The sequence below is a fragment of the Acetobacter estunensis genome (assembly GCF_011516945.1).
In the GTDB taxonomy this organism is placed as follows: domain Bacteria; phylum Pseudomonadota; class Alphaproteobacteria; order Acetobacterales; family Acetobacteraceae; genus Acetobacter; species Acetobacter estunensis.
In genome coordinates this window covers 1-57,428 of sequence record NZ_WOTH01000016.1, presented here as the reverse complement: position 1 = coordinate 57,428, position 57,428 = coordinate 1, and the positions used below count along the sequence as shown (strand labels likewise).

53 protein-coding genes, 1 tRNA gene and 5 pseudogenes (1 of these 59 running past the window's edge) are annotated in these 57,428 nt (G+C 57.8%); 33 read left to right on the top strand and 26 right to left on the bottom strand.

Features of this window, described 5'->3' with window-relative positions; translation table 11 throughout:
• On the bottom strand, positions 1 to 488 hold the 5' portion of the coding sequence (locus tag GOB87_RS09300) for a helix-turn-helix domain-containing protein (protein ID WP_166315629.1). Its footprint begins 31 nt before the window's first position; only the first 488 of its 519 coding nucleotides appear in the window; it begins with the start codon at positions 486 to 488; the stop codon falls past the left edge of the window.
• 495 nt (positions 489 to 983) lie between these two features.
• Between GOB87_RS09300 and GOB87_RS17140 the strand changes: the two genes are divergently transcribed.
• Positions 984 to 1,247, top strand: coding sequence for a transposase (locus GOB87_RS17140; protein ID WP_166315626.1), 264 nt, complete (start codon positions 984 to 986; stop codon positions 1,245 to 1,247).
• Positions 1,248 to 1,355: 108 nt separating this feature from the next.
• On the opposite strand, the gene GOB87_RS09290 is transcribed toward GOB87_RS17140, so the two are convergent.
• Positions 1,356 to 2,768, bottom strand: coding sequence for a SidA/IucD/PvdA family monooxygenase (locus GOB87_RS09290; protein ID WP_166315622.1), 1,413 nt, complete (start codon positions 2,766 to 2,768; stop codon positions 1,356 to 1,358).
• A gap of 384 nt (positions 2,769 to 3,152) precedes the next feature.
• On the opposite strand from GOB87_RS09290, the gene GOB87_RS09285 reads away from it, so the two are divergent.
• The 6 genes from GOB87_RS09285 to uraH are packed head-to-tail and all read left to right on the top strand — an operon-like array spanning position 3,153 to position 9,087.
• Positions 3,153 to 4,748 (top strand): gamma-glutamyltransferase family protein, encoded by a 1,596-nt coding sequence (locus GOB87_RS09285; protein WP_166315620.1) that lies wholly within the window; start codon positions 3,153 to 3,155, stop codon positions 4,746 to 4,748.
• Positions 4,742 to 6,043 carry an allantoate amidohydrolase gene (locus GOB87_RS09280; protein WP_166315617.1) on the top strand — a complete coding sequence of 434 codons (1,302 nt, stop codon included), beginning with the start codon at positions 4,742 to 4,744 and terminating at the stop codon, positions 6,041 to 6,043. Before GOB87_RS09285 ends, GOB87_RS09280 begins: the two co-directional genes overlap by 7 nt.
• Positions 6,040 to 7,302 (top strand): pyridoxal-phosphate-dependent aminotransferase family protein, encoded by a 1,263-nt coding sequence (locus tag GOB87_RS09275; protein WP_166315614.1) that lies wholly within the window; start codon positions 6,040 to 6,042, stop codon positions 7,300 to 7,302. Before GOB87_RS09280 ends, GOB87_RS09275 begins: the two co-directional genes overlap by 4 nt.
• The gene (gene puuE, locus GOB87_RS09270) at positions 7,299 to 8,213 is read left to right on the top strand and encodes an allantoinase PuuE (RefSeq protein WP_166315611.1); all 915 of its coding nucleotides are present in this window, start codon (positions 7,299 to 7,301) and stop codon (positions 8,211 to 8,213) included. The genes GOB87_RS09275 and puuE overlap by 4 nt, the downstream gene beginning before the upstream one ends.
• Complete coding sequence (gene uraD, locus GOB87_RS09265; protein WP_166315608.1) at positions 8,210 to 8,737, top strand: 2-oxo-4-hydroxy-4-carboxy-5-ureidoimidazoline decarboxylase; 528 nt, start codon at positions 8,210 to 8,212, stop codon at positions 8,735 to 8,737. The genes puuE and uraD overlap by 4 nt, the downstream gene beginning before the upstream one ends.
• Positions 8,734 to 9,087 (top strand): hydroxyisourate hydrolase, encoded by a 354-nt coding sequence (gene uraH / locus GOB87_RS09260; RefSeq protein WP_166315605.1) that lies wholly within the window; start codon positions 8,734 to 8,736, stop codon positions 9,085 to 9,087. Before uraD ends, uraH begins: the two co-directional genes overlap by 4 nt.
• A 24-nt stretch (positions 9,088 to 9,111) precedes the next feature.
• On the opposite strand, the gene GOB87_RS09255 is transcribed toward uraH, so the two are convergent.
• Positions 9,112 to 9,768 (bottom strand): nucleotidyltransferase family protein, encoded by a 657-nt coding sequence (locus tag GOB87_RS09255; RefSeq protein WP_338421433.1) that lies wholly within the window; start codon positions 9,766 to 9,768, stop codon positions 9,112 to 9,114.
• Positions 9,738 to 10,832 carry an XdhC family protein gene (locus GOB87_RS09250; protein ID WP_166315602.1) on the bottom strand — a complete coding sequence of 365 codons (1,095 nt, stop codon included), beginning with the start codon at positions 10,830 to 10,832 and terminating at the stop codon, positions 9,738 to 9,740. The genes GOB87_RS09255 and GOB87_RS09250 overlap by 31 nt, the downstream gene beginning before the upstream one ends.
• Before the next feature lie 155 nt (positions 10,833 to 10,987).
• On the opposite strand from GOB87_RS09250, the gene GOB87_RS09245 reads away from it, so the two are divergent.
• The 12 genes from GOB87_RS09245 to GOB87_RS09190 all read left to right on the top strand — a co-directional run bounded on the left by GOB87_RS09245 (position 10,988) and on the right by GOB87_RS09190 (position 22,730).
• Positions 10,988 to 11,398 carry a host attachment protein gene (locus GOB87_RS09245; RefSeq protein WP_166315599.1) on the top strand — a complete coding sequence of 137 codons (411 nt, stop codon included), beginning with the start codon at positions 10,988 to 10,990 and terminating at the stop codon, positions 11,396 to 11,398.
• Between the two features lie 43 nt (positions 11,399 to 11,441).
• Positions 11,442 to 12,107: an MBL fold metallo-hydrolase gene (locus tag GOB87_RS09240; protein ID WP_166315596.1), complete on the top strand. Its 666-nt coding sequence runs from the start codon at positions 11,442 to 11,444 to the stop codon at positions 12,105 to 12,107.
• 99 nt (positions 12,108 to 12,206) lie between these two features.
• Positions 12,207 to 12,704 carry a DUF192 domain-containing protein gene (locus GOB87_RS09235; protein WP_166315666.1) on the top strand — a complete coding sequence of 166 codons (498 nt, stop codon included), beginning with the start codon at positions 12,207 to 12,209 and terminating at the stop codon, positions 12,702 to 12,704.
• Between the two features lie 39 nt (positions 12,705 to 12,743).
• Positions 12,744 to 13,718 carry an NAD-dependent epimerase/dehydratase family protein gene (locus tag GOB87_RS09230; RefSeq protein WP_166315593.1) on the top strand — a complete coding sequence of 325 codons (975 nt, stop codon included), beginning with the start codon at positions 12,744 to 12,746 and terminating at the stop codon, positions 13,716 to 13,718.
• A gap of 259 nt (positions 13,719 to 13,977) precedes the next feature.
• Positions 13,978 to 14,739, top strand: coding sequence for a CHAP domain-containing protein (locus GOB87_RS09225; RefSeq protein WP_373320647.1), 762 nt, complete (start codon positions 13,978 to 13,980; stop codon positions 14,737 to 14,739).
• A 162-nt stretch (positions 14,740 to 14,901) separates the two neighbouring features.
• Positions 14,902 to 15,876 (top strand): hypothetical protein, encoded by a 975-nt coding sequence (locus tag GOB87_RS09220; RefSeq protein ID WP_166315590.1) that lies wholly within the window; start codon positions 14,902 to 14,904, stop codon positions 15,874 to 15,876.
• Positions 15,877 to 15,996: 120 nt separating this feature from the next.
• Positions 15,997 to 17,241 carry a cytochrome b gene (locus GOB87_RS09215; RefSeq protein ID WP_166315587.1) on the top strand — a complete coding sequence of 415 codons (1,245 nt, stop codon included), beginning with the start codon at positions 15,997 to 15,999 and terminating at the stop codon, positions 17,239 to 17,241.
• Complete coding sequence (locus GOB87_RS09210; protein WP_166315584.1) at positions 17,241 to 18,017, top strand: cytochrome c1; 777 nt, start codon at positions 17,241 to 17,243, stop codon at positions 18,015 to 18,017. The genes GOB87_RS09215 and GOB87_RS09210 overlap by 1 nt, the downstream gene beginning before the upstream one ends.
• A 13-nt stretch (positions 18,018 to 18,030) precedes the next feature.
• Positions 18,031 to 18,651, top strand: a complete 621-nt coding sequence (petA, locus tag GOB87_RS09205; RefSeq protein WP_166315581.1) for a ubiquinol-cytochrome c reductase iron-sulfur subunit — start codon at positions 18,031 to 18,033, stop codon at positions 18,649 to 18,651.
• A 202-nt stretch (positions 18,652 to 18,853) separates the two neighbouring features.
• A complete protein-coding gene (locus GOB87_RS09200; RefSeq protein ID WP_166315578.1) occupies positions 18,854 to 19,315 on the top strand; it encodes a (2Fe-2S)-binding protein in 462 nt (153 codons plus the stop codon).
• Entirely contained in the window at positions 19,312 to 21,483 is a 2,172-nt protein-coding gene (locus GOB87_RS09195; protein WP_166315575.1) for a xanthine dehydrogenase family protein molybdopterin-binding subunit, read from the top strand. The genes GOB87_RS09200 and GOB87_RS09195 overlap by 4 nt, the downstream gene beginning before the upstream one ends.
• Positions 21,480 to 22,730: a cytochrome c gene (locus GOB87_RS09190; RefSeq protein WP_166315572.1), complete on the top strand. Its 1,251-nt coding sequence runs from the start codon at positions 21,480 to 21,482 to the stop codon at positions 22,728 to 22,730. Before GOB87_RS09195 ends, GOB87_RS09190 begins: the two co-directional genes overlap by 4 nt.
• Positions 22,731 to 22,773: 43 nt before the next feature.
• On the opposite strand, the gene GOB87_RS09185 is transcribed toward GOB87_RS09190, so the two are convergent.
• The 8 genes from GOB87_RS09185 to GOB87_RS09150 form a co-directional block, all read right to left on the bottom strand.
• Positions 22,774 to 23,373 (bottom strand): thioredoxin domain-containing protein, encoded by a 600-nt coding sequence (locus GOB87_RS09185; protein ID WP_166315569.1) that lies wholly within the window; start codon positions 23,371 to 23,373, stop codon positions 22,774 to 22,776.
• A gap of 21 nt (positions 23,374 to 23,394) precedes the next feature.
• On the bottom strand, positions 23,395 to 24,762 hold the full coding sequence (locus tag GOB87_RS09180) for an outer membrane beta-barrel protein (RefSeq protein ID WP_166315566.1): 1,368 nt from the start codon (positions 24,760 to 24,762) through the stop codon (positions 23,395 to 23,397).
• 112 nt (positions 24,763 to 24,874) lie between these two features.
• Entirely contained in the window at positions 24,875 to 25,339 is a 465-nt protein-coding gene (locus GOB87_RS16805; RefSeq protein ID WP_306415888.1) for a c-type cytochrome, read from the bottom strand.
• A gap of 43 nt (positions 25,340 to 25,382) precedes the next feature.
• Positions 25,383 to 25,868 (bottom strand): c-type cytochrome, encoded by a 486-nt coding sequence (locus tag GOB87_RS09170; protein WP_166315563.1) that lies wholly within the window; start codon positions 25,866 to 25,868, stop codon positions 25,383 to 25,385.
• Between the two features lie 23 nt (positions 25,869 to 25,891).
• Positions 25,892 to 26,458, bottom strand: a complete 567-nt coding sequence (gene mauA, locus GOB87_RS09165) for a methylamine dehydrogenase (amicyanin) small subunit (RefSeq protein ID WP_166315560.1) — start codon at positions 26,456 to 26,458, stop codon at positions 25,892 to 25,894.
• Complete coding sequence (traF, locus tag GOB87_RS09160; protein WP_166315557.1) at positions 26,445 to 27,050, bottom strand: conjugal transfer protein TraF; 606 nt, start codon at positions 27,048 to 27,050, stop codon at positions 26,445 to 26,447. Before traF ends, mauA begins: the two co-directional genes overlap by 14 nt.
• On the bottom strand, positions 27,047 to 27,580 hold the full coding sequence (locus GOB87_RS09155; RefSeq protein WP_264805095.1) for a MauE/DoxX family redox-associated membrane protein: 534 nt from the start codon (positions 27,578 to 27,580) through the stop codon (positions 27,047 to 27,049). Before GOB87_RS09155 ends, traF begins: the two co-directional genes overlap by 4 nt.
• Positions 27,581 to 27,597: 17 nt before the next feature.
• Positions 27,598 to 28,776: an amine dehydrogenase large subunit gene (locus GOB87_RS09150; protein WP_194303293.1), complete on the bottom strand. Its 1,179-nt coding sequence runs from the start codon at positions 28,774 to 28,776 to the stop codon at positions 27,598 to 27,600.
• 251 nt (positions 28,777 to 29,027) lie between these two features.
• On the opposite strand from GOB87_RS09150, the gene GOB87_RS09145 reads away from it, so the two are divergent.
• From GOB87_RS09145 to GOB87_RS09135, 3 genes are all read left to right on the top strand, one after another.
• On the top strand, positions 29,028 to 30,170 hold the full coding sequence (locus tag GOB87_RS09145) for a hypothetical protein (protein ID WP_166315551.1): 1,143 nt from the start codon (positions 29,028 to 29,030) through the stop codon (positions 30,168 to 30,170).
• Between the two features lie 79 nt (positions 30,171 to 30,249).
• Positions 30,250 to 30,324: transfer RNA gene (locus tag GOB87_RS09140), tRNA-Val, on the top strand.
• A 722-nt stretch (positions 30,325 to 31,046) separates the two neighbouring features.
• Complete coding sequence (locus GOB87_RS09135) at positions 31,047 to 31,415, top strand: hypothetical protein (RefSeq protein WP_166315548.1); 369 nt, start codon at positions 31,047 to 31,049, stop codon at positions 31,413 to 31,415.
• A 25-nt stretch (positions 31,416 to 31,440) separates the two neighbouring features.
• Here GOB87_RS09135 and GOB87_RS09130 read toward each other — a convergent pair whose 3' ends face one another.
• From GOB87_RS09130 to GOB87_RS09110, 5 genes are read right to left on the bottom strand one after another with little or no spacing between them, the layout of a single operon-like run.
• Positions 31,441 to 32,010, bottom strand: a complete 570-nt coding sequence (locus tag GOB87_RS09130) for a hypothetical protein (RefSeq protein ID WP_166315545.1) — start codon at positions 32,008 to 32,010, stop codon at positions 31,441 to 31,443.
• 14 nt (positions 32,011 to 32,024) lie between these two features.
• A complete protein-coding gene (locus GOB87_RS09125) occupies positions 32,025 to 33,167 on the bottom strand; it encodes a baseplate J/gp47 family protein (protein WP_166315542.1) in 1,143 nt (380 codons plus the stop codon).
• A gap of 1 nt (position 33,168) precedes the next feature.
• Positions 33,169 to 33,525, bottom strand: coding sequence for a phage tail protein (locus GOB87_RS09120; protein ID WP_166315539.1), 357 nt, complete (start codon positions 33,523 to 33,525; stop codon positions 33,169 to 33,171).
• A 34-nt stretch (positions 33,526 to 33,559) separates the two neighbouring features.
• Positions 33,560 to 34,093, bottom strand: a complete 534-nt coding sequence (locus tag GOB87_RS09115) for a phage baseplate assembly protein V (protein WP_166315536.1) — start codon at positions 34,091 to 34,093, stop codon at positions 33,560 to 33,562.
• Between the two features lie 27 nt (positions 34,094 to 34,120).
• Positions 34,121 to 35,209, bottom strand: coding sequence for a phage late control D family protein (locus GOB87_RS09110; protein ID WP_166315533.1), 1,089 nt, complete (start codon positions 35,207 to 35,209; stop codon positions 34,121 to 34,123).
• Between the two features lie 437 nt (positions 35,210 to 35,646).
• Between GOB87_RS09110 and GOB87_RS09105 the strand changes: the two are divergent.
• From GOB87_RS09105 to GOB87_RS09095, 3 genes and pseudogenes are all read left to right on the top strand, one after another.
• Positions 35,647 to 38,098, top strand: a pseudogene (locus GOB87_RS09105) (membrane-bound PQQ-dependent dehydrogenase, glucose/quinate/shikimate family).
• Positions 38,099 to 38,219: 121 nt separating this feature from the next.
• Positions 38,220 to 39,113 (top strand): transporter, encoded by an 894-nt coding sequence (locus GOB87_RS09100; RefSeq protein WP_166315530.1) that lies wholly within the window; start codon positions 38,220 to 38,222, stop codon positions 39,111 to 39,113.
• Between the two features lie 118 nt (positions 39,114 to 39,231).
• A complete protein-coding gene (locus GOB87_RS09095; RefSeq protein WP_166315527.1) occupies positions 39,232 to 40,164 on the top strand; it encodes a helix-turn-helix domain-containing protein in 933 nt (310 codons plus the stop codon).
• Between the two features lie 139 nt (positions 40,165 to 40,303).
• On the opposite strand, the gene GOB87_RS16800 is transcribed toward GOB87_RS09095, so the two are convergent.
• Entirely contained in the window at positions 40,304 to 40,624 is a 321-nt protein-coding gene (locus GOB87_RS16800; RefSeq protein ID WP_242006268.1) for a hypothetical protein, read from the bottom strand.
• On the opposite strand from GOB87_RS16800, the pseudogene GOB87_RS17135 reads away from it, so the two are divergent.
• Positions 40,542 to 41,171: pseudogene (locus GOB87_RS17135) on the top strand (hypothetical protein); the annotation flags it as partial. The gene GOB87_RS16800 and the pseudogene GOB87_RS17135 sit on opposite strands and share 83 nt — an antisense overlap.
• Positions 41,172 to 41,306: 135 nt before the next feature.
• Here the strand turns inward: GOB87_RS17135 and GOB87_RS16985 are convergent.
• Complete coding sequence (locus GOB87_RS16985; RefSeq protein WP_277876607.1) at positions 41,307 to 41,429, bottom strand: hypothetical protein; 123 nt, start codon at positions 41,427 to 41,429, stop codon at positions 41,307 to 41,309.
• On the opposite strand from GOB87_RS16985, the pseudogene GOB87_RS17130 reads away from it, so the two are divergent.
• Positions 41,403 to 41,558, top strand: a pseudogene (locus GOB87_RS17130) (hypothetical protein); the annotation flags it as partial. The gene GOB87_RS16985 and the pseudogene GOB87_RS17130 sit on opposite strands and share 27 nt — an antisense overlap.
• A gap of 159 nt (positions 41,559 to 41,717) precedes the next feature.
• Entirely contained in the window at positions 41,718 to 46,925 is a 5,208-nt protein-coding gene (locus tag GOB87_RS09090; RefSeq protein ID WP_338421432.1) for a Hint domain-containing protein, read from the top strand.
• A gap of 120 nt (positions 46,926 to 47,045) precedes the next feature.
• On the opposite strand, the gene GOB87_RS16980 is transcribed toward GOB87_RS09090, so the two are convergent.
• The 7 genes and pseudogenes from GOB87_RS16980 to choW all read right to left on the bottom strand — a co-directional run bounded on the left by GOB87_RS16980 (position 47,046) and on the right by choW (position 51,446).
• Positions 47,046 to 47,165, bottom strand: a complete 120-nt coding sequence (locus tag GOB87_RS16980; protein WP_264805107.1) for a PhzF family phenazine biosynthesis protein — start codon at positions 47,163 to 47,165, stop codon at positions 47,046 to 47,048.
• A 56-nt stretch (positions 47,166 to 47,221) separates the two neighbouring features.
• Complete coding sequence (locus tag GOB87_RS17125; protein WP_304515783.1) at positions 47,222 to 47,548, bottom strand: DapH/DapD/GlmU-related protein; 327 nt, start codon at positions 47,546 to 47,548, stop codon at positions 47,222 to 47,224.
• Positions 47,539 to 47,736 carry a maltose acetyltransferase domain-containing protein gene (locus tag GOB87_RS17120; protein ID WP_242006267.1) on the bottom strand — a complete coding sequence of 66 codons (198 nt, stop codon included), beginning with the start codon at positions 47,734 to 47,736 and terminating at the stop codon, positions 47,539 to 47,541. Before GOB87_RS17120 ends, GOB87_RS17125 begins: the two co-directional genes overlap by 10 nt.
• 30 nt (positions 47,737 to 47,766) lie before the next feature.
• Positions 47,767 to 48,055 (bottom strand): annotated as a pseudogene (locus tag GOB87_RS09075) (DUF1349 domain-containing protein); the annotation flags it as partial.
• Between the two features lie 167 nt (positions 48,056 to 48,222).
• Positions 48,223 to 49,161 carry a glycine betaine ABC transporter substrate-binding protein gene (locus GOB87_RS09070; RefSeq protein WP_166315521.1) on the bottom strand — a complete coding sequence of 313 codons (939 nt, stop codon included), beginning with the start codon at positions 49,159 to 49,161 and terminating at the stop codon, positions 48,223 to 48,225.
• A gap of 206 nt (positions 49,162 to 49,367) precedes the next feature.
• Positions 49,368 to 50,582 carry a choline ABC transporter ATP-binding protein gene (gene choV, locus GOB87_RS09065; protein WP_166315518.1) on the bottom strand — a complete coding sequence of 405 codons (1,215 nt, stop codon included), beginning with the start codon at positions 50,580 to 50,582 and terminating at the stop codon, positions 49,368 to 49,370.
• Positions 50,583 to 50,597: 15 nt separating this feature from the next.
• Positions 50,598 to 51,446: a choline ABC transporter permease subunit gene (gene choW, locus GOB87_RS09060; RefSeq protein ID WP_166315515.1), complete on the bottom strand. Its 849-nt coding sequence runs from the start codon at positions 51,444 to 51,446 to the stop codon at positions 50,598 to 50,600.
• Positions 51,447 to 51,855: 409 nt separating this feature from the next.
• Between choW and betB the strand changes: the two genes are divergently transcribed.
• The 5 genes and pseudogenes from betB to glyA form a co-directional block, all read left to right on the top strand.
• On the top strand, positions 51,856 to 53,958 hold the full coding sequence (gene betB / locus GOB87_RS09055; RefSeq protein WP_166315512.1) for a betaine-aldehyde dehydrogenase: 2,103 nt from the start codon (positions 51,856 to 51,858) through the stop codon (positions 53,956 to 53,958).
• Positions 53,959 to 53,984: 26 nt separating this feature from the next.
• Positions 53,985 to 55,640 carry a choline dehydrogenase gene (betA, locus tag GOB87_RS09050; RefSeq protein WP_166315509.1) on the top strand — a complete coding sequence of 552 codons (1,656 nt, stop codon included), beginning with the start codon at positions 53,985 to 53,987 and terminating at the stop codon, positions 55,638 to 55,640.
• Positions 55,637 to 56,272: a GNAT family N-acetyltransferase gene (locus GOB87_RS09045; RefSeq protein ID WP_166315506.1), complete on the top strand. Its 636-nt coding sequence runs from the start codon at positions 55,637 to 55,639 to the stop codon at positions 56,270 to 56,272. The genes betA and GOB87_RS09045 overlap by 4 nt, the downstream gene beginning before the upstream one ends.
• Positions 56,272 to 57,153, top strand: coding sequence for a carbon-nitrogen hydrolase family protein (locus GOB87_RS09040; protein ID WP_166315503.1), 882 nt, complete (start codon positions 56,272 to 56,274; stop codon positions 57,151 to 57,153). The genes GOB87_RS09045 and GOB87_RS09040 overlap by 1 nt, the downstream gene beginning before the upstream one ends.
• Positions 57,154 to 57,266: 113 nt before the next feature.
• Positions 57,267 to 57,428 (top strand): annotated as a pseudogene (gene glyA, locus GOB87_RS09035) (serine hydroxymethyltransferase); the annotation flags it as partial.

The window sequence follows — 57,428 nt, the reverse complement described above, 5'->3', positions numbered from 1 at the left end:
ATCCACTCGCTTGGTGAAAGCTGGCTTGGACCATGCGGTTCCGGGTATCGACGCCCTGAAAGCAGCCGTTTCTCCTGAATATGTATATCTCTGGACGCCTTCTGCGCCATCCTGTCACTTACAACCTGCACACCACGGAAAATGGCGCGGGCCATATGCTTTCCGGCTGCGCGAACCTGATCAGTAGCCTTGATAAGCAGCCTGTAGGTGTTGCTGGTTCTCACCCATCGACCCTCCACTCGCTTGCGCCGGTGGGTTCGCTCGATCAGTCCAAGCTCATAGCCCCGTTCAAGCGCCCGGATAACCGTTCGCACGGAATACCGACAGGCCCGAGCAATGGCATCGTGGCTTGGATAGAGCCCATCCGCACCCAGAAAGGTGGCGAGCGTCATGAGCACGGATTTTTCGGATGGTTTCAGCTGGCGGTCAAAATAGAGACCCAGAACCTGCTTGCGGAAAGCTGCCTTGACGGAAGCATGGCGGCTCATCGCTTTGCACTCCCGGTCGAAACCAGAACGCGATGAAAAAAACTTGCCTGAAAGGCCCGGAGATTCGTGACAACAGAGTCAGTTTCTAGTACGCTGCTCGCACGCATTGCACGATTTTTCCTTGATCGTGCGTGCCGTTTTTGAACGTGTTTGACTCTGTAAGTCTCTGATTTCGTTGGGGTCAGCCGGTTTTGACATGGTAGGGGTCACAGGTTCAATCCCTGTTGCGCCCACCATCTGCTCGTTTTTATTCTCTAAAAATCAAATAATGAGCGTAGATATAGTGAGTCGATTCGCACCACTGATGTATTGCGCACGCTCGTCTTAAGCCGTGTTAACGCTTGAAATTCTTCCTATATTGTTAGGATGGAAAACGGAGACGAACCGGGCGCTCTCACAGACGAAACATGAGCGATCTGAGAACGCATGCTCCAACTGGTTCAGAAACAATAGGGGATCGCACTCAGCATAACATTTCTCGGTGAAGTCGACCCCGTGGCCTTTATCACCGACAAGGCTTATGACGCCGATCCGCTCATTAAAAGCTTGAAGAACGGTAGATCACACCGGATTATTCCGTCAAAAAAACGAATCAATCCACGGACAATCCCTTTCTCGCTTTATAAAAAACGAAACACCACTGAATGCTTCTTCGCCAGACTAAAGCAGTTCAGAAACATCACAACACGCTACGACAAGCTGAAATCAATGTTCTTCGCAGCAGTGCAACTCGTCTCCGCCACTCTCGAACTCAATTAACGAAACGCCCCACTGAAACAGCCTCCACAGAAAACGACGATGAAATCCAACAGTTGAAAAAGAAGTCCAAAACGATCCCCCTATTTCCAACTCGAGAGCTAAGATGTGTCAGCCCGGAGGATCGAGGCTGACAAGTTCTTCCACGTTGTAATCAACCAGACTCTGCAAGTGTCTTTCACCGTCTTCAACGAACAGATCGCGTCCGATGCCAAAGGTCAGTTTCTCGACCCCGAAACGCATGGCGCTGATGGAAGCACCTGAAAGGCCCATGCTGGGCGTGGCGGAAAAGGTGAAATTGTGGATCGCCGCCAACATGGGAGCGAGCGGATCGGCGCTGTCCTTGGGCAGGAACTGAAATTTTGCGCCCAGATAAGGATAGCTGCCCAGCAGCGTGCTTTCCTCGTCCGTGGGAGGTGTAAACTCATCCCTCCACAGCGCCACATGCGGTGCGAGCCGCGCCAGTTCAGGACGTTGGGCCATGTCGATCAGAAAGCCGGTGCCGACGACAAGGAAATCGAACCGCATCTTCCCTTTCGGGGTGGTGACGACAACTTCATTTCTTTCCATGCGTACACCTGTCCATGGCGTCCCGACATGAAAGGCAAAGTTTTCATGACGCCGACAGCGCCAGAACGTATCCTGAGGAGGCGGCTGATTGAGAGCGTATATCCGGCGCATGAACCGCCAGCGCACAAGATCCGGAAGTTCTGAGAAATAACTCAGGAATCCCGCATTCTCCATCCAGCGATAGGGGTTGACGGAGGGAATCTCCTTGCGGCGAAGACAGAGGTCCACACGAGCAGCACCCGCTTCCAGAGCCGTGGCAGCGTTGTCGAACGCGGAAGCGCCCGCTCCCAGCACACCAATCCGTTTGTTCTTGAGAGCCGCGAAATCAATGGTCGCAGACGTGTGGGCGTATCGATTGGCAGGCAGATTTTCCGAAATAAACTCAGGGATGTACCACTTTCCGCCTCCCTCGATTCCGGTGGCCAGCACGACCTTACGTGCTCGCACCTTTTTCTCTTCTCCTGTCGCGCAACGGAAGGTCAGCATGACCAGATCGTCCTGCCAATCCAGATCGAGAAGATTGTGCTCATTACGCACAGGCAAATTAAGCACGTCACGTACCCAGTCCAGATAGGCCTGCCAGTCCTGCCGGGAGATCTTGTCCAGATCACGCCATGCCTGCGCGCCATATTTCGCCTCGAACCATGACTGAGGCGTCAGGGAGGGAATGCCGAGATCCGGTCCTGTCACGTATTTGGGCGTGCGCAGCGTCAACATGCGGGCAAACGTGATCCACGGTCCCTCACCGCCTTCGGGCGCGCGATCGAACATGCACACATTTGAAATACCCCGACGCATCAAACCGAAACAGGTGGCGATCCCTCCCTGTCCTGCCCCGATGACAGCAACATCCAGCACGCGCTGGCCATCATGTTCACGCGAAAAATTCCACTCGCGCGTGGCGTAGCTGATTTTCGCGAGGTCTTCGCGAACACGTCTGTCGAGATCTTCCATGCCTGTTCATCAACCTTGGATACGTCGCACCAGCAGAAACACGCTTCAATGTTTCACACCCGGACCGTTCTTGTATATCTCCCATACTCACGATCTCTTGAACGATTGTCCTGAACAGCGATCCGGGACGCATCAGTTTATCGATAGAGAGCAAGCTTGTGCGTGAGATATTTTACTGCCTGACCACCAGATGACGCGGATTGAGTCATTCCCCTCGAGTGCACAGCGTGCCACGCATGAACGGCATCCAGATTATGGTACACCCGGACGCGAAGCTCTCCTTTCCACCATGACGTATGCACTGGCATATGCCGAACTTGCAGGTTTTCCCAATATCCCGAAGAGTGAGACTCAGCCGAGAGAAACAAGAAAGACGCACGCCTCATGCTGCACACGGCGCGTTCACTTCGCGGAATGGTCACAGCCCCGCACCATCTCGCTTCACAGGCCGGCCTCGACATCCTGCGCGCAGGCGGTTCCGCCATCGAGGCCGTCGTCACCACAGCCGCCACGCTGGCCGTGGTCTATCCACAGATGACCTCCATCGGGGGGGATGCCTTTTGGCTGATCTGTTGGCCCGATGGCCGCACGGAGACCATCGACGCCTGTGGCGCGGCCGCCGAAAGGGCCGATCTGGCGCTCTACCGCAGCGCCGGGTGCGAAAGCATCCCGTGGCGCGGACCGCTGGCCGCCAACACCGTGGCCGGAACCGTCTCGGGCTGGGCGCTTGCGCTGGAACGCAATGCCACGATGCGCGATCACACGCTGCCCCTGAAACGCCTGCTGGTCGAGCCGATCCACCACGCGGAAGCAGGTGTGCCGGTCACGGACAGTTGGGCCGAACTTGCCCGGCTGAAATCCGCTGAACTGAGAGCCGCGCCCGGCTATGCGGACGTCTTCGAGCCAGCCGGATGCCCTCTTACGACAGGCGATATCCTGCGCAACCCTGCGCTGGCCGAAACACTTCAGGCACTGGCCACCTTCGGGCTGGACACATTCTACGAAGGCGGAATCGCGCGCCGCATCGTCGCCGATCTGCGCGAAGTCGGCAGTCCTCTTACAGCGGATGACCTTGCCGCCCATCGGGCGCAATCCTGCCCGCCCCTGTCGGTGCCGATCCGTGGCGCGACGCTCTACAACATGGCGCCTCCCACGCAGGGCGTGGCATCGCTGCTCATCCTTGCTCTGTTCGACCGGCTGAAAGCCGACAAAGGCGAGAGTTTCGAGCATATCCACGGCCTGATCGAGGCCACAAAACAGGCTTTCCGTTATCGCGACACCCATGTGGGAGACCCGGCATGGATGACAGTGGAAGCTCAGCACATCCTCGACGACACGGCCGCTCTGGACGCTATGGCGGCGGCCATCGACCCACACCGTGCCGCGCCATGGCCCCATCCCGCCCAACAGGGCGACACGGTGTGGATGGGGGCCGTGGACAGCACGGGGCTGGCCGTAAGTATGATCCAGAGCACCTATTTCGAGTTCGGCTCAGGCGTGGTGCTCCCACAGACGGGCATCACATGGCAGAACCGGGGAGCGAGCTTCCGGCTGGCGGAAGACGGATGGAACGCGCTCAAGCCGGGACGCAAGCCGTTCCACACGCTCAATCCCGCCGCCGCCCGTTTCGATGATGGCCGCGTGATGGTGTACGGCACCATGGGCGGCGAAGGACAACCGCAGACACAGGCGGCCATTTTCTCACGCTACGCCCGCTACGGCATGGGCCTTCAGGCCGCCGTCACGGCTCCGCGCTGGCTGCTGGGGCGCACATGGGGCGAAGAGAGTGTAACCCTGAAATACGAGGACCGCTTCGACCCGGATCTGATCGCCGCCCTCGGTGCTGCGGGACATGCCATTGAACGGGTCGCGCCCTTTACCTCCATGATGGGACATGCGGGCGCCTTGGTGCGCCACCCGGACGGCGTGATCGAGGGCGCAACCGATCCACGTAGCGACGGTGGTGTGGCGGCATGGTAAGCCGCGACCCTTCGCCCGGAGAGCGCGCCGTTGCACGATGCAACCAACTGGGCGTCCCTCCTTTCAGCGATGAGACGGGGCTGCTGTATCGCCCCTGGCTCGGCCCCGGCTTTGTCGCGACCGTCGAGGCCGTCGCACAATGGATGCGCGAAGCCGGGATGAGCGTGCGAGAGGACGCTGCCGCCAACCTGATCGGGCGTTACGAAGGCACAACACCTGATGCCCCTGCCCTGCTGTTCGGCTCCCATCTGGACTCGGTGCGCGATGGCGGTCGCTATGACGGTATGCTGGGCGTGATCGCGGCCATCGAAGTGGTGGCGGGTTTTCATGCACATGGGGAGCGTTTTCCGTTCGCCATCGAGATCATCGGCTTTGGGGATGAGGAAGGCTCGCGCTTCCCCGTCACCATGCTCACCACCCGCGCCGTTGCGGGCGTGCTGGAAGAACACGATCCGAACGCCGCATTTGCGGAATTGTGCGATGCAAATGGCATAAACGTGCAGCAGGCTCTTGCCGGGATGGGTCTGACGCCTCGCGGCATGATGACGGCGCGCCGTCGTCGCGAGGACGTTCTGGCTTATGTCGAGGCCCATATCGAACAGGGCCCCGTGCTGGAGGCTGAAGGGCGTGCTCTGGGTGTCGTCAGCGGCATTGCAGCACAGCGACGTTTTGAAATCCGCCTGCATGGACAGGCCGGTCATGCAGGCACCATGGCGATGAGCCTGCGCCGGGATGCGCTAACCGCCGCCTCCGAGATGGTGCTGGCGGTGGATCGCGTCGCATCCGAAGCACAGGGCGCGGAGGGACTGGTGGCCACGGTCGGTTCACTGCGGCCATGGCCGGGGGTGGTCAACGTGGTGCCCGGTGACGTCACGTTCACGCTGGATGTGCGGGCCGGCACCGAGAGGCAGCGGGATGACGCGGTGGAGGCGATCATCACGGCGATGGGGGACATCGCCGCACGCCGCAGCATCGAGCTCGATCTCATCCCCCGTGAAAATCTGGCCGCCACACCTTGCGATTCCCGATTACTTGGCCTGATGGAACGAGCCGTGGCACAGGTTACGGGACAATCCGCCCGCGTGTTGGTCAGCGGTGCTGGGCATGACGCCATGATCATGGCGCGGCTGGCACCGATGGTCATGCTGTTCATCCGCTGCGAAAAAGGCATCAGCCACAACCCTGCCGAAGCCGTCCTTCCTGCGGATGTGGACGACACCATTGCGGCACTCACCGCTTTCGTCCGGCTGTTCGCCGGAAATCCAGAGCTTTCGCAAAGGAGAAACCCGGCATGACCGTGCCCGCATTCGGAGAAATCGACCCGCCCCAGCGTCTGCTGATGGGACCGGGGCCGGTGAACGTCCACCCTCGTGTTCTACGTGCCATGAGCGCGGACATGCTGGGGCAGTTCGACCCGGAAATGACGACCTACATGAACCAGACCATGGCGCTCTACCGTCAGGTGTTCATGACCGAGAACCGCTGGACGTTCCTGATCGACGGCACGGCGCGGGCAGGCATCGAAGCCGCTCTGGTGTCGCTCATCGAACCGGGCATGCGTGTGCTGCTCATCCGTGCGGGCCGGTTTGGGCTGCTGCTCTCGGAAATTGCCGAGCGCATCGGGGCCGACATCCGCACGCTCGATCTGGAATGGGGCGAGGTGGCAACGCCTGAAGCGATTGAGGCGGCGATCCGCGAGCATCAGCCCCGTGTGCTGGCCTGCATCCACGGTGACACCTCTACCACCATGGCTCAGCCTCTGGAGGATCTGGGCACACTCTGTCGCAGGCATGATGTGCTGTCCTATGTGGACGCGACGGCCACACTGGGCGGCATGGCTGTGGATGTGGACGGCTGGGGACTGGATGTGGTGACGGCGGGTCTTCAGAAATGCATGGGCGGTCCTCCGGGTTCCTCCCCCATCACCATTTCCGAGCGCGCGGCCGAGCACATTTTCGCTCGTCGCCATGTGGAAAAAGGCATCCGTGGTGCAGACGCCGACGATGGCTATGGTGCGCGTATCGGCTCCAATTACTTCGATCTGGCGATGGTCATGGAGTACTGGTCCGAACGTCGCCTGAACCATCACACCGAAGCCACCACCATGCTCTATGGCGCGCGCGAATGTGCCCGCGTGATGATCGAGGAAGGTCTGGAAAACCGCTTTGCCCGTCATCGTGCGGCAGGAGCCGCCATGACAGCGGGACTGCGTGCGCTGGGCCTGCGAGTGTTCGGTGACGATGCGCACCGCATGACCAACGTGACAGGCGTATGGATTCCCGAGGGTGTGAATGGAGAGGCCATACGCCACCGGATGCGCGAGGATTTCGAGATCGAAATCGGCACGGCGTTCGGGCCGCTGGCTGGCAAGATCTGGCGCATCGGCACCATGGGCTACAACGCCATGAAGCACAAAGTCCTGCTCACGCTTGGGGCACTCGAAAGCACGCTGACGGCAGAAGGCTTTGCCGTGCCTCGCGGCGCGGGTGTGGATGCGGCACTCATGGCGTGGAACCACGCTCTGCCCGCCGCACTGAGGAACGACCGCGCATGAGCCCCTATCCCCGCGACATGGTGGGCTACGGTCCCACCCCGCCCGATCCGAAATGGCCGAACGATGCCCGCGTGGCCGTGCAGTTCGTCATCAATTACGAGGAAGGCGGTGAAAACAGCATTCTGCATGGGGACGCCGGTTCCGAAGCCTTTCTCTCGGAAATGGTCGGCGCACGCTCCGTTTCCGGCGCTCGCGCCATGGCGATGGAGAGCCTTTACGAATACGGCTCGCGCGCCGGGTTCTGGCGACTGCACCGGCTGTTCACACAACGCAATCTGCCATTGACCGTGTTCGGCGTGGCCGAAGCCATGGCCCGCAACCCGCTCGCCGTTGACGCCATGATGAAAGCTGGATGGGAAATCGCCAGTCATGGCCTACGGTGGATCGATTATCAGGATGTGCCGGAAGATGTGGAGCGCGAGCACATCGCCCGCGCCATTGCGCTTCAGACGAAGCTTACCGGAAGCCGCCCGCTCGGATGGTATCAGGGCCGCACCAGCCCGAACACGGCGCGTCTTGTCGCGGAAGAAGGAGGCTTCCTCTACGACGCGGACTCATACGCCGACGACCTGCCCTATTATGACCGCACATGGGAAAACGTGACAGGCCGCGCCCAACTGATCGTGCCCTATACACTTGACGTAAACGACATGAAGATCGTGGCTCTCAACGGCTTTACGGAAGGCGAGCAATTCTACCGCTACCTTCGTGACACATTCGATCAGCTTTGGGACGAGGGCGAAACACAGCCGCGCATGATGTCGGTGGGACTGCATTGCCGCATTGCCGGACGACCGGCGCGCGCTCGCGCCGTGGCCCGGTTTCTCGACCATGTCATGTCACGTGAGAACGTGTGGGTCGCCACCCGTCTGGACATCGCCCGGCACTGGCGGAAAGTGCACCCCGCATGAGTGACGTGTGGCACCGGGTCAATGCGCTGGATGAATCCGCTTTCACAAAACAGTTCGGCTCGCTCTATGAACATTCGCCGTGGATTGCGCAGAAAGCATGGGAGCAACGTCCCTTCCGTGACGAGGCTGAACTTCTGACTGCGTTCCAGAGCGCAGTACGTGACGCGCCGCTGGACAAGCAGATGGCACTCATCCGCGCCCATCCGGAACTGGCGCGCCGCGTGGGGGTGGATGCCAGCCTGACGGAGACCTCTCGACAGGAGCAGGCATCCGCCGGTCTGAACCGTCTTTCACTCGCTGAACACGCACGTTTCACGGCGTTGAATGATGCCTACGGCACCAGATTTTCCATGCCGTTCATCATCTGCGTGCGGCTGAGCGAAAAAGATCGCATCCTTGCCGAGATGGAGCGCCGCATCCGCAACACACCCGATGAGGAACGCCGCACGGCTCTGGCCGAAATTGACAAGATTGCCGCTCTGCGCTGCAAGGATGTGCTCAAGGAAATGGAAGAAAACGCGTGAGCACGCTTTCGACCCATGTACTGGATCAGGTCTCCGGCCTTCCTGCCGCCGGCATGTCCGTCACACTCTGGCGGGGCGAGACCGTGCTGTTTGCGGGCGTGACGAATGAAGACGGCCGTTGCCCGGAGATGGCCCAACTGGGAGAACTGGAAGCCGGGAGCTACCGACTGGAATTCGCTGTCGCCCCCTATTTCCGCCGCCACAGCGTCGCGCTCACTGAGCCGCCTTTTCTCGACACCGTGCCCATCGTTTTCGGTCTTGCCGATCCCACATCCGGGAGCGCGCGCGGACATTATCATGTGCCGCTTCTCGTCTCACCGTTCGGTTATTCCACCTATCGGGGAAGTTGAAGCCGCTACGACCAGCCGGCATCTTCAGCCCTGACAGGCCGCAAACCGCTCCAACGCTTCTGGTGTGTCGAAATCTTCCAGAACGCCTGCATCCGCCGCCACACGTGCCTGTCGCAGACTGGTCGAGCGCAGCAGAACGCGACCGCCCCTATCTCCTTCCACAGTCTGTAAAGCCGGAAAACAGGCCGCTCCCCACACCACCGGATTGCCCATGCGCCCGTCATGTTCGGGCACCACGACATCCACCCCGCCCAATCGATACCGCGTCAGCAGATCGTCCATCACGCCCGTCCTGACCAACGGCATATCCGCCAGACAGATGAGCGCCGCGCAGGCGTGCCGGCTTTCTGCCCATTTCACACCTGCGCGCAGGGAGGCCGACAAGCCCTCTCTCGCATCCGGCGCGACACATATGTCCAGCCGTCGCTCCGGTATTCGCAGGGCAGGAGAGGTTTCATACACAGCCGTCAACAAACCTTCTCCATCAGGCGCCAGCACCACGCACACGGCTCCCACGCGGCTCCCAAGCACTTCGGTCAGTGTGCGCGCCAGCATGGTCTGCCCAGCCGCATCCTGCGCGAGAAGTTTGTGCTGATTTCCCGAACGTGAAGATCGCCCGGCCGCCAGAACGATGGCGACACTCTCGTCCTTCACGCACCGACCTGCTGCTGCGGAGACCACCACGTCACTCCCTGCGCGAGCGGCGCACCACGGCGCACAGCCACGATATCGGCCATGATGGAGACTGCGATTTCTTCCGCCTCAATCGCACCGATGGGCAGACCGACGGGCCCGCGTATCCGCGCAAGCGCCGCGTCCTCCACGCCTTCCTCACGCAACCGGACCAACCGCTTTGCGTGCGTTCCGCGCGATCCCAGCGCACCGATATAGAAAGCAGATCCTTTCACCGCTTCGCACAGCGCCGGATCGTCGAGTTTACTGTCATGCGTGAGCGCCACGATGGCGGTGGAAGCATCCGGAGCCAGTTCCGCCAGCGCCTCGTCCGGCCAGTCGCACATCAGCCGCACGCCGGGAAAACGCTCGGGCGTCGCCAGACCGGCGCGCGGGTCGATGATCGTCACGTCATAGCCGGAACGCGCTGCGATGTCGGACAGGCACTGCGCAATATGCACCGCCCCCACAATCAGCAGCCGAGGCGAAGGACGCACCGTCTGCACGAACCAGTCCGGCGCCCCCGCAATCACACGGGCAGAGCCGGTTTCCTGCAACATCGCGGACAGATTTTCCGGTGCCGCCCCTGACACCAGCAGATCATTCTCTCCCTCCAGCAGAATGTGCCCGGTTCCGTCCAGCGCACAGCCAAGGATCGCCGGTCGCCCCTGTCCCGTGGTAGCGACAATGTGCCGCACAAAGTCCATCGGGAACGTGCCCTGCGGTGCGGAGGGTGACTGTACCGCCTCGACCAGCACATCCAGACGGCCACCGCAGGCAAGACCGACGGACCACAGCCCCATCTCCGCGCTGCCATAGGTCAGGACACGGGGCGCATCGCCCATCATGATTTCGCGGGCGTTCGACATGACGTCCGCCTCCACGCATCCCCCACTGACGGAGCCTTCCACGCGGCCATTGCCGGCCATCACCATGACGCTGCCCACCGGGCGCGGTGAACGCCCGCCCGTCGCAATGACGGTGGCGAGCGCCACACTCTCCCCCTCCTCCATCCAGCGCAGGGCATGGCTCCAGGGGCTATTGATTCGGGTAGGGAGAGAAGACGTCGTCATATTCGGCAGCATACAGCGAACTGGGCGAGGCTTCACCCTGCCCCTATGCATTGGGGGGTTGCTCCCGCTCCTGATCGGGTTCTATCTCCCACCATGGTCCGAATCCGCCGGTTGCTGCGCCTTTGGACACCACGAGAAGACATGGAGCATGAACGATGGCTGAAAGTCTCGACGGCAAGGTCGTCTATATCGTCGCCGATGGCGGCAAGGCCCGCATCCTGCATCACAAGGACGGGCACATGCACGAGGTCTCCTCGTTTGCAGCGGCTGAGATCGCGGGATCGTCCGACAATGGGCGAGGCGATTTCTCCGTGGCCGATCACCACAAGGAAGAGTTCGGTCGCCGCGTCGCCAAGTGGATGAACGACGCCCTGCACGGCAGCAACACCCCCGATGGCTTCGTCCTCGCCGCTCCGGCGAAGGTTCTGCATGTCATCCGCGAACACCTCGCCAAGCCCACGCAGGCGAAGCTGATCAAGTCCATCGACAAGGATCTGATCAACATCCCGACGAACGACCTCGTCTCCCATTTCGACATCCCGGAGACGGGCTGGCAGACGGCCTGATCGGCCTTCACCCGCTCACTATCGGAACAGGGAGACCCGTTCGATGACAGATTCCGACCGCCTGAAGACGGAACGTTTTCCAGTCACGGCCTTTCATCAGAACTGCTCCCTCGTTTCCGATCCGAAAACGGGCCGTGCGATCGTGGTCGATCCCGGAGGAGATGCCGAGCGTCTCTTCCGGCACATCCGCGATGCCGTGCTCACGGTCGAGGCCGTGCTGCTTACACACGGACATCTCGACCATGTGGGGGGAGCCGCTGCCCTGCGCGATCTTCTCGCGGCAGAACAGGACAGTCCGCCCCTCATCATCGGACCGACCGAGGAAGACGACTTCCTGCTGCGTTCGGTCGAGGAACAGGCCCGCCATTTCGGCCTGACCGACCTGCACAGCGTCAGTCCCGACCGTTTCACGCATCACGGCGACGCGCTCGATCTTCTTGGACGCCGCTACGAAGTCCTGCACGTTCCGGGTCATACACCCGGACACGTCGTTTTCTTCGATCCCGAGGACCGCATCCTTTTTGCAGGGGACACCCTCTTTCGCGGCACCATCGGCCGCACCGATTTTTCCTATGGCGACAGCCGGATGCTGGTCTCCGCCATTCGCGAACATATCCTGCCTCTGGGCGATGACGTCGTGGTCATTCCCGGTCATGGCGCACCCACCACGATCGGGATAGAACGCGAAACCAACCGTTTTCTGGGCTAAAGCCCGCTCTTTTCTTCCATTATCGATAAGGCATACGATCCGGTGACCCGTCATTCCTTCCGCACACTCTTTTTCTCCGGCCTGCTCGTCACCGGCCTGATGCCCGCCGTCGTCTCATCCATGGCCCATGCCGATGGATCGGGTGCGCCAACCGCCGCACAACCCACGCTGCCGCAGGAAAAGCTGAGCATCCGCTCCGCCGACGGCACACACGATTTCACGGTGGAACTGGCCAAAACCCCCCACGAGCAGGAAGTGGGCGAGATGTTCCGCACCAATGTCCCCGCAGATCAGGGCATGCTGTTTGTGTGGGATCAGCCGCAGCAGAGCGACATGTGGATGGAAAACACGCTCGTATCGCTCGACATCGTGTTTATCGGCGCGGACGGACGCATCACATCCATCACTGAAAACGCCGTTCCACAAAGTCTTGCGCGGATCAGCAGCCATGGGCCCGTCGCGGCCACGCTGGAACTGCAAGGCGGCCTGACAGCGAAACTCGGCATTACAGTGGGAGATGTCGTGATGTCGCCCGCTCTCACGCACACGCCCGCTCATGGCACTCCCGCTGGCGTCCCGACGCCACATGCCGGCTGAGGACGTGATCGTTCCACATCGCAAGGATGGAGCCGGCGCGTGACCATTCTTGTTACGGGTGCGGCCGGATTCATCGGCTTCAGCGTGTGCCGCCGCCTGCTGGCGAATGGCCAGCGCGTGATCGGGCTCGATAATCTCAACACCTATTACGACCCGACGCTGAAAACGGACCGGCTGGCCATTCTTCAGGAAAGCGCCAACTTCTCCTTCCTGCGCATCGATCTTGCGCAGGACGATCTGATGGCCTGCATCCCGGCACATGAGCGACGCAGCATCACCAACGTACTGCACTTCGCGGCACAGGCCGGCGTGCGCCATTCCATGAAAGTGCCGGCGGCCTTCATCGACGCCAACATTCAGGGGCAGCTCGCGGTGCTTGAACTGACGCGACATCTGCCCGCCCTGCGCCATCTGGTCTATGCCTCATCGTCCTCTGTGTATGGACGCAATGCGGCGCTCCCGTTCCGTGAAACCGATCGGGTGGACCGCCCGGGCTCGTTCTATGCCGTCACCAAGAGAACGGGTGAACTGATGGCCGAATGTCATCATCACCTGCACGGATTGCCGGTTACGGGGCTGCGTTTCTTCACGGTCTATGGACCATGGGGGCGTCCCGACATGGCCTATTACAAGTTCGCGCGCGCCATTTTCGCCGGAGAACCGGTGACGCTCTATGAAGGTACCGATCTCGCGCGCGACTTCACGCATGTGGACGATGTGGTGGAGGCCGTGGTGCAGGTCATGGACCATCCTCCCAAAGATGGGGCGCAGCTCCTCAACATTGGCAATAACGCTCCTGAACCTGTCACGCGGCTGGTCAGCATTCTGGAACGTCAGTTGGGCCGCAAGGCGAATATCCGTCTGACGCCTCGTCCTTCAGCCGACGTGGAATATACGTGGGCGTCCATCGACCGCATTCGTGATCTCACCGGCTGGCAGCCATCCACCGATCTGGAAAGTGGTCTTGCCACGTTTTCACAGTGGTTCCTCGACCGCATGCAGCGAACCGTCTGAATACCGAATCGGTACACGCATATCTTGACGGAGTAGCGTGTGCGTGAAGAGAAATACCCTGCGTTCATGTCCCCCATGACATTGCGGAATGTTTAGATGCCTTCATTGTTATAGGATTATATTCCTATTTCACACTCACTCAGACAGGCGCCTGTATCAATATCGTCCTTGGGCACAATCAGTCTCCCTCACGCCCTTGTCAGCCCCGAATGGGGCTTGCTACCCAAGAACCGCAAGAAAAAGGCAGGACTACAGAAAGATGAACGACAAGAGGAAGTTGCGCGTCCGTCACCTCATGATGGCGACCGTCACCATGACTGCCGCGAACTTCCTTCATTCCACGCCCGGCGAAGCCCGCGTTCGTCACGCGCACAAAGTCGCGCATGGTCATCTGCATTCCGTTTCTTTCAATGTCGCGTCGTCCCGCAGTGCGCACCGCCACTGGGGCCGCATTCATTCCTCCGGTCATGTGATTCAGTGCGTGGCGTTTGCGCAGGCCGAGTCCGCTGTCGATCTGCACGGCAACGCTCGTGACTGGTGGCACAATGCCGCCGGGCGCTACGCCCGTGGCGCCGCACCGGAAGTCGGAAGCGTGCTCAATTTCCGGCCCATTCGTCGCATGCCGCTCGGACATGTCGCAGTCGTCACGGGGCGCGTCAACGACCGTGTGATCCTCATCGATCAGTCGCACTGGGCCCAGAACGGCATCAGTCGCAATGTACGCGTGGTGGATGTCTCCCCCGAAAACGACTGGTCCGCCGTTCGGGTGGAACTGAACGGACGTAACGGCACGTTCGGATCGATCTACCCGACATTCGGCTTCATTTATCCGCGTAGCGAAGGCGCATCTCCGGTTATGACCGCCTCCGCAGAGCGGTTCGAAATGGACCCCGGTCTTCAGCAGGTGGCCGAAGCTTCCGAGGCGGTCGGCACACTCGAAGAAGGGTATCGCGCCCCCGCTCCTCGCGCTGTCATTTCCCGCCGTCATGCGCATTTCCGGAAGCATGCCCGGCACAGCTAAAACAGCGCCTTTCTTTCCCGCTCTGTTCCAAAGCCCGTCCGGCCTCGTGCCCGACGGGCTTTTCTTTTGCCCGCATGACAGCAATTACGCGGATGATAATTGATAACGATTATCATTTGCAATATGGTGAACCTATCCCGCCGCGTCAGGAGTTCACCCGTCATGAACACGACAACGGAATTCACCACCGAATGGCATCTGGAGCGCTCCCGTCCGGAGCAGCTTCTTTCCTATCTCGATCTCTCCCGCCCCTTCATCGGACAGATCAACCGCCTCGTCACACGCTTCCGCGACGTGCAGTTCCTGTGCGAACATGGCGAGCGCCCTGAAGCCCTGTTCCATCTGCGCGATGCCCTCGCCTTTCATCTCGTGAAAATGTCACGGTGGTGGAACTTCGATTTCTGTCCACGCAGCACCCTGGAAATACAGGCTCCGCGCTTTCTCGCGCATGTGCGCGCGCACACCGAACGCTCCATAGAAGACGACACCTTCTATGACCTGTTCACGCTCCAACGCCATCTGCATGGAGGTGACGCCCGCACCATCCTGATCCTCGGACACGATCCCGAACCCCGAATGGCCGAAATCCTCTACGGCGTGGATGGCCAAAGACGCTTCCGTCTCGCCCACGCCCTGAGGGGCTGCGCCCCGACATGGGAAGAAGCGTCCTGGCCGGATTTTGCCGAAGCTTGGCTGGCGGCCCGGACACTGCGCGCCCGTAATGCCGGAGACCGCGAAGCCGCGCGCGATGCCTCACTCGCCCAAGCCGAACATGAACGTGCCCGATCATGGCACCAACGGCATTTCCACGCCTGCTGTGAACGTCACATCTTCGCGCTTTACCGCGAAGCCAGCGCCGAGCTTCTGCAACATCGCAGCGCCCATGGCCGACTGGAAGGAGAAGCGATCATCAATAGCCTTGCTTTCCGGGTGGCGCGCCAAGCCGTGCAATCCCGCCTGACCGTGCGCGATCTCATGCGTGAAACCGGCTGTTGCGGATCGAACGCCTGCCCCGAGGCGGTGGAAATCGAGCGTCGCGCCCGGATGCATGTGTTCATCAGCGTGGATGAAACACGCCAGACCGTGCAACTTGCCATCGTGGACCGTCTGGGAAGCCATCCCTGCCGCGAGGACTGAACTCTTCGTGCGACCACGGACATGAAAGCACACAGATACGTGTCATGTCCGAAACAACATGATAGGTTGCGCCGGTCATCGATTTGAACCGGAACGACACGTGCAACCTGGATTTCCCGCATGAAAACGCCCGACAACACGGGCGAATGTTCAACGCCCGCATCGACCGGATCCGGTCTGACAGGATGGATCGACCGCAGGCTGCCGGTCGTCTCCGCTTTCCGCGCAGAATACATCGATTTCCGCATGCCCCGGAATCTGAACTGGCTGTGGAACTTCGGCGCGATTCTGACCGTCGTGCTGCTGCTCATGCTGGCAACCGGCACGTTTCTGGCCATGAACTACACCCCCACCAGCGCCGGCGCGTTCGCCTCTGTCGAGGCCATCGACCGGCAGCTTTCGGGTGGCTGGCTCCTGCGGGCCATGCACATGACCGGCGCGAATCTCTTCCTCGCGGCCCTCTACATCCACCTGTTCCGTGGCCTGTATTACGGCTCCTACAAAGCGCCGCGGGAGATTCTGTGGCTAACCGGCCTCATCCTGCTGGTCATGGTCATGGCGACGGCTTTCGCAGGCTATATGCTGCCATGGGGCCAGATGTCCTATTGGGGCGCGGACGTAATCACCAAGGCCGTCGGCGCCGTGCCGCTGATCGGTGCCACGTTGGAGCACGTCCTGACCGGCAGTGATCATCTGGGCGATGTCTTCCTGCACCGCTTCTTCGTCCTGCACTTCCTTCTGGCTTTTCTCGTGGTGGCCGTGGTGGGACTGCATGTCGCCGCCGTGCATTTCAGCGGCTCCAACAATCCGCTGGGAATCGAGCCGAAAACGAAAAAGGACACACTGACCTTCCACCCCTATTACACAACCAAGGATCTGGTTGGCCTGCTGGTTTTTGCACTGGTGTTCTCGGCGTTGATGTTCTTCTGGCCGGGCATTCTGACGGAAGCGGCGAATTACGCCCCGGCCGACCCGATGCACACACCCGCCGACATTGAGCCTGAGTGGTACTTCCTTCCCTATTACGGGTTGCTGCAATCCGTGCCGTCCAAGTTCGGCGGCCTCGTAGTCTCGGCTGCGTCTCTGCTCGTGCTGTTCGCGCTTCCCTGGCTGGACCGTTCGCCCGTACGCTCGGCGCGTTTCCGGCCCATCTGCCGCGTGGGTCTGTTCGGTCTGGTGGCGGCCTTCGTACTGCTGGCTGCGGCAGGCAAGCACCATGCCGAAGGCGGCTGGATGCTCGTCGGACGGCTGGCTGGGCTTTACTATTTTGCCTATTTCCTCGTGCTGCTGCCACTCGCGTCACGTATCGAAAAGACACGCCCGCTGCCCTCCTCCATCGCGGCCGCGACACAAGGAGACGCATGATGGCGCGCCCCCACAGCACCCTGCTGGTCGTCGCCGGACTGGCTGCGGCAAGCGTTTCGGCGCAGGCCGCCATTCCTGAATCTCTTGTGCCGCCACAGCAAACGTGGAGTTTCGATGGACCTCTGGGCCGGTTCGATCAGGGCAGCCTACAGCGCGGCTTCATGGTTTATGACCGCATTTGCTCGACCTGCCACGGCATGAAAAGCCTGACCTACAACGACCTGCGCGGCATCGGGATGACCCAGCAGGCCATCACCGATCTGGCGCATTCCAAGATGATTGCCGGGCCGCCGGACGTGACAGGCCAGCCAACCATGCGTCCCGGTCTGCCGGACGATCATTTCCGCTCGCCCTTCCCCAGCGATGCCGCAGCGGCAGCCGTGATGGGAGGGGTTGCACCGCCTGACCAGTCACGGCTGGCGGCCATCCAGCCCCATGGTGCGGACTGGCTCTATGCATTCCTGACCGGCTACAAGATGCCGCCTCCGGCTGGCGCGCCCATGGTGCCGGGCAAGCTCTACAACGACTGGGTGGACGGGCATCTGATCGGCATGCCGCCGCCGCTGATGAACGGGATGATTCAGTATCCCGACGGCACACCGGCGACCGTGGAACAGCAGGCCCGCGACGTGACGACCTTCCTCGTCTGGGCGTCGGACCCACATCGCAACGAGCGGCACCGGATCGGCGTCTCGACGGTGCTCTATCTTCTCTTCCTTCTCGGCCTCGCGATTGCCTGGAAGCTGAAGACCTGGAAACGCGCGAAGGCACAGTGAGAACGGGCGAATCATGAGCCAAGACACCACCGACACCCCTGAACCCGGCCGCCGCGATTTCCTCGGTCTTGTCACCACGACAGGCGTGGCGGCGGGTGCCTGCGCCTGCGCCGTGCCCTTCGTGCAAAGTCTGGAGCCGCAAGACAGCGTGTCCGCCCATCTGCCGGTCGATGTGGACATCTCCAAACTTGCCCCCGGCCAGCAGATGACCGCCGTGTGGCAGGGTAAGCCCGTGTTCATCCTGCGCCGCACTCCTGAAGACCTGAAAGCGTTACAGGACACGAAGCTGATTGCCGATCTGCGCGATCCGGATTCCAGCATCGTCCAGCAGCCCGATTATGCCCGCAACTGGCACCGGTCTCTGGTGCCCGAATATGGGGTCTATGTCGGGGTCTGTACGCATCTGGGTTGCGTACCAGCCTATGAAGCCGCAACGGGAGGCCCGAATGGCGGCCGCTATAACTGCCCCTGCCATGGCTCGAAATTCGATCTGGCCGGACGGGTGCGAAAAGGTGTGCCCGCCCCTTATAACCTGCCGGTGCCGCCGCACGTCATGACCAGCGTGACAACGCTGCGACTGGGTGAGAACCCGCAGGGCAAGTTTTTCGACTTCTCCTCCATCGTGCAGATCTGACATCAGGCTCACCGTCGTCACACATGTGATGACGGTGTTCTGATACGGATTTTCTTTCGTCAGCCTCAAAAGCATCGCATCTATATTTCTTCATATACAGAAGATGCTTTGTTTTTTCTGAAAAAACGCATCTTCTTCCTTCCTCCCGCGTTTCCCGCATGTAATGATTTCATTACGAAACGAGAAATTCGAGGGAGCCTTCATGCTGACACTTCGCGTGAATGGACAGACGCACACGGTGGATGTCGAGCCGGACACCCCCTTGCTGTGGGTCCTGCGGGATGTGCTTGGCCTGAACGGCACCAAGTTCGGCTGCGGCATCGCGCAGTGCGGCGTCTGTACCGTGCATTTGGACAACCGTCCCGTACGAGCCTGCGTGCTGCCCGTGGGGGAAATCGGCAACCGTGCCGTCACCACCATCGAGGCTCTGGATGAGGCCGATCCCGTCGTCCACGCCGTGAAGAAAGCGTGGATCGATCTCGATGTCGTGCAATGCGGCTACTGCCAACCCGGACAGATCATGGCGGCAGTCGGGCTTATCCGCTCCACGCCCAACCCGAGTGACGAGCAGATCGACAGCGCCATGTCCGGCAACATGTGCCGCTGCGGCACCTATATGCGCATCCGCAAGGCCATCCATCAGGCGGCGGGAGATGTGGCATGACGCAAAACGCACCCAACCGTGGGCCACACACAGGACGACGCGGTCTTCTCCTTGGCGGTGGCGGTCTTCTGTTGGCCACGCTCTGGCCAGTCAAAGGCCTCCGTGCCGATGCCGGGATGCTCGTGGAAGACAGCACAGCCCCCTTCGCACCAAACGCCTATATCCGCATCACCCCTGACAACCGTATCACGCTTATTTTGCCCAATATCGAGATGGGACAAGGCATCTACACCTCCTCGGTCATGCTGATCGCCGAGGAACTGGGTGTCGATCTCAACCAGATCGAGATGGAAGCCGCCCCTCCCGGCGGAGGAGCAGAGATTACCGGCGGCTCCATGTCCATCATGACGGAATGGAAACCGCTGCGCGAAGCCGGAGCTGCCGCCCGAACCGTGCTGGTGCAGGCCGCCGCGAAACGCTGGAACGCGAAACCGGAAAGCTGCACGGTCGAATCCGGCACCATTCGACATCTTTCCGGGCTGCGACTGACGTTCGGCGCCGTGGCCTCGGACGCCGCCAAATTGCCGCTTCCCAAGGAGCCGCAACTCAAGAGCGCGGCCCAGTATCGCCTGATCGGCAAGCCCCAGCATCGGCTCGACAGCGTCGTGAAGGTGGAGGGACGCGCGGTCTTCGGCATCGATGTGCAGATCCCCGGCCAGAAAATCGGCACGGTCGCGGCGTCCCCTGTCATCGGCGGCACTCTGAAAGACTTCAACCGCGATGCGGCCATGGCCGTGCCAGGTGTCGTGGCCGTTCTGGTCACGGATGCGAAAGACGCCGTATGTGTCGTGGGAGATCATTACTGGGCAGCCCATAAGGGACTGATGGCCCTTCACCCGGAATGGAACGAAGGCGAGAACGCCAAGGTCACGACCCAGACTGTCTATGACCAGTTGCACGACGGCCTCAAAGGGCCAGCCATTGTCCCCACCTCCAAGGGCGATGCGCCAGCCATCATCGCAAAATCTCACGCTCATTACAGCGCGGTTTATCAACAACCGCTTCTCGCTCACTCCACAATGGAGCCGATCAACTGCACCGCTCACGTACGACCCGATGGCTGCGACGTATGGACCGGCACACAGGTTGCGGATCGCGCACGCGACACTGCTGCGGAAATCACAGGGCTGCCCAAGGAAAAGATCGCGGTTCACAGCCAGTATATCGGGGGCGGGTTCGGGCGACGGCTGGAACACGAATACATCACGCAATGCGTTCAGTTCGCAAAACAGGTGCCCTATCCACTCAAGATCGTCTGGAGCCGCGAGGAAGACATCACCCGCGATCGCTACCGCCCGGCTTATGTGGACGAAGTAACGGCGGGGCTGGACGAGAAAGGCCACGTCACGGCCATGACGCATCGCGTGGTCGGCCCCGCCGTAGTGGCGCGCTGGGATCCGCCAGAACTGACCAAGGAAGGTTACGATGAGGATCTTTCGGTCGGCACGCTCATCACTCCTTACAATTACCCGGCGTATCGTCTCGAATTTGCCCGTCGGGAGGCTCCGGGCGTCATCACCGCATGGTGGCGCGGCGTGGGCGGCACGCGCGGGCTGTTCGTTGTGGAAGGCTTCATCGACGAACTGGCAGGACGCGCGGGTGTCGATCCCGTAGCTTATCGCCGCGAGATGGTGAAGGACAACCCGCGCGCACTGGCCGTACTGGACCGTGTCGCGAAAGAGGCAGGCTGGAACACGCCCCTGCCTCAAGGGCGAGCGCGTGGTGTAGCGCTCCAGTTCGCTTTCGGCTCCTACATGGCAACCGTCGCCGAGATCGAAATGCCCGAGAACAACGTCGTCATCATTCATCGCGTCACAGCCGCGGTCGATTGCGGACAGGTCGTCAATCCGGATCAGGTGATTTCACAGATCGAAGGCGGCCTGATCTTCGGTTTCAGCGCCGCGCTCTACAGTGAGATCACACTCAAAGACGGATGGGTGGAGCAGAAAAACTTCAATACGTGGCGCGTCATGCGCATGAACGAGGCTCCGCGCCGGATCGATGTGCATTTGATGGAGAGTTCAGAAGACCCCGGCGGTATCGGGGAAGTCGGCACAGCCGCAGCCGCACCGGCACTCGCCAACGCCATGGCGGCGGCACAGGGTCATCGCTACCGCACCCTTCCCCTGCTTTCTCCCCGCAATCTGGAGAAGGAGGCCGCGAAATGAGCCGCTTTTCTCACGCGCGCGCCCTGCTGACCGGCTCGGGCCTCGCCACGCTGGCGCTCCTTTCCTCCCTAAACACCGCGCGCGCAGACAGTGCAGTTCTCGCCCGTGGCGAATACCTTGCCCGCGCCTCAGACTGCGAAGCCTGTCACACCGCGCCGGGCGGCGTTCCGTTTGCGGGTGGCCGCGCCTTCAATGTGCCGGGCATGGGCGTGCTCTATTCTTCCAATATCACGCCCGATCCGAAGCACGGCATCGGCAAATGGACCGATGAGGAATTCACCCGCTCCGTTCGCGAAGGCATCTCCCCCGGCTGGAAGCATCTTTATCCCGCCATGCCTTATCCAGCCTACGCGCGAATGAGTCCGGCCGAAGTGAAAGATCTTCGAGCATGGCTGGCGACTGTCCCCAAATCAGCCAACACGCCACCCGCCAACAGGCTGCGCTTTCCGTTTTCCATCCGCGCAATCATGATCGGGTGGAACCTGCTCAACGGACCGCGATCTTCCTATCCAGACGATCCGAGCAAGTCAGCGGAATGGAACCGAGGTCGCACCCTCGTGGAAGGACCCGGACACTGCGCGGACTGCCATTCACCCCGCACCCTGACCTCCGGTCTGTCCACGAGCCGGGCTTTTGCCGGCAACACGATCAACGGATTGCGCGCCTATAACATCACACCCGATCGCACGAGCGGCATTGGCGGATGGACGGATGAGGCACTGGCCCAATATCTGGCCACCGGTCACGCGGACGGTCATGGCACGGCATCTGCCGATATGGCCGAGGTCATTACTTATAGCCTGCGCCACCTTACTCCAGGCGACATTCGCGCGATGGTGACGTATTTGCGTGATCTCAAACCCGTTGCGTCGGACGATGCCCCTGCTCCCTCCCGCGTAATTGTCTCCAACAACGGGACAGTGCCGCAGAATACACGCGGTGGTCGCCTGTTCGTCTCTGCCTGCGCGGGCTGTCACCTGGCGGATGGCTCAGGACGCCAAACGCCTTACGCCAATATCGCAGGAGCACGTTCTCTCAGCGCCAACGATGGTCACAACCTGATCCGCATCATCATGGACGGATCGTCCCTCACGACGAGAGATGGCAGCACACACGCCATGCCGGGCTTTGCGGGAGGTGGTTACAGCCGAAAAGATCTGACGGACATCACCAGCTTCGTCATGACTCATTTCACTGAGGCCACGCCTTCGGAAGCGGCGCTGAACAAGGCGATGGACGCCAAATAAGCTCAGTGTCCTGCCTGACACCCGCAGGCAGGACACTGAGCACTCACACCAGAGCGGTTTTCTGCCTGCGGGTGTGGGAAATGTAATCCTGCACGGTGGCAAAACCGCTTTCCCAAGCGTTGAGCAGGCTTTCCAGATGCTCGCGGCTGTTCACCAATCCACGCGCGAGAAGGACGCCATCTGGAGCAAGCAGAAACGCGGCTGGCAACTTGTCCACTTCCAGTGCGCGACCAAGCGCGGGGTCATTGACGAAATGATCCGCTGGCATGCCGGATGCCGCAACAAAACGCTCCTGCACTGCCTGCGCGTCATCTCCCGCGAACAGAAGGTCCACCTGCTCACGCCGTGCGAAATCCTGCGCGATGGGGATTACTTTGCGCGAGACCGGACAAGTAGCCGACACGAATAGAAGCAGCCGCGGCCCATTGCCGGTCGCAAGGGAAATGGTGCCACCGTTGAGAAGATGAAACGGTTGCGAGGGAGCAGCTTCGCCCGGTTGCGGTCCACGTGAATTGGTCAGGGCGCCCACCGGCGCCACCTCTCGAAAAAGCTGCCGCACGCGGGCCATGACCCGCCATGTGACATAGAGCGCCGCCACGAGCACGACCGTCAGCAGCACATTCCCCGCGATCAGAATATTCATCAGCGGCATCATCCGAACCTCTTAAAACGCCCAGATAGCGTCACAACTGAACCAGAACATGTTGTTCATGCCCTTGTCAGCATATCCCACACCCGGCGTATCCGTGGCCGACGTGCGGTTAAACGGGCGCGTGCCATTGAGCGACTTGTCCAGACGGAGTTCGGGACGGATGGTCAGGCTTCCTTTGGCAAGATTGTCATTGATGAACTGGGGCCGATAGGAAACACCCACCGTCAGTTCGCCATAGGTCGTGCCGGGAGCATAGTCATACGCGTAATTCCGGCCGCGCAGTTCATTGACGTAGGACATGGTGCCGATATTGTTGCCGACCACACCACCGTTGTTGTCGCGGAAGACTTCACCACGAGCGTTAAAGGTCAACCACGGGTAAAAATCGTGGGCGTAATAGACGGTCACGCCGTAGACGTCATCCTGCAGATAATCGTCATGGAAATATGTGCCGTTGAGAGTCACGCTGGTCTTGTCATCGATTTTGTAGGTGGCGAGCAAATCTCCAATGTATTCCATTGCATGATTAGCCTCGCGGCCGATGGCATAAACACTCTGCTGCGGGCCGACATAGGCTGTCGCGGTGATATCGAGCTTGCCATCCATCAGACCGTTGAAGGCAAATCCGAAATACCCCTTGGGGCGGCTATTGTTCTTCGCGCCGCCGAAGGTGGTCGAGTTGCCAGCGTTGACACCCAGAATCCAGTCGAAATGTTCGGCGAGGTGAACCGTTGCGGTCACGCCCACCACTTCGAACGGCACAATGAAATCGGATGAATAATTGTAGCTGTAGAAAGGCCGCTCCAGCGCGTCCGTGCCCTCGAAGCCCTGCATACCGTACATCTGACCGATCTGGAGATCGACGCCGTCCTTCGTAAACCAGGGAAGATGCGCGTCGATATGCGCCTGCGTGGGCGCCCACTGGTACATGCCGGTCAGATTGCCGTCGCCCATGCCGATCGTCGGGTTCATGCGCGCATCCGAGCCGTAAAGGACTTCGAACACGAACCCCAGACCATACCCACCGCCTAGATCCGATACCGGATGGGAGAGCGTACCGGTGATCTGATTGAGTGTGGCGGTGTTCGCGCGATCAATATAGGACTGCGCCCAGTTGCGCCCGGTATGCGTCCATGGATTGCCGTTCACGCCCGCTTCCACAACGATATGACCTTCAAGATCATCAAACCAGTTGTGGCTTTCAGGTGGCTTGAGATTGATTTCCGCTTTCGCCGCGTCCTGCTTTTCTGCCGCTGTTTCTTCGCTCACCAGAGGCCGACCAGCTTCTTCGGGCGTAAGACGCTCCTGAGCAAAGGCAGGCACGGAGGCAAGCTGAAGGGCAAAACAGGCCCCCATGGACAGCCGATAGCGAAACTTCATACGGCAGGAACTCCCTGATTTTCGATATGATACCGGAACATATTGTCGGAACAGGGCATTCGCCTTGCATTCGAGAAGCGGCCCTTATTGTGGAGAGACACTTCTGCCCCTCCTATCCCTCCTTTCCGCTTTTCTTACTGGAGCAGGCCGCAAGGGCACGGCCCAGCACTTCGCTCCGCTGCTGCATGAAACCCGGCACCGACAGAGGATGCTGCCGCAGGTCGTGAATCTCCGAGGCCGTGTAGGGATGAAAGTCCGAAGGAAGACTGCTTCCCGCCAGACGCAACATCACGAAGTTCATCACATCCGCAAGCGTTTGATCGTTACGAATCAATGACATCGACACACCCGGCACCCGGATGAGATAGGCGCGTCCTTCATCCGTGCAGGCGAAGGCTCCCACAGCGTTACGCATGGTCGGCACGAATGTGTTGCCCGATATTCCCTCGATGCCGTGACAACCGCCACAGTGGGAGACATATTCCACTTGCGTATGATCGAGAGTTGTCGCACCGGGAACCGCATCGGCGGCATGAGCCGCCCCCACGATGAGGCCACTCCCCATGGCGACAGCCATCAGCCCGTGAAGGGACCAATGGCAAAGCCGCTTTCCGACAGCTTTACGGAATAGGGTGGACAGCATCGAGCTTCTTTCGCTCATCCAGAATGGCGGCAGGCGCCAGTGTTCCGGCAGCCCGCGCCGCCTTCACGTCATCCGCTGTGAAAGTTGGGGCCGGCTTCGCATCCCCGAGCGAGGCCACATAAGTCAGGATGGCCGCGACGTTTTCATCCGTCTGCGCCACGAAGGACGGCATGTAACCCGTGTAGGAGTTGCCACCAGCCTTGATGGTGCCGGACAGACCGTTGAGCAGAACGTGCATAACATAGGTCTTGCCTTCCGCAGAGGAGGCAATGGTGCCGATACGCCCCTTCAGAGTGGGGTACATGCCCGGAACGCCCGCTCCACCGACCTGATGACACAGACTGCAATTGGCGTTGTAAAGCTGCTGCCCGTCCGCCGCCGCATGAGCGGAGCCGGAAAGAGCAACTCCAGCCGCCAAGACCGCGAGGAGAGGAAAAGCGAAAGTCTTTTTTGTAAGCTTCATGATCCGTTCTTCGTATTCGTGTCTCAGGACGCCTTGCCAATCACGGCGGCGGTCGAACAGTTGTACATCTCCGATGTCCCGGTACCGAAACACCAGATGATGTCGTTATTCGCCATCGGACGATAGGACGGCTGGTCCCCATCTGTATTGAGGCACGTCACTTCGTTACAGGAATCCTGTCCGCAGCAATCGCGGTAAGCAATCATGTAGGAATTGCCATCCTGCGGATTGTAGCAGCTGCCAATCCACGAGGTGGGCGACGGAGCCGTGCCCGGCGGACAGCTGTGCACACCACCGCCGCAACTCGTGCAGAGGTTTCCGTCGATGGCGCAGTAGCGCCAGTAATCGCAGGCGTTTTCATCCTTGGCCTGCGCCTTGGAACCGAACGGCGTCATGGCTTTCGGCTTGGCGCTGGCCGCGTCGGCCCGACTGACGGGCAGCAGCATAAAGGCCGGAGCGGCAGCCACGGCTCCGCCGATCCTGGTGATCACGTCACGACGCGAACTGTGACCGGCAATGCGGCGCAGCACGGTTTCGGTCAGACGATCAAGCAGGGAGCCCTGCTTTGTGGCAGTCTCAGACGGCAGCATGAGAAATCTCCCCTATCTGGGCGCGAGCCTGCGGGGCTGGAGCGGCAATGCCCTCCAGCAACCCTTCGATCTGGCGTCGCGTATTGACGATATCCTTCACCCGGATGGTGCCGTGCTCATCGAGCAGCACCAAAGCGGGCAGACGGTTGATCTGGAGAACCAGTCCGAGTTCCACGCCCGTCAGAAGCGGAACTCCCTGCATTTCGGCGCGACTGGCCACCATGGTCTTGAGTTCGGGTTCTGGCCCATCTCCGACAAACAGAAGCTCGAAGCCCCGTTCCGCAGCCATCTGCCGAACAACGGGAATAACCCGTTTGCAGACAGGACATTCCGGAGCGACGAACAGCAACATCTGGAAATGACCGGGCGCCAGTGGATCTCCGATGACAACCGGAGCGCCCTCGAGTGTGTGCAGCACCAGACGTGGAACCACCTGCCCCACCTCCAGCCCGGACCGTGCCTCTTGCGGACCGATGGGCGCCATCCGTTCATGCAGAACGCCAATCTGCCGCGCCAACGCAAACAGCGTAACCGTAAGCACAGCCAGCAGCGCCGTGAGCGCAACCTGCCAGAGGACAAGAACCCACATCATGCGTGCCCGCTTTCGGCAAGGCTCACAGCCTCACTGTCCACAGCACGCAATGACTGCCACAGCAGCCATAGGGCCACGCCGGACACCACGCCTTCCACCTGCAGCAACAATGAGTCGCTTCCGCCCCTCATCGCGAAGGGCGCGAGCGCAGGCATGACGCACGCCAGTGTCCGCAAGGTCAGCGTCCACGAAAGACGCTCCCCTTTCATCCCCGGCGTGCAGCCGCACGAAAGGTCCGTGCGTCCACGCGCCACATTGACACCCATGGCAACAGCAAAAACCATCAGCATCAGAGCGGCCAGCATACCACCGAGAGGCGCGCCCAAACCCGATAGAAGCGAAGCCCCTGCGGTTACTTCCAGCACACCCAACATCCACGCTACGCCTTCCAGCATCCAGCCGGGCAGCAGGCGATAGGACGCAAGCACGCCAAGAAACACATCATGCTCGCGCAACTTGGCGATGCCCGCCACGAGAAACATCATTCCGATGCCCCCCGCGCACACAGCCGACACGCCTTCCGTGATCACACCGAAGACCTCCGGCCTCATCCTTCACCGGGTGCGAGAGTGAAGATCAGGGAGCCACCAAGCGCCTTCATCTTACGAAGCTGCTTGCCGGTCTTCGGATCGAGGATGAAAAAGTCGCCCGTATCTTCATCGGTGGCGAACATCAGTGGTTTGTCGTCCTGTGTCACACCCACCATGGGGCTTGCCACAGGCAGCGGCATCCGGCGCAGACGCTTGTGGGTCTCGGTGTCATACACCCACACTTCCGTGCCACCGTCCTTGTGCGTCCAGAACGTGCCTTTATGCATCAACACATAAAGTTCGTGCGTGCTCTTGTGCAACGCGGCCATCTGCCAACCGCCCGGACGCCATGTGACTTCAAAAGGCTTGGAAGAGTCCGGAGCAGCCTTCAGACCTGCGCCTTCCTGCAACGACCATGGCTTGGCCACAGTGGAGTCCGCACCAAGCTTCGCCTCGTACACCTTACCGGTGTAGCTGATGAACCATGCCTTCCCGTCCTTGGTCACAGACGGGCTCTGTTCGAAGATCCCGTCATGATCGGGTTCGAAGAACGCTGCCGTATGGGTCATGGAAGACTTGCCATCTGCACCCAAGCTCACATTGGCCAGAGTGCCGTCGGCGCAGAGCGATGAGAAGCCGCTATTGCCCCACGAATAGGCCAGCGCGCAGCCGGGAATATCCACGGTCTGGGCAACTTTGTGCGTCTTGGTGTCCACAACCTCGACCGCGTTGCTGGGGCTCATCTGATAGACATAAACATACGAACCGTCGGCGCTGATCGCGAGATCGTTGCGCTTGGGCGTGACCAGCGCACGCGACGGCAGTTTCTCGTCGGCGATGATCCGGAGTGTGGACGAATCGTATTCGGCCAGCAGGTCGTTCCGCTCGCCGCGGTTACCGCGTTCCCATGTGGTTTCACCCACATAAAACTTGCTGGCGTCATCGGCCGTCATCACGACATTGGCGTTATAGGCCGCCTGCACCATGCCCAGCAGACGCCCTTTGTCGCCGTCCACTATATAGGTACGACCGTCCTTGTTGTGCTGATAGACAGCGTCCACCACGAGGATGGTGTGCGCTGACCAAGGGGCCAGCTTGACGGTATCACTCTGCTCCGTCTGCAGGACAGGCTCTTCCGCCCGGCCGGAAGTGGCTCCAGCCAGCAGGGCAAGGCCGCTCGCCAGCGAGCACAGCATGGCGGCGCGCGTTACGCGGCGGCCAGCGGAGTTACGCGAATTCGGGAGGGTCATGTGACTCTTTTCTATCGGTTTCGCAACATTTTGGAATGTTAACTAAAGAAGCCGTTTCGGCAAGAGAAAATGTCACATTTTGTTCGCGCACAAACGCGACATCCCTGTCAGTATGCGACGGATAAATCTTTGACAGCCAGGACCTTGCAATGCTGCATGAAGCCTCCAACGTCTCATAGGGCAAGGAGGCCGCCAGCATGAATGACGGAAAAAAGATTGCAGCACTTGGACTCCTGCTGTGCGGGACGCAATTGGCATCGCCGGTTCATGCGGAACAAACGGTGAGTCGCGATCTCAGTTTCACCAAGCGGTCGACGGATTTCTTTGTGAAGAATTCCTTCCCCCTCCTGCCCGTGACGGATGCCACGCGGATCAAGCGCGTTCATGGCACAGTCTTCACCATCACCCGGAAAGGCGAGAAGGCTGGTGAGCCGATTTCCTCTGAAACGCTGTTCAGCCTGACCATCGCACGCAATGGGCACTGCCCAGTAGATGGTGAAAAGCAGAACGATTACAGTGACATCTACAATCGCTATGACAGCTTCGGACTGGGCGCCACCATCCTCAAACAGATACATCTTGGCACCAAGACCTTCAGCTTCGATTACACGTTTCCCGTGCCGCTTCAGGTCCATGCTGCACAAGGAAGCTGCCTTTTCATGAATTTTGACGGCAGCGATTTTGCCAATGGCGAATATACGATGGGCGCTCATATAACAGTCGATTATGACACGGAATCAGAGGCGCGCTCTCTTACGCGCTCCCTGCTTTCAACGGGCACCACAGCACAAAAAGGCCAGATCGCGGGGCTGGACGCCGAGTTTCTTGTGAGCGTCAACAACCGTGATGCGCCATCTCTCAACGCTTATGTCGGCATACCCATTCATCAGGGAGGTCAGATCCCTCCCGGATCAACCATTTTGCACGTATTTGGGAACGCGACCGCCAGCAGCGATCCTCACCGGCCGTTTCCATTGGCGACTACGGGGAAATGGAACATAACCCACAACATCCTTGTCTATACAAAGGACAGTTGCCAACGTGCCTTCCACAATCATATTCCCGGTAAATTCATGTGGAACGATTTGAGCGGCACCGCGTCCCATCCCAACATGAGTTCCGCCTTCTGGACTGACGCTGTGAAAATAGGTTCGGTCGATCTGGGAGGTATTGGGGATCAAAGCACAGTCGGCTCAGCGGTGGCGGTCCCCGGCCGACTGCCGATGGTGGTGCATGAAGGCGATTGCCTGGTCGATGCCATCATCCCCAGCGGAGACATGACGGATCCTCGTCCCTTCAACACCGAAAGCCAAGTCTATGTCGAATATGTAGCGCCATAAGATCATACGAGGGAAAAGAAAATCATTCTGTCCTCTTGCGCTCCCTCCAATATGTCAGTATGAGCAGCGCATTGAGACCGGGTGCGTAGCTCAGCGGTAGAGCATCGCCTTCACACGGCGGGGGTCACAGGTTCAATCCCTGTCGCACCCACCACGGTTTCGCAAGAATTCTCATCAAAATAAAACTTAGTCAGATTCTTCAGAAGGAATCTGGCAGGTAGAAATCTGTTCGGGCGAAAAGCATATCTTATACACTCCGCCACATCATCCCCTCTTCCTCGCACTTCTTCCGATCAACTGATCCAAGCCAACGAAAACGAGGTCGACCCGGTTCGGGCCTATTCCATTCAATAGATCGCAGCGCCCTTTCCAGCACGCAGGGCAAAGCGTAACCTCCGCAAACATTTACGGAGAGTTCACATGAACAAATTACTGGTCATTGGTCTTGTATTTTTCCTGACCGCCTGCGGAATGCAACACGCAGGTTGCCCAACCGATTTGCCTCAGGCCCCAGACGACACAACCGGCGTCAAATCGGCACTCAGAACCTGTAACTGACAAATATTTTCATTATCACACCATGCTTTTCTCTTCCGTCTATTCCTTTATATTGGAACAGGTGGAAGAGAACATAGCCTACTGTCCGGACAGTTGGACAAACTCCACTGACCTCGCGCCCGCATCCTGATATCGGACGATAATCTGACAGAATGATTCGTTCAGAAAACAAGCACCGCTCATAGGTTCAAGGTCCGAAGAAGGGCTCTTTTTCGCCAGCGAAAAGTTCGAATACAATTCGAGATCAAAATGAATGTTGATTTTTGGAACGAATGGAATCTACGCTGCATTCATTGAGTTCTGACCGGAGTTACAGCGTTGAAAACCATCGCCGCGCTTCCCCTCCTAGCCCTTGCTTTCTTCAGTGGACAGGCTCATGCCAGCGCGCAGGGACTGGGCTTCATTTCATCCAGATGCTCGGAAGTAGAGCATCTTTCTTTTGATCCCAGCCAACCCGTGGGTCAGAATGTTCTGGGATTTTTCTCCGGCCTCACAACGGCGTCCGATGCCATTGAGCAAAACGAAGGCAATCAGGCTTACAAAACTCCCGAAATCACAGATGTCCGACTGGTCACGACATCCGTGCAGAAAGAGTGTTCGGAACATCCCGACTGGGAACTGTCCACAGCAGTGACCGAATTCTGGGCAGAAATGACAAAACGGGCAAATACGCATTCAAAATCATAATACTTACATCACAAATCACATATTATCAGGATTTTATAGCAATAAACACATCGATCCCTTCGCTTTTTGTCTTCAGAAGCGCCGTTGCAAGGGCGCTTTTATCCGCACTCGCATCATCAACTTCCACAAAAACACATCCGGGCGATGAGCGGGAACCATAACGTCGTGTGTCTGCATTGAAAGCGTCCCGCCCATAGCAGGCACAATCCGGCGCACGCCAAGGTTCAAAAATCCGCCCTTGGGTGGTCAGGCTATCGATCTGCTCCTCGAACGCCGCCCGTGTGTTTCGCTTAACCACGAACTCTTTTTGAATGCGCGCAATATAATCAGCATCGCTTTCACCACTCACTCGCGGCAACGAACCACCGAAGTAATCCGTGGCGGCCATATCGACAAAGTTGCCGGTGCCGGTCTGAAGGCGGCTCTGGTTACGAATATAGGTCAGCAGTCCGTACATCGCAGTCCATGGCCACGCCAGACCTGCCAGAACACCATCCAGAACAGGCGTATTTTTCTCTGCCACAGATGGAAACCATGAGGCAGGCAACACAGCGCGAATACGCGCTGCAATATCTTTCAAATCTCCAGTTGCCATTTTCTGACGCCTTTTCAGCTTGTAGCTTGGGTCACATTGACAGCTTCAACACGCACCACTGTGGCCGTGCTCCCACCGACATCGGACGTCTGGCCATTAATGGTCAGCACACCCACACTGCTGACAAGACTTCCCGCTGCCTGCACGGCGATACTGGAGACGCGGGTGTACTGACACAGTTCTCCCACAGCGAGTGCGTCAACATAGTTGGTGATCTCATTGACGATCGCGTTCTGAACGGTTGCCAGAGCCACCCCTGTTGCCAGACTTACTGAAAGTGTGATCGTCACCGGGATAACCGTCGCGCGAATGGTGGATGTTTCAACTCCACAGGCTCTTGTTGCCTCAATGGCCGTTTCCACCGATTCCAAAAGACTTTGCGGTGTATTACCGGAGCCATCGTCAATAACCGCATAGAAAAAACCTGAACGATACAGGCCGTCCACCGTCTGATTCTCCACCACCTGATAGCTGAGATTGGACGCAACACCCGAAATCGCTGCCTCAATGGCCGTCAACGTGGCAGAAGCGAGAGAAGCAAACCACAGCGCCACACGACTTTTGACCGCTGCATCGCTTTCCTGATCGGCGCCGTTGGCGGCGGCAGCCAGATTTGTACAGGTATCGATACCAGCAATCTGGGTTCCCAGAAGGTTGACCGAACCCGCCGACACATTTCCGACAGACCCCGCGACAGTACAAACCACGGGACAGGTAATCGAGGTTGTCCCTTGGGGACGTACATATCCCCCCGCTGTCGTGGACCAGTACTGGTTGGTCGTATCTTCCTTTACCGAGAAAGAAACGGTTCCATCCGCTGTCTTGACGACCGCCCCCACAGGAACCACAGCCGACGTGGAATCAGGCGAAAGACTGATGAACGTCTCAGTCGTGGTCGCATATGTCGCGCCCAGACGCGAAATACCAAACTGGCTGATCCATGAATCAACATCCGCGCCAAAAGACGTCGAAAGCCGCGTGACGGAAAGCACCTGCAGAAGCAGGTATTGCAGCCATAAAGCTACCGTCGCATTGCCTTCATACAATGAGCGCAGAACGGAACCGGTCGAGAAATCAAGAAGTGACGAACAGACACTTTTTGCTGTCGCAGATGCATTTTCCACCAGTGTGGAGAAATTCTGTAGTGAAAGATTCATCTCACAATTCCACCGATGATGTCTCGCCCGTGGCCGTACTGATGTAACTGATACTGATTCGACGGGTTCCAAGAGCCGGAGTGGTGAGTGTCACGGAGGGCGTCTGCGTCTGTGAAACGCTGCTCTCCAACGTCATTTGCTGAAGCACGATTGCTTCAATGTCCGCCTGCGTATCCGTTCCTCCCACCCGCCCCGGCAATCCTGCGCCATAGTCCAACGAAAAGAGGTAATCGCCAGCGTTGGTACACAATCTGCGCAGCACACGCTGGTCTCCAAGATCGGCATTGGACGCCACCAGAAGATCACCGCTGTCCGATACGGAAATGTCGGCTCCTACAATATGAGAAATATCTGACATATATAAAAATAAATCCTCAAATTAATATGCGTGTTTACTGAGGCCCACTGGTTGTATCCGGACCGGATTTCACGCCCCCATGAACATGCGAGGTCAGAGCGATCCCCGCAGCTGTCACTTCATCCTTGGCCGTGACACGGCCGGAAACCGTCACATCTCCTTGAATGGAGACATCTCCGATCATGGAAATTCCTGAATTTGTCATGACAAATTCAGTCGAACCCGATTGTATTCCCACCTGTCCCGCTGTCAGTTTTTTATCGCCCAATGCCGCAAATTCAGGCGGAGGAGAGGTCGCATCGAAAACACGGGCAACCACGACGTAATTATCACCGTCTCCTTGCGCCGTTTCCACGAGCACATGCGTGCCAATGGCCGATGGCGCGTAAAGGGTCACGCTCCCCACGGAACAGGCGGTGTCACAGATCCAGCCCGTCTCGGTATTTTCCGGTTGCAAACGCACTTTTACCAAACCGGAAGCCGCATCCGCTGCACTGACTACGCCAAATCGGGCTCGGGCAATCCGGTTGGTGTGGGCGTACATGAGCATGTCAAGAGAACCGCGCAATGACATTGTCCTGTGGCTTTTCTGAAGTTACTGGATGTCACGTGGGCGCAGCATGAGGGATTGTGTCGCATGCTTCTCCGCAAAGGACTGCACAATTTCATCAATAGTGTAGACCAGCGCATCGAAGGATGTAGCGGTTCCCTGTATCCGCACTTTCTGCCGCACCGACAGATCGAGAGCGGGATTAACGTCCATGCGAATGGTGCGCCCATGCGCGGCCAGTTCGCCATAGCGCTGTTTCGCCAACACCAAACACTGGTCGAGCGTGGTTCCAACAGGGGCTGTAAATGTAAACATCTGGCCGGAAGCCGCTCCTTCCGGCCAGCTTGCGGAGTGAACAACCTTCTGGCGCGCATCCCAGGCCGAGACCGTCACGCTCACACCTTCCGTATACAGAGGTCGATGAGACATCCGCATATCGAGCACTGCCGCATCCACACCCGATGAAGATGCCTGCCCATCGCTCCAGTTTAATGTAATGATATCGGTATTTTCATCAGGTTTACGAAAATGAAGGGTGCGGTCATCGACCCACAGGTCATAACCATAATGACGTTGCATCCCCACACAGAAATCCCACGCCGTCTGGTAGCGATGCATACCCGCCAGACCGTGGGCCTTGTGTTCATACTGATAAAACTGACCGACAAATCCGTCGGTCGCATCGATATCCGCGTCCAGCCCCGCCGATTGGGCAAGCTGGGTCATGGCTTCCGCAGCACTCATATTCATGAAGGAAAGTCCGGAAAGTTCCAATGCCATCAGAGCGGCCGACCAGTCACGCCCAGAAACCTGCACAGTCCCTGATGAGGGATGATATTCGATATGATCGATAGATCCGGAAAACAGCTTTGTCTGACTTGAAGAGTTCCCCGTGAGATCATCATCGGAAAATCCACGGAAAATCTGGAATGATGAACTGCTGTCCGGATTCAACTGTAATGGAGCGGAAAGAGATGACGCAAACACAGCGGAAAATGTCGCCGCCTCCGCCATGCGTGACGTACGCACCTCAACACGCTGCGGCACCGGAAGCGTGGTGTTGCCATATTGCACGCTCAGTCGAGGCCGGATGACCCCAGAGGAAAGCTGTGTCGTCAGAAGCGAAGAAGACATAAAAAGATCCGCCGAAACGTGTCCTGTCCTCCTTCGCTAAGTGTCTCAACACGACCGTCCAAGGACGTCTTCATGGCCGATATCATGCCGAGCACCCACGATCATGCGCGAACACCCCCCATGTTCAGCGAAGTGAGCGACTCTCTAAGAACGGCTCCATTCCCACCGTAGAATCCTCTCGCAAGACAAAAAAATCTCCCTCCGTTCGAGGGAGCTTCGGACGGGGAATAACACTCTTATCAACAACATAGCCATTGACTGTATCAGCCATGAGACAGTCCTGACGTTCCCATACACAGAAACGTGAACTCTCTCATTCATGTGTTGGCTCAGCCACCCCTGTCCTGAAAAGGAATGCACATCATGGGCATTCCGTGCGCGTGGGCTTTGCCTGCCAGTCGAGAGTGCACCTGCAAACGTGTCGAGAGAAAGACAGGATGCAACATAGCAAAACCGGGGCGTGGTCATGGCTGACCGCTGTCCTGCTGGGCCTGATCGGCCTGTATCTTTTCCTGGGAGGGGCCTATCTGCTCATCCTCGGCGGCTCATTGTTCTACGTGCTGGCAGGTCTTGTCCTGCTGGCCGTCGTGGCAAGCGGCTTTCGCGCCCCGCGCACGGCCATGCGCCTTTATGCTGGTCTGCTGCTGGTCGCCACCATCTGGTCGGTGGTCGAAAGCGGCTTCGATATCTGGGGGCTTGAAGTCCGCCTCCTCACACTGGTGGGTATCGGCGCATGGCTATTGATCCCCGGCGTCTGGCGCACCGGAGCTAGCTGGCTGTCCGACAAGCGCGAAGTGCTGGGGGCGCTTGTCGTCGCGGGCATCGTGTTGGTGATCGGTGCCTGCACATCCCACTCCATCGAAGGCACCGTGCCCGCTGATCGCATGGCGGCTGCAACACCCGATCTGCACGATGACCAACCGGCAGGTGACTGGCGCTATTACGGTCGCAATGCACAGGGTGAACGCTACACCCCGCTCGCCCAGATCACCCCCGCAAACATCGGCAAGCTGAAGCGTGCATGGGTCACCGAGACAGGCGACACACAAAAGGCTGGCGAAGCTGTCGTCGCCGGTCCGGATGCCGGGCACGAGTTCAACCTCGAACTTACCCCGATCAAGGTCGGTGACACGCTTTACATGTGCACGCCCCATAGCTGGGTGATGGCCATGGACGCTGCCACCGGCAAGATCAAATGGAAATACGATCCGCATCCGGCCAAGGCCGATCTGGATACGAACGTCTATCTCGCCTGCCGCGGCGTGTCCTACTACCGCATTCCCGACGAAATCCAGACATCCTGCCGCGAGCGTATCTATTCGCCGGTGGCGGATGCCCGGATCGTGGCTGTCAACGCTCAGACGGGACAACCTTGTGACGACTTCGGTGACCACGGCTTCATTTCCATGCGAGACTACATGGGCAATGTGCCGCTGGGCTTCCACTTCATCACATCACCCCCGCTGGTCATGAAAAACCGCCTCATCACGGGTGGATGGATCTTCGACAATCAGGCCAACTTCGAACCGTCCGGTGCCGTGCGTGCCTTTGACGCCACCACGGGCAAAATCGCCTGGGCGTGGGATGCAGGCCACAATCCTGAGACATGGACCCCGGGTCCGGGCGACACCCTCACCCGTGACACACCCAACGCATGGGGTGTCTACACCGCCGATCCCGATCTTGGACTGGCCTATATTGGCACCGGCAACGCTCCGCCGGACAACTGGGGCGGCTCTCGTCGTCCGTTCGATGACGCCACTTCCAGTTCCACAGTGGCTCTCGACATCGTAACCGGTGAGCGCCGCTGGCTTTACCAGACGGTCCATCATGATCTGTGGGACATGGATCTGCCCTCAGGCCCCTCCATGGTCGATCTGCCCGGTCCCGATGGCCAGACCATCCCGGCCCCTCGTGCAGAGCACCAAGCGTGGCGAGTTCTTCGTGCTGGATCGTCGTACTGGCCAGCCCGTCCCCGGCTATCCGGTCGAGGAACGCCCTGTTCCGACGGCAGGCCATGCTCCGGATGACCGCGTCTCCCCGACGCAGCCCTATCCGGCCGCCATGCCGAGCCTGACGCCCAAGAACCTCAAAGAAAACGATATGTGGGGCGCCACGCTGCTCGATCAGATGCTATGCCGCATCGAGTATCGTCAGTCGGCTTATGAAGGACAGTTCACACCACCGCATGTCGGCAAGACCACCATCGTCTATCCGGCGTTCTACGGTGTGGTGGACTGGCAGGGCATCACCATCGACCCAGCCCGCAAGCTGATGTTCGCCAATGCGAGCTACCTGCCGTTCCGTATCAAGCTCGACCACCGCAACAGGCTGGAAGAGGAAGGCACGCTGCCGATGTGGCAGGGTCAGGGCAACGAGCCGACGCCGAAAGGCAACGCGCTTGCCATCTCGCCTGACTACGGCACGCCGTATGTGGCCTACACCAACCCGTGGCTGAACCCGCTACAGATCCCCTGCAAAGGACCGGTCTGGGGAACGCTCACGGCCATCGATCTCGTGACCAAGAAGATCGTCTGGCAGCACCCTGTCGGCACGACGCGGGACACCGGCCCTTTCCGGACCCACAACAACCTTCCGCTGCCGACCGGCATGTATAACATCGGCGGCAACATCGTAACGAAGGGCGGCGTGGTGTTTATGGGGGCCACGGCGGATGACTATCTCCGCGCGTTCGATGTGGCGACGGGCAATGTCATCTGGCGTGACCGTCTGCCCGCAGGCGGACAGGCCACCCCGATGTCCTATGACATCGGCGGCAAGCAGTATGTTCTGATTGCTGCAGGTGGCCATGGTGGACTTGGCACCCGCTCGGGTGACTACATCATCGCCTACACGCTCGACGGCGAGCAGGGCACACCAGCCCACTGACACGGACAGTCCGGGCGGACGACGACGCGTCCGCCCGGCGTTCTTCTTCAACACGATTTTCCATTAATCGAACGGCGGTCCCTTGGGGCCGACGCGTTCCCCTGATCGTGGATCACATCCCATGCACCTGACGGACAGCGCGGAGTGGCGGCGACTTGCAGTACGTTTCGGCCTGCCGCTGCTCTCATTGATTGGCAGCACTCCTTCTCGCGCCGCCGATGTCACGCTCGCGATCATCGGTCCGCACGAGTACGACCTGCCCGTAGACTTCAAACCCTTCAACGTGCTGGTCCAGTACGGAGACGGAAACGCCGCCGGCAGCTATTACAACAGCAGCGGCCAGCGGAAACCCGGACAGGGCAGCCACACATGGGCGGGCATGACGAAATACGTCCATTTCCGCACGTTCGAAGCCATTCCCCATGTCGGTTTCGCTTTCGAGATCATCCAGAGCGAAAGCTACAGTCTGGCGAACGGCACCAACTCCGGCGGATTAGGCCCCACGATCGTCGGTCCTGCTGCGTGGTTCAAACCCAACTCCCATAGCACTTTCGGTTTTCAGACCTTCATGCAGACCAACTCCGGAACCCGTGAAGGACTGACTCCGGGCTACTGGTCGAACATCTCCAGCTTCATCTTCGACTACGAATGGAAGCATTTCAGTTTCGATGGAGACGCTGGCACCGTGACCGGCTCCACCAAACACAAAAAGGGCCAGAATCCTTCGTTTCCGGGTGTAGTGTTCTACACAAATCTACGATTCAGTTGGAAAGCCACCAAACTGATCGAACCGTTTCTTGCCTTTGACTGGCAGAACGTCACCGGCACGCATGATTTCACGCTCCATCGTGACATCGCGGATTCAAACAGCCGTGAAGCCACCATGGGCCTTGGCGTCATGTTCAATATCGCGCCCGATCTCAGTTTTACGGCCCGCTACAGCCATTCCGTCGATGGCCGGAATGTCCCCGAAAGCAACGCCTACTACGTGAAGTTCGTCTATCTCTGGCAGTAACGTCCGGCTTCCTCTCCAAATGACAATTTTCTGATATAACATTCATTCCGAATAGCTATAAATCAGAGCCATGGCGTAACCTCGCAAGAACGAGACAGGGAAAGGCAGAAGGAGACGAATGAGCAACGCAGCCGACGAACGATCCGGAGATGCTTTTCCCCGCACGTCATCAAGGGAAATTGCACGCTCATGGGAACGCTGCGAAACGGCCTATGGTCTTGATCCATCCTGCTCATGGACCGCCGATGTTCTTTCAGGTGCCGAGTTCCGTCGCGCCCGCACCCATTCCAGTCTCATGCTCCGCGCCGCCATCCCAGAAATGCGCCATCTTTTCGGACTGGTACAGGGATTAGGCCTGATGGTGTTGCTGGCCGATCCTGAGGCCGTTCTGCTCGCGCGGTGTATCGACGAAGTCCATCTGCCGGCCTGCCGCCGCCTGTGTCTACGGGCCGGAGCCGTATGGGACGAATCAGTGGCTGGCACCAATGGAGTTGGCACTGCCCTGCGCGATCGCTGCCCCATCGCCCTGACGCAAGGCGATCACTGGCGTTTCTGTTTTTCCCTGCTGGAAAGCTACGCCGTCCCTGTCTTCGACGCACAGGGCAAAGTGGCAGGGGCGCTTAACGTCGCCACCTTCAGCCAGCAGAGCACGCGTCCCCTCGCCTCTCTCATGATGGAAACCGTCCAGCAATCCGGACGGCGGATCGAGGAACAGCTTTTCCGTGCCTGTCATACCGGTCAGCGCATTCTCTCTCTTGGTTCAGCCGAAGGCAGTTCCACTCCACTGGTGGCCATCAATGAAAGCGGTGAGGTCATGGGCGCCACACACGCTGCCCGTCTTTTTGTCGGCTGGACCGATGAGATGCTCGACAACCGCGTCAATCTGTTGGGCGAGTTGGAAACCGGACGCGAAATGAGCTTTCGTCACGCTGAACAGAATGTCATCCGCACAGCTCTTGCGGCCGAGGGTGGCAATGCTTCCGCAGCCGCCCGAAGGCTTGGGATCAGCCGCGCCACGCTTTATCGGAAGATGAAAAACATAGAATTATGATGACATTAATACTGATATTTTACATTTATCTTATTCACGCAAAATAGTTACATTTTCTGCATAATAAATGCAATTTTTACCACAAAATCGATTTTTCGATATAAAAATATTTATTAACCATTTCGTGACATATCAATATTCATTCCGGATACCATTTCATTATGGGACGTGCGGAGTCTGTTCCAACCACACTCCTGAGCGGCATGACTGACACCACGCTTTCTTCTGGCACCACCTCTAGCGGCATTACGATTGCCTCTGGAGATACCCTGACTGTCACAGCGGGTGCCTCACTCGTGGACGCGACACTTGCAGAAGGTGCGGTACTTTCGCTTGGAGGCACCGCCAGCAACACATCGGTTGGCAGCAACGCCAGCATGGAGGTGCTTTCAGGCGGTGTCACCAGCGGTGCGTCCGTGTCGGTAGATGGCCTGATTGCTGTCTCAGCCGGAGGCCTCATGCAGGGCACAGTCCTGACGAGCGCGGCACCAGCACACCTTAATGACTATGCTTCCGCAGTAATCTCTGCAGGTGGATCGGGTTCCGGCACCATCATTCTTTATGATGGCGGCGAAAGCGTCTATGGCACGGAAACCGACGACATAATCGGCGGCGATCCATTCGCGACTTCTTGTCAGTCCGGTTCGATCGTGGAGGCAGACGTCCAGGCCGTCTTTTCTGGGGGGCGTTCAATCCATCCCACAGTCAATGCCGATGGTGTGATCCTGGCAGAACAAGGCGGAACTGTCATTTCGGCCGTTCTTTGCTCCAGTGCCTCGCTAGAAACCTCCGCAGGAGGTGTTGCCTCCAACACGGTCCTGGAGAGTGGCGCCAGAGAAATCGTATATGGCTCATCAATAGCCACGACCGTACATGATGGCTTTCAGGCCATTGACAGCGGTGGCACCGCCACATCCGCAGTGATTGGCTCCCTTGGCACGCAATGCATCGACTCTGGTGGAACGGCCAGTAACACGTCGGTTCTTTCAGGAGGCGCGGTTTTCGTTAGCGCTGGAGGCACCCTCACATCCGCCACCCTATCAGGGGGCACACTCACGGACGAAGGCGCGGCGTCATCTCTCACACAAACCAGCGGAACAACCCTTGTCAGCGGGGCAAACGCAACTCTCCAAAGCGCCACATTACAAAGCGGAAACCTGCTGAGCCTCACCGATCACGCAAGCGCCACACACGTTACGCTCAACAGCGGCAATGCCACGGTCACGGATAATGCCGTTCTGTCCTCCGCCACTATTGGAGCGCATGGATCGGCCATCATCACCTCAGCCGGCACGCTTCTCTCCGGCACAGTAATCAACGGCGGCCAATTAAGCGTTCTGGCCAGTGGCGTTGCCAGTGAGACAACGGTCAACAATGGCGGCGCAATCCAGATTGCGGCTGGAGGTCAGGCGTATGACACACACCTCCTGACGAAGTCGGCAATTATTGGCAATGGTGGTTCGGCCTTTGCCACATATGTCGATGAAAACTCAATAATCTCCGTCACATCAGGCGGTTTTGGATCTGACCTGACGCTTGAAGACAATGCCAATGTGAATGTCTATCAGGGCGGAAAGCTCAGTAATGTAACGGTAAACAATGGGTGGCTGGCTCTATACGCTGGTGGAGAAGCTGATTTCGTCACCATAAATTCCTGCAATCTGCAATCTTCTGTCACGTATGGAAGTTTCAAGATTCAAGGACTGGGTGCCTATGTCGTAGGCACAGTGCGAAATGCCACCATCAATTCAGGCGGCCTGCTTACTCTAATGTCCTCGGCAACCGCTGGAAGCGGTGTCAACATCACAGTGAACTCCGGCGGCCTTCTGCGCGATTATTATAATGGCCATGCGATTGACGCCGTTCTTGAAAGTGGCGGCACGGAACTCATCTCCGGCCTCGGCTACAGCACCGCAACCACCGTCAACAATGGCGCTGTCCAGTCCGTCACAACAGGCGGTATCTCCATTGCCGCACAGGTACAATCAGGGGGGCTTCTGTCGGCTGCCGGAAAATCGGCTCAGGCCAAGAACACGACTGTTGTCAGCGGGGGCACCCTTACGCTCTCGAATGGCGCGGTTGGAATCAATGATACTTTCTCTGGTGGGTCCGCAATTGTTTACAATGGCGGTACACTGAGCGGAGCGACCCTATCGGCAGGAGATGTGACTCTCAGCGGCGGCGCACTTACTGATGGCAATTTCCAGTCCGGTACCACTCTCACATTACTCAACCACGCAAACGTCACCTCCCTTAGCGCCACCAGCGCCATGGTGAATGCCGCTTCAGGAACAACTCTGGGTCTCACAACGGTTTCCGCTGGCAGCCTGCAGGTCAGCGGCACGCTCTCCGGTGGCACACTTACCAGCACCACTCTTTCTCTGGCATCGGGGGCCACAGCGCGCTCAGCTATACTGGCCGGAACCACACTGAACATGGCTTCCGGCGCCAGCGCATCGGGTCTTGCCCTGACAGATGGCACATCCGTTGCCCTTACCCCAGGCAATGTTTTCATCAGCGGCATTGTGGAACAGGGTGGCACGCTTGCCGTCGCCTCTGGCGCGACCGCCTCCGCCCTGACCGTAAATGATGGCATACTCAACATTTCCTCTGGTGGCACAGTCACCTCCGCTCTTCTTGACGGAGGAAATACCGTTATCTCTTCAGGTGCCAGCCTGATCAGCGGCACTGTTCTCGATAACGGAAACCTGACGATACAGTCAGGTGCCATCATGTCGGCGCTCACGCTCTCAGGTGGATACGCCAACCTTGAATCCGGCGCGGAGTTGTCCGGGGCAGCGCTGTCTGGAGGCAACACCACATTGCAAAGTGGTGCACTCCTTATCAGTGCGACATTGGAAAACACCGGCATCGTCACAGTCCAATCCACAGCTTCTGCCAGTGATGTAAACATAACTGGTGGGCGTCTTCTCGTTGAAAGTGGTGGACAGACTGATCACGCATCTGTCGCTGCCAATGGCACTCTTTATGTCAGTGGTGGCGGCGCCACCTCGACCCTTGTGTCCGGTGGCAGCCTGAGCATTGATGCCGATGGTAGCGCTGCCAACACAACTGTTGTCGATGGGGGTCAGCTTACCGTTGGCGATCCTTCGACAAGCACGGACACCATAGTCTCATCAGGCGGAACGCTGGTTGTGGATTCCAGCGGTGTCGCTTCCAACACAACGGTTCTCACTGACGGAACCCTGATTGTAAGTTCCGGCAGTCTCGCAAATACCACGACCCTGACAGGCGGCTCTGCTTTCATCACTGGCAGTGGCGCCCAGTTACAGACTGCCACTCTGAGCGATAACGCCACACTGACTGTCACGGATCATGCAACTGCTACGAATGTAACGGTTGAAAGCGGTCTGATCGACGTAACCTCGACCGGCTCTCTCGACGCTGCGAATGTAGACAGTGGAGGCACGATTTCCGCCACGAATGGAGCCATCCTCTCTGGCATTACAGTCAACGGTGGAAAATTGGAGGTCGACAGTGGCAGCCTGGTCAGCACTCTCGTCGCACAAGAGGGGGCTGCTGTGCATATGGTGGGAGGAACCGTCGTTTCCGCCACCATCTCCAATGCCGGTCTTGAGGTCACCAGTGGCAGCGTGGCCAGTGATATCAGCGTTCTGGCAAGCGGCGTCTTTGTCGTAGGAAGTAACTCCATCAGCACGGATGCCCTCATCTCATCCGGTGGGACTGCTTCTCTCAGCGGCGGTACAGGCAGCCGAACTCAACTCTTTTCCTCTGGCAGAGAAATCGTTTCTTCTGACGGTCGAGAAATCTCGGGAGTGGTCAACAACGGTGGAACGCTGGAGGTGCTTGACGGCGGCACGGCACAGCAAATCATCGTGTCGAGTGGAGGACAGGTGGACGTGGAGGGTGGCATGCTGGAAAGCGCCACCTTGTCGTCCGGAAGCACACAAAACGTATCGCTCGGCGCAACGGCAGGGGCGTCAACCGTAAAGAATGGTGCTGCCGAAAACATATTATCCGGTGCTGTGGAGTCCGGCGGCACGATTGAAAGTGGCGGCTCTCTGAGCCTTGCATCCGGCGGTAGCGGCACAGACATCAATCTGCTCTCTGGCGGCGTCATCAGTGTCATAGATGGAGCACGCCTGAGCGATGTTACCTTTGCCTCGGGAGGCACCATTGATCTCGATAGTGAATACTGGTCTGCGCAGGATAACGACCGTCCGACCTTTATCGTTGATTCCGCAGGATCAGCCACTCTCAGTGCAACAGAAAACGGGCATGATTACCTCTTCACGCTCATCGGAGATTATACCGGTCTGACCGTAGAACGGCAGAAAGACGCGGACGGAACTGTCGAACTGGTCATGACCGGAGATGGCGCGGCCTGCTACTGTCGTGGAACGCTCATCCGAACGCCAGAAGGCGAACGTCCTGTTGAAAGTCTTCGCATCGGAGACAGGGTAGTCACATACCAAGGTGAACATCGGGCAATCCTGTGGATCGGTCGTCGAAACCACCCGGCAGATCTGGTTGCAAACAATCTCATGATTGCTCCAGTCACATTCCGTGCCGGATCTCTTGGCAATGATCTTCCCTTGCGGGATCTAAAAGTCTCTCCGCTTCATTCCATGTATGTCGAGAATGTTCTGATTCCGGCCTCTGCACTGGTAAATGGCCAGACCATACTTCAGTCTGGGATTGGCGAAGATATCGAATATTTTCATATCGAATTAGAAACACACGACATCATCTTCGCGGAAAACGCTCCATCGGAAACATTCCTCGATACCCAGAGCCGTAGCATGTTCCATAATGCCGAGGAATTTTACCGGCTTTATCCGAATCTTTCCCGTCCCCCGGCACAATTCTGCGCGCCACGCATTGAGCATGGTCCGGAGTTGGAGTGCATTCGACAAAATCTGGTGCGACAAGCCTCCTGTCCACCAACGCTTCATCCCGGCCATGTGGATGAACACGCGAACGGATTTATCCGCGGCTGGGCACGTACCGATCAGCCAGATGCCACACAGGCCACCCTCGTGCTTATGGAACACAATGTTCCGATTGCCCTGTTTCATGCGAAGCTCCCTCGGCCGGATGTCATCGCAGCCGGAATTCATGGCTTTGGCTTCGAGGAAAATATTTCTCACCTCCTCGATCCCCATCTTTCTCACGAACTCGAACTGCGCCTTGCTTCGGATCGTACGCTGCTTGCAGGATGTCCGCTCGTCATTGAAGCAACGGCTTCCGCCCAACCGCAGCAGCCAACGTCTCCATTGCAGGGGCATGTGGACATGGCCAATCACACGCATCTGAAAGGCTGGGCCTGTAATGATGAACTGAATCCGGCTTCTGTTGAGTTAGAGATTTCCGTCAACAACCATCCTGTGATCCGGACACTCGCCAATGTCCTGCGCCCCGATCTTCAGCGCCAGCGCATTGGAAGCGGCTGGCATGGGTTTGATCTTCGCTTTCCCTCCCCGCTTGTGGCTTCGCAACAGCACATCGTGCGCATCTGTCGTGTCTCCGATGGCACAGAACTGCCCGGATCACCGGTTATTCTTGAACCCATCGCTCATTTTGAGCAGGAAATCAGTTCTCTTCTCGGACAAGCCAGAAAGACACTTGCCTACAGACAAGATCGCGCTCGTCTCATGAATATTCTTGATGAACAGATGCGCCTTCTTGTCGTGCGCGATACTGAAGACAATCGGCAGTCATTCAAAGAGCGTGATCAACAGGCTCGGCGAGCGGGCACACCCGTTCCTCTCCCGCACCGTTCTTTACTTTTACTTGTGGAACAGCTTTCCGAAATTTTGTCTGAGAGAAACGGTATCCTCCAGCATCTGCTTACGATTCAGGATCTCGGTTTCAGGATCACGGTCGCGACAATTAATCGTACAGATGACGATAATAGAATCCTTCAATATCTTTCAGAAAACGATCTTTCAATCGATCTGCCATTCCGTATCTTTGGCATCGAAAATTTTCTGCGCCAACATGGAAAAGATTTCGAGGTCGTGCTGACAAAAGGCATGGACATGGCTGTCCGCTATGTGCCTCTGATCCGAAGTGGTCTCCCCTCGATACGGATTCTTATTCTTTCGGATGGCCTGTCCCCCGCTCATGACTGCAGGAAAAAACACGTTGCCGAAATTTCCACAGTCTTTCTGGCTGATGGTGTCGTGACATCCTCAAAAGCTGAAAGCCAGTTCTTGCAGCAAGCCGTTCCAGGAACACCAGTTTTCGACATACCTCTTATACAGGCATCAACTGCCCAACCAAAGCGAGGCTTCGATCGACGTGCCGGCCTTCTGGTTATTGATGAAGCTTGTTCACCTCTCTCCCTGTCATCTTCTCTCTCAGCACTGACGGTCGATTATCCTGACATAAAAATATCTTCCGATGTCATGGAAGTGCCTTATCCCCGAGCTGTAATTGCGGCACAAACCTCTGACATCCTCCCCTTCCTTGCCGCAGGCGTGCCGGTTTTATTCACACATAATCGCGAACAGAATACCCCTTCATATATCCCTGTTTTATCCGAGATTCTGCCCTCTGAATCCTTAACAATATTGAAAAATATACTAACGAAACGGAATACCTATTATCGCGCAGCACGCCTTACACGTGATTGGCACGATGCAATACATGAAAAACTGCAAAAAAAATGGAAAAACGCTCTCAGTATGTGTCCCGAAACCCCCTCTTCATCTGAAGAAGAAAACACTACGAGTAACTCCCATAATAATTTTTCCCAAACACCTCTTCTAACATAAATATTTACTTAAAAAGGCGAGACTGTGCGCGAGTGATTTCAGTCCAGGTCACCTTGATCTCATCAGGTTGTCGCAAACCCATGAATCATAACCGTCTGAAATCACTCAATTCATTTTCGGTCAGACAGTGAGATTCATCCAGTTGGCAAAAGCTACCATCTGCTCTGTGGTCAGAGCATCTTCTCCAATAGCCATGGCAACAGGATTGCCTTTGACCGGTTCGGAAGAGAATACGTCAATCTGTTGAAACTGGGATTCAGAGGTGGATGTCAGCTTATCCGCAAAGATTAAGTATTCTATTGTGGGTGTGGCGCGGTGCGTAAAAGCCTCGCCGGATTACCAGCCACGGTTGCACCAGAGACCACATCATGCGTGACGACACTTCCTGCGCCGATAGTAGCATTATCTCCGATTGCGATACCGGGCAGAATAATGGCCTCATCACCGATCCAGACATTTTTACCGACGGTAATGGGACGGCCAGATTCCAACATTTTCTGACGTAATTTAGGGACTCGCGGGTGATCAGCGGTCAGTATCTGAACGCCGGGGCCAATCTGCGTGCCGTCCCCAATCCTGACAGGTACCACATCAAGCACGGTGCAGTTGAAATTCAGAAACACATTGTGTCCCAAAAAGATGTTATAATCGTAATCGCAGAGGAAAGACGGTCGGGCAGAGATCTCTCAAGTTTATTGTAACGGGCAAGCCATTCAGTACATTGCGCCATATCGTGCTGCAATTCGGGGGCGCTGGCGACATACAGATCGCCAGCCAGCATTTTCTGTTTTTCGCTGTGCTGAGACATCATGTCAGATTATGCAACGCCTTGCCGAGAGGCGGGGTAAGGCGCCAGGCGCATAAGCCGCCAAATCTTACCATCTACCAGATACCTGAAGCCGCAGCACGCCATCAGCTACAGTCACCCGCATCCAGAAGTCTTTTGGATCGCCTCCATAAGGGGCGGTCGCCCAATCCGAACGGCCGTCGGTGAGAACACTGCTGAACATCGCGCGTCCGTCCGAGAGTTCAATCCCGGCTTTGACCCAGTGTTTTTCATCAATACGGACTATGAGACCAGCCTGATCGTACAGTTTCTCATATTCAGCACGAATACGAAGCTGCGCCGAAATTCAGCTTTCCAAGACTACGCTTCATGCAACGTAATATCTTGAGATTGATTATTCTTGGCAGAACGTAAAATCCTATGCGGGCGTTAAACTCTGAGCGAAGAAGGCCGCTTTTGACAGCGACCCTAACGCCACCAAATCAGAGCTATATGCCCTCTGCAAATCTCTCACTCGACCCCAAGATATTTCTTTACAGCGGGCAGACCGGGGGCGCCATCGGCTGTTGTCACACCGTCGAGCCATTTATCCAGCACACCGGAATTAGCTTTCAGCCAATCTTTCGTTGCCTTGGGTGCCGGGATCCGGTCGTCGCCAATAGCCTTCATCATCTCGTTCTCGCCGGGAATGGTGAATGTCATCTGTTTGAAAAGCTTTCCGACATTGGGACACGCTTCCACATAACCTTTGCGTGTCACGGTATGAACAGATGCCGCCGCACCGAAATCCTCCTCCCCACCGGTCAGATACGTGATCTTGAAGCGCATGTTCATTGGATGCGGCTCCCAGGCAAGAAAAACGATGGGTTTATGTGCCCCGATCGCCCGTGTCACCTGTGACAGCATGCCCTGTTCACTGCTCTCATTGAGATGGAACTTGCCCAGCCCGAACTGATTTTCCTTGATCAGCTTAAGAATGATCTGATTTCCGTCATTACCCGATTCAATCCCATAGATGGTGTAATTGAGTTTCGGTCCCCACGCGGCAATGTCCTTGAAATCCTTCAGTCCCTCTTGCGACACATAATCCGGCACACCCAGCGTATAATGCGCACCGTCAAGATTGGTCGCGATCCGCTCAATGCGTCCACGTTTCATATACGGTCCAATGACCGACTCACCCGAAGGCTCCCAGTCGCTGGGAAAAACATCGATCCTGTTATTCTCCATGGAAAGATAAGCCACGGATAACGTAACCAGTGTCGTCTTGGGTGTGTAACCCAATGCCGTGAGGATGTTCGATGTTACCCCAATAGTGGCGGCGGCATCGCTCCAGCCGACATCTCCAATCCTCACGACATCGCAGGAGGCAGGATCAGCAGCTCTTGCAGAGAATGTTCCAAACGAGAGTCCCACAAGAGCAGCAGCGGCGAAAAATCTTGCTTTCATCGAAAGAGATATCCTTTCAGGTGAGACCGGCCTGCACATCGCAACACAGTGTGCGCCCACTACGTTACGATACCGGAATTATTGTAACGACATACAACCCCATGTGCGACGTAAGCCCATTGGCGTTCACAATAACGTCAGGACCAACCCTGACGGCTCTCCGCTCTCCTCAACAGACACGGAAATTCTTTTTTATCTCGAGTCCTTCACGCACTGCGCGGCGTACCCGTGATAGCTCCCAGCATGTCCGCGTCGTCACACAGACCAACAATCTGTCCGCTATCGGCAATCAATACGGGCGTATTGCTGCGCTGACGCAGAACAGCTACCGTGTTGAGCGTCACACTTGAAGATGTGCAGCAGATGTGACCTGAGCGGAGAGCCAATCCAGCCAGATCGTCTCCTTCCACCTGCTCCATGGCCACCTCCAACCCGTCCGAACGGCTGACCACACCCGTTGCCGGATTCAGCACATACAGACCGCGCTCATCGAGAACGATATTGCCATCTGCAGTCCTGCCGCACATATCGAGTGGCCGCATGACACTTGCCGCCGTCAGCAGCGGCAACGGATTCATATGCCGCACGAAGTCCCGCACATAGTCATTGACCGGAGCGGATACGATGTCTTTCGGAGCACCAATCTGGATGATGCGTCCTTCCCGCATGATGGCAATGTGGCTGCCGATCCGAAATGCCTCATCAATGTCATGACTGACAAAAACAATTGTCTTTTTCAGACGCTTTTGCAGATCAAGAAGCTCATCCTGAAGTTTGCGCCGGATCAGGGGGTCGAGAGCGGAGAACGGCTCATCCATGAGAAGAATGTCAGCGTCTGTCGCAAACGCCCGGGCCAGCCCGACACGCTGCTGCATGCCGCCGGAAAGCTCCGAGACATACGAATCCGCCCAACGTGAAAGCCCAACAAGCTCAAGCTTTTCATCAGCGACTTTCCGGCGTGCCGTGGGCGTCATGCCACGCAGTTCCAGCCCGAACGCCACATTTTCCCGCACCGTACGCCATGGCAACAACCCGAACTGCTGAAACACCATCGCCACCCGCGTCCGTCGCATCTCACGCAGCGTATCGTCGTCACAATTGGCGATATCGACATGCGCCGCTCCATTGCCGATTTCGACACTGCCCCGCGTCACCCGATTGAGACGGTTCGCCGCCCGCAACAGCGTGGACTTTCCAGAACCGGAAAGGCCCATCAGCACACTGATCTCACCGCGCTGAACCTCCAGCGTTGCACCGGCCACACCGACAGTCACACCCAGTTCGGACGCAATCTCCTCACGCGTGCCTCCCGCATCGAGTCTACGAATGGCCTCGGCAATCGCTCCAGATGCATTGGTACGATGAAAGAGAATATCGACATTGCGAAAGGCGAGCGCGGTATTGAGTTCCGGGGTGTCCATCGGCTCCCTCCTTTCTCAGTGTTTGGCGCTGTGACGACACAGACGATCGAGAATGATCGCCACAAGCACGATGGCCAGTCCGGACTCGAAACCCGTGTCAATCTGGACCGTATTGAGCGCCCGCACCACGGGCACACCCAAACCACCCGCTCCCACAAGAGCTGCGATGACCACCATGGAGAGGCTGAGCATGATGCACTGACTCATTCCTTCACGGATCATGGGAAGTGCCGAGGGTATTTCCACTTTCCACAGACGTTGCCGTGCCGTTGCGCCAAAAGCATCTCCCGCTTCCAGCAAGGCCTGAGGAACCGAGGAAATACCGAGTTGCGTCATGCGGATCGGCGCGGGGATGGCAAAAACAATTGTCGAGATCATTCCCGGAACCGTCCCCAGACCGAAAAGAATCAGGGTGGGAATAAGATAAACAAAAGTCGGCAATGTCTGCATGAGGTCAAGCACCGGATGCAGCGTCCGGGCCAACCACGGGTGATGCGCCGAAGCAATACCGATCGGCACCCCGATGATCATACAGGCCACTGTGGAGAAAAAGATGAGCGTCAACGTCGCCATCGTGTCCTGCCAGTAGCCCTGATTGATGATGAACAGCAGCCCAAGAACCATGAGCAGCACAGGAGAAAGAGCCCGTTTCCACACCCACACTCCCACCGCCAACACCGCTACAAGCAGCAACGAAGGAATCGAAAGCAGAAAGCTTGTGACACCATCCGTACAGAACGAAATCGCATCACTCAGGGCATTGAAACCGCCCTGCCAGTGATCGCGAATCCAATCCACACCGGAAGATGCCCAGTCACCAACAGGGATTTTATGGGAGGTGATCCAGTCTTCCAGGCCGTTCATCGCTTTCCCTTCATGCCTTACGAAACCACGGTTTCCGAAAGAAACACTCCGCACGGCGCAGGCGTCCGTCAGAAAGACGCCTGCGCTGGCTCGACTGTGGGTGACAGCATCACAGCGCACACCTTATCATTGCGTTCAAGCAACAGAAGCAATTGTCCCCTTCCGACGCAAGCTTGCATGGTTCCGTCTTAGCAACGGCTTTCATTCCATTTCACTGGAACTTGCCCGTTGAACAGGCAATCAATCTTTCTGGATGAATGCCCGAATCTAGAACACGAATATAAAATTTCCTGCAATTCCATCGAAACAACCAATTTTTTATGAACCCACAAAAAGCATGGACTTTTGATTTCGATATCAACATAAAATAAGCGTTGAACGACCATTCAAACCCACTGGAGTCCTGCCTATGCAGTCTCCCAACCCCTCCTCGTCTCCCCGTCTTGATGACGAACGACGCCAGAATTTCATTGCAGCCACGATGTCCATCCTGGCCGAGCATGGCTATGTGGGAACGACCCTTGCCCGCATCGCGGAACGCGCAGAGGTCTCGCCCAGTCTTCTCGTCCACTATTTCGGCGATAAGGACAGCCTTCTCGGAGCCGCTTTCTGGTCGCTCTCGGAATCCTTATGGCGGGAAATCCTCCGGCGCTTCGCGACGGCACGGGATTCTCGCGCACGCCTGCAAGCCATCATCGATTCCCTTCTGGCGCCAGAGCAGTTCCGTCAACGTGAAGGCGCGGTGTGGCTTTCGTTCTGGGGACAGGTGCCCTACGCCCCCACTCTCAAACGTATCCAGCATATCTACCAGCGTCGCATGCTCTCAAATCTCTCTTACGATCTGAGAGCGCTTGTCCCCGCCCAAGAGGTGCGCCCCCTTGCCACCGCCATTGCCTCCCTAATCGACGGCACGTGGCTGCGCGCCGCTCTTTCCGAGTGGCAGGAGGCCAACAGCGCGGCAGCCCGCACACAGGTCACAGCCTTTCTCGACAGTCAGATCGCGCGACATGCTCTGACCGATCTTTCTCCAGTCCCCATTCCGCAAACGAGAACAGAAATGAAAACATGCCACAACTGGATCGACGGCCAGTTCGTAACCACCAACGGCCCCCGTTTCGAGACACGCAATCCTGCAACTGGAGAGTTGCTCGCTGAAGTCGAAACTGCCGGAAAAAGCGAACACACCGCCGCCATTGCCAGCGCCCGGCGTGGCCAGAAAGTCTGGTCACGCATGACCGGTACCGAACGCGGGCGCGTTCTGCACAAGGCTGCCGAACTACTGCGTCGTGACAATGCCGAACTCGCCCATCTGGAAACACTCGACACCGGCAAACCGATTGCCGAGACGTCCACCGTGGACATCCTCTCGGGAGCCGACGCGCTGGAATATTTCGGCTCACAGGCGTCCTCACTTTCCGGAGAATCTATCGATCTCGGTCCCGAAGCTTTCGGCTACACGCGCCGGGAACCTCTGGGCATCACGGCAGGTATCGGCGCATGGAATTACCCCATCCAGATTGCTTGCTGGAAATCCGCTCCGGCTCTTGCCTGCGGCAATGCCATGATTTTCAAAAGCTCCGAGATGACACCGCTGACGGCAGTGCGACTGGCCGCCATCTACAAAGAGGCCGGGCTGCCCGATGGCGTCTTCAACGTGCTGCATGGCGCGGGTGATGTTGGCAAACGCCTGTGTGCTGAACCTGAAATCCGCAAGATCAGTCTGACCGGCTCAGTGCCCACCGGCATTGCCGTCATGCGGGAAGCGGCGAACACACTGAAATATGTCACACTGGAATTGGGGGGGAAATCCCCGCTCATCATCTTCGACGATGCCGACATCAACAATGCCGTATCTGCTGCTCTCCTAGGAAATTTCTATTCTGGAGGGGAAATATGCTCAAATGGCACCCGTGTTTTCGTGCAGTCCGGTATCCGCGAACGCTTTCTGTCGGAACTCAAGCGACGAGTGGAAGCCATGCGTATCGGCGACCCGCTTGCTCCCGATACAGATATCGGCGCGCTCATCAGCGCATCTCATCTGGAAAAAGTCCTGTCCTATGTGAAAAGTGCCATCAATGAAGGCGCGACTCTCCTTACAGGAGGCAAGCGTCTGACGGACGGCACGTTCTCTCAGGGCGCGTTCATGCAACCAACCGTGTTCGTAAATTGCCGCGACGACATGAAAATCGCCCGCGAGGAAATTTTCGGTCCGGTCATGACTGTCCTCGACTTCACCAATGAGGAAGAAGTAATCGCACGGGCCAATGCCACCGAATTCGGTCTGGCGGCCGGTGTCTTCACCTCCAATCTGGCTCGTGGGCACCGTGTCGTGGCGGCACTGGAAGCCGGCACCTGCTGGATCAATCAGTACAACATAACGCCCATAGAACTTCCCTTCGGGGGTTATAAGAAATCTGGTCTCGGACGCGAAAACAGCCGTGCTGCTCTTGAGCATTACACACAGATCAAGACCGTCTACGTCGCGCTCGGTGACGTGGAATCCCCCTACTGACCCCACCGGAAATGAGGGCTGCCCGCATGCAGGAATTCGATTACATCATTGTCGGCGCAGGATCGGCCGGCTGTGTCCTTGCCAATCGCCTGACCGAGGACGGCAAAGACAACGTGCTGCTTCTGGAGTTCGGTGGCAGCGACAAGTCCATCATCGTACAGATGCCCACAGCGCTTGCCATGCCCATGCACAGCAAGCGCTTCAACTGGTTCTATGAAAGTGAACCCGAGCCGCATCTTGGCGGACGGCGTATGTTCACCCCACGCGGCAAGGGACTTGGCGGCTCATCCTCCATTAACGGCATGGTTTATGTCCGTGGCAATGCACTGGATTTCGAAGATTGGGTAAAGGAAGGAGCAACCGGCTGGTCCTATGCCGACGTCCTGCCCTATTTCAAAAAGGCGGAATCCTGCACAGAAGGCGACGATCTCTACCGCGGACGCACAGGCCCACTGCACACGCAATACGGCACGGTGGACAATCCACTGCATGCGGCATGGCTTCTGGCTGGATATCAGGCAGGTTATCCCGTCACCCACGACTACAATGGCTACCAGCAGGAAGGCTTTGACAAGATGAGCATGACCGTAAAGAACGGTCGGCGCTGGAATACGGCCAATGCTTATCTGCGTCCGGTCATGCACCGGAAAAATCTCGAAGTGCATCAACAGTCGCGCGCGACGAAAATTCTCTTTGAAGGCAGGCGCGCAGTTGGCATCGTCTATATGCGCGGCAACAAGGAATGTATCGCCTACGCACGCAAAGAAGTCATTCTCTCTGGTGGTTCCATCAACTCTCCGCAGCTTCTGCTACTCTCTGGGATCGGACCCGCTGCACAGCTCAAGGCTCTCGGCATCCCTGTGATCGCAGATCGACCCGGTGTGGGAGAAAACCTTCAGGACCATCTGGAATTCTATTTTCAGATCGCCTGCAAGAAACCGATTACGCTTTATTCCGCAATGAACCCTCTGGCCAAATTCAAAATCGGCCTACGTTGGTTACTGCGCAAAGATGGCCTCGGAGCCACCAATCATTTCGAAAGCTGTGGCTTTATCCGCAGTAAGGCCGGAATCCCCTACCCCGACATCCAGTTCCACTTTCTTCCCCTTGCCGTGACGTATGACGGCAAAGGCCTGGCATCCGGCCACGGCTATCAGGCCCATGTCGGCCCGATGCGTTCGAAAAGCCGGGGCCATGTGCGGCTCAAATCGGCAGATCCGACCGACAAACCCAGTATCCTGTTCAATTATCTCAGTCATCCCGACGACATGGAAGAAATGCGTGCCTGCGTACGTCTCACACGCGAACTGTTCAATCAGGAGGCGTTCAAGCCATTCCACGGGCACGAGTTGCAACCCGGTGAAGACTGCGTGACAGACGAACAGATTGATGAATTTGTACGTCAGAAAGTGGAAAGCGCCCTGCATCCCTCCTGTACCTGCAAGATGGGTGCTGCCGACGATCCCATGGCCGTCGTGGATCCCGAGACACGTGTGATCGGTGTCGAAGGCCTTCGTGTGGTGGATTCGTCCATCATGCCGCGCGTAACCAACGGAAATCTCAATGCTCCCACAACAATGATCGCGGAAAAGGCAGCCGATCATATCCGCAACCGTCCCTTACTCCCTCCTTCCTCCGCTCCTTATTACGTCGCACCGCAATGGGAGATCCGGCAACGATGAGCGTGGCGCTTGAGACCCTGACGGGAGAACACCTCCTTTCGATCGTGCCGGATCTTGCACGATTGAGAATCACGGTCTTTCGGGAATGGCCCTATCTCTACGACGGCAACATTGCCTACGAAGAAAAATATCTTCATGCCTACATGCAAAGCCCCGGGACAGCGGTGGTTGTCGCACGTGACGGGCATGAGGTCGTGGGCGCATCCACCTGTCTGCCACTGAAAGACGAGATGGCCTGTATCCGCGTACCTTTCGAGGCGCGCAGGCTGGATACGTCAGATTTCTTCTATTTTGGAGAATCCGTGCTTCTGCCGCCATGGCGAGGTCAGGGTATCGGCGTGCGGTTTTTCGAGGAACGTGAAAAACACGCGCGTATAACAGACAACGCCCGTTTCGCGGTTTTCTGCGCTGTGCATCGCTGGAAGACCGATCCACGCCGCCCCGCAAATGCCCAGAACCTCGCAGAGTTCTGGAAGCATCGCGGGTTCACTCTCTTACCATATGTCTCATGTCATCTCGACTGGAAGGAACCGGGCCTTGAGGGACACCGTGACCATCAGCTCGATTTTTACATCAAGTCGCTGCATGGGGATGCGATCCCCAATGCCCTGCTCCACAAGGAACCCTCCTGATGCCTCCTTCTCTGCGCCTTGGTGTGCTGGCATGGAAAGTTGAAAACATCGCGTCTCTTGACGACTACGCGCAACATCTTGATCGCCTCGTTGCTGAAGGAGCGCGAAAGGCCGATCTGCTGCTGATGCCGGAATATGCGTGCATGGAAGCCGCACATGCCGTGATCCAACAGCCCGATCCGGCTGCGGAACTTCACGCCGTCTGCACACACAGCGACACCATTCTCGACATCATGAGGGAGACAGCAAAAAAACATGCGGTGTGGCTCATGCCCGGCACGCTTCCTCGTCCCGAAACGGAAGGTATCCGCAACCGTGCGCCCCTGATTTCCCCCAATGGCACGGTCGCTTTTCAAGACAAGCATGTCATGACCCGGTTCGAGACGGAATCATGGGGCGTGCGCGCGGGCAATCCACCCGGCGTGTTCGAGACACCATGGGGACTGATCGGGACATCCGTTTGCTACGATTCGGAATTTCCTATGTTGGTAAGGGCACAGGTCGAAGCCGGAGCATGGCTGATCCTTGTGCCGACCTGCACGGACTCACCGCACGGTTTCAACCGCGTAAAGATTTCCGCTCAGGCCCGTGCGCTGGAAAACCAGTGCTTCGTGGCAGTCTCTCCCACGGTTGGCGATGCGCCGTGGCTTGCAACATTGGATGAAAATCGTGGCTGCGCGGGTGTGTACGGCCCCATTGATCGTGGATTTCCCGATGATGGTGTGATCGTGGAAGGCATCCTGAACAAGGGTGGGTGGGTGTTCGCCACACTCTCACCGGACAGTCTGAGCGAGGTGCGGGAAAATGGCGCGGTCCGCAACTACCGTGACTGGCCGAAATCCGTTCCACAATCCCGGATCAATCCTGTCGAACTTTCCTGATATCCGCGCCCGTCACGCGCTTTCGAACAACGACCCGTCGCAAATATGAAAGTTCCTCATTTTCGCGTCATCTATCGTATCGAATACCCTTCTCCAGAAAAGAAAACCCGACCATGACCGCAGAAACTTTGAAGAACCTCTTCCAACAGCCTTTGGCGGAACGTGACCCTGCTGTTGCGTCGGCGATTGGTGCCGAGCTTGAGCGCCAGCGCGACGGGATCGAACTGATCGCCTCCGAGAACATGGTCTCCGAGGCCGTGCTTCAGGCCCAGGGC

Bases quoted from the DNA above. Each gene is read 5' to 3' on its own strand.
- GOB87_RS09130 (WP_166315545.1), bottom strand. From the start codon at position 32,010: ATGGCAACTGGAGATTTGAAAGATATTGCAGCGCGTATTCGCGCTGTG.
- GOB87_RS09290 (WP_166315622.1), bottom strand. From the start codon at position 2,768: ATGGAAGATCTCGACAGACGTGTTCGCGAAGACCTCGCGAAAATCAGC.
- GOB87_RS09125 (WP_166315542.1), bottom strand. From the start codon at position 33,167: ATGAATCTTTCACTACAGAATTTCTCCACACTGGTGGAAAATGCATCT.
- GOB87_RS09070 (WP_166315521.1), bottom strand. From the start codon at position 49,161: ATGAAAGCAAGATTTTTCGCCGCTGCTGCTCTTGTGGGACTCTCGTTT.
- GOB87_RS09170 (WP_166315563.1), bottom strand. From the start codon at position 25,868: ATGAAGCTTACAAAAAAGACTTTCGCTTTTCCTCTCCTCGCGGTCTTG.
- GOB87_RS09215 (WP_166315587.1), top strand. From the start codon at position 15,997: ATGAAAACGCCCGACAACACGGGCGAATGTTCAACGCCCGCATCGACC.
- GOB87_RS09195 (WP_166315575.1), top strand. From the start codon at position 19,312: ATGACGCAAAACGCACCCAACCGTGGGCCACACACAGGACGACGCGGT.
- GOB87_RS09040 (WP_166315503.1), top strand. From the start codon at position 56,272: ATGCCTCCTTCTCTGCGCCTTGGTGTGCTGGCATGGAAAGTTGAAAAC.
- GOB87_RS09245 (WP_166315599.1), top strand. From the start codon at position 10,988: ATGGCTGAAAGTCTCGACGGCAAGGTCGTCTATATCGTCGCCGATGGC.
- GOB87_RS09110 (WP_166315533.1), bottom strand. From the start codon at position 35,209: ATGTCTTCTTCGCTTCTGACGACACAGCTTTCCTCTGGGGTCATCCGG.
- GOB87_RS09250 (WP_166315602.1), bottom strand. From the start codon at position 10,832: ATGACGACGTCTTCTCTCCCTACCCGAATCAATAGCCCCTGGAGCCAT.
- GOB87_RS09235 (WP_166315666.1), top strand. From the start codon at position 12,207: ATGCCCGCCGTCGTCTCATCCATGGCCCATGCCGATGGATCGGGTGCG.
- choV (WP_166315518.1), bottom strand. From the start codon at position 50,582: ATGGACACCCCGGAACTCAATACCGCGCTCGCCTTTCGCAATGTCGAT.
- traF (WP_166315557.1), bottom strand. From the start codon at position 27,050: ATGATGTGGGTTCTTGTCCTCTGGCAGGTTGCGCTCACGGCGCTGCTG.
- GOB87_RS09185 (WP_166315569.1), bottom strand. From the start codon at position 23,373: ATGAATATTCTGATCGCGGGGAATGTGCTGCTGACGGTCGTGCTCGTG.
- GOB87_RS09150 (WP_194303293.1), bottom strand. From the start codon at position 28,776: ATGCTGTGCTCGCTGGCGAGCGGCCTTGCCCTGCTGGCTGGAGCCACT.
- choW (WP_166315515.1), bottom strand. From the start codon at position 51,446: ATGAACGGCCTGGAAGACTGGATCACCTCCCATAAAATCCCTGTTGGT.
- betA (WP_166315509.1), top strand. From the start codon at position 53,985: ATGCAGGAATTCGATTACATCATTGTCGGCGCAGGATCGGCCGGCTGT.
- mauA (WP_166315560.1), bottom strand. From the start codon at position 26,458: ATGCTGCCGTCTGAGACTGCCACAAAGCAGGGCTCCCTGCTTGATCGT.
- GOB87_RS09220 (WP_166315590.1), top strand. From the start codon at position 14,902: ATGAACACGACAACGGAATTCACCACCGAATGGCATCTGGAGCGCTCC.
- GOB87_RS09200 (WP_166315578.1), top strand. From the start codon at position 18,854: ATGCTGACACTTCGCGTGAATGGACAGACGCACACGGTGGATGTCGAG.
- uraD (WP_166315608.1), top strand. From the start codon at position 8,210: ATGAGTGACGTGTGGCACCGGGTCAATGCGCTGGATGAATCCGCTTTC.
- petA (WP_166315581.1), top strand. From the start codon at position 18,031: ATGAGCCAAGACACCACCGACACCCCTGAACCCGGCCGCCGCGATTTC.
- GOB87_RS09275 (WP_166315614.1), top strand. From the start codon at position 6,040: ATGACCGTGCCCGCATTCGGAGAAATCGACCCGCCCCAGCGTCTGCTG.
- GOB87_RS09180 (WP_166315566.1), bottom strand. From the start codon at position 24,762: ATGAAGTTTCGCTATCGGCTGTCCATGGGGGCCTGTTTTGCCCTTCAG.
- GOB87_RS09045 (WP_166315506.1), top strand. From the start codon at position 55,637: ATGAGCGTGGCGCTTGAGACCCTGACGGGAGAACACCTCCTTTCGATC.
- GOB87_RS16985 (WP_277876607.1), bottom strand. From the start codon at position 41,429: ATGCGCTCCAATAGTGGCGGAGGACAGAACGGCATTATCCGTGACCGT.
- GOB87_RS09120 (WP_166315539.1), bottom strand. From the start codon at position 33,525: ATGTCAGATATTTCTCATATTGTAGGAGCCGACATTTCCGTATCGGAC.
- betB (WP_166315512.1), top strand. From the start codon at position 51,856: ATGCAGTCTCCCAACCCCTCCTCGTCTCCCCGTCTTGATGACGAACGA.
- GOB87_RS09100 (WP_166315530.1), top strand. From the start codon at position 38,220: ATGCACCTGACGGACAGCGCGGAGTGGCGGCGACTTGCAGTACGTTTC.
- GOB87_RS16800 (WP_242006268.1), bottom strand. From the start codon at position 40,624: ATGAGGCCTCCGGCTGAGACAGCAATCAGGCCATCTACCGACACGGAC.
- GOB87_RS09280 (WP_166315617.1), top strand. From the start codon at position 4,742: ATGGTAAGCCGCGACCCTTCGCCCGGAGAGCGCGCCGTTGCACGATGC.
- GOB87_RS09285 (WP_166315620.1), top strand. From the start codon at position 3,153: ATGCTGCACACGGCGCGTTCACTTCGCGGAATGGTCACAGCCCCGCAC.
- puuE (WP_166315611.1), top strand. From the start codon at position 7,299: ATGAGCCCCTATCCCCGCGACATGGTGGGCTACGGTCCCACCCCGCCC.
- GOB87_RS09225 (WP_373320647.1), top strand. From the start codon at position 13,978: ATGAACGACAAGAGGAAGTTGCGCGTCCGTCACCTCATGATGGCGACC.
- GOB87_RS09240 (WP_166315596.1), top strand. From the start codon at position 11,442: ATGACAGATTCCGACCGCCTGAAGACGGAACGTTTTCCAGTCACGGCC.
- GOB87_RS09210 (WP_166315584.1), top strand. From the start codon at position 17,241: ATGGCGCGCCCCCACAGCACCCTGCTGGTCGTCGCCGGACTGGCTGCG.
- GOB87_RS09095 (WP_166315527.1), top strand. From the start codon at position 39,232: ATGAGCAACGCAGCCGACGAACGATCCGGAGATGCTTTTCCCCGCACG.
- GOB87_RS09145 (WP_166315551.1), top strand. From the start codon at position 29,028: ATGAATGACGGAAAAAAGATTGCAGCACTTGGACTCCTGCTGTGCGGG.
- GOB87_RS09190 (WP_166315572.1), top strand. From the start codon at position 21,480: ATGAGCCGCTTTTCTCACGCGCGCGCCCTGCTGACCGGCTCGGGCCTC.
- GOB87_RS17120 (WP_242006267.1), bottom strand. From the start codon at position 47,736: ATGATGTCTCAGCACAGCGAAAAACAGAAAATGCTGGCTGGCGATCTG.
- GOB87_RS16805 (WP_306415888.1), bottom strand. From the start codon at position 25,339: ATGGCTGTCGCCATGGGGAGTGGCCTCATCGTGGGGGCGGCTCATGCC.